This window comes from uncultured Xylophilus sp. (assembly GCA_913776965.1).
Taxonomy (GTDB): Bacteria; Pseudomonadota; Gammaproteobacteria; order Burkholderiales; family Burkholderiaceae_C; genus Xylophilus.
Map to the genome: position 1 here is coordinate 1 of CAJYQL010000022.1, position 46,784 is coordinate 46,784.

General features: G+C 69.5%; 40 protein-coding genes and 1 tRNA gene. 18 read left to right on the top strand and 23 right to left on the bottom strand.

What is annotated here, in order from left to right:
- A partial coding sequence (locus tag QZ500_RS02920) for a DNA adenine methylase (RefSeq protein ID WP_366762464.1) occupies positions 1–873 on the top strand: 873 nt, incomplete at its 5' end.
- A 37-nt stretch (positions 874–910) separates the two neighbouring features.
- Entirely contained in the window at positions 911–1,714 is an 804-nt protein-coding gene (locus QZ500_RS02925) for a hypothetical protein (protein ID WP_295850573.1), read from the top strand.
- 156 nt (positions 1,715–1,870) lie between these two features.
- On the opposite strand, the gene QZ500_RS02930 is transcribed toward QZ500_RS02925, so the two are convergent.
- From QZ500_RS02930 to QZ500_RS02945, 4 genes are all read right to left on the bottom strand, one after another.
- Positions 1,871–2,977, bottom strand: a complete 1,107-nt coding sequence (locus QZ500_RS02930) for a tyrosine-type recombinase/integrase (protein WP_295850576.1) — start codon at positions 2,975–2,977, stop codon at positions 1,871–1,873.
- Positions 2,978–3,067: 90 nt separating this feature from the next.
- Positions 3,068–3,154 (bottom strand) — tRNA-Leu (locus tag QZ500_RS02935).
- 72 nt (positions 3,155–3,226) lie between these two features.
- Positions 3,227–6,409 carry an efflux RND transporter permease subunit gene (locus QZ500_RS02940; protein WP_295850582.1) on the bottom strand — a complete coding sequence of 1,061 codons (3,183 nt, stop codon included), beginning with the start codon at positions 6,407–6,409 and terminating at the stop codon, positions 3,227–3,229.
- The gene (locus tag QZ500_RS02945) at positions 6,406–7,593 is read right to left on the bottom strand and encodes an efflux RND transporter periplasmic adaptor subunit (protein ID WP_295850584.1); all 1,188 of its coding nucleotides are present in this window, start codon (positions 7,591–7,593) and stop codon (positions 6,406–6,408) included. The genes QZ500_RS02940 and QZ500_RS02945 overlap by 4 nt, the downstream gene beginning before the upstream one ends.
- A 192-nt stretch (positions 7,594–7,785) precedes the next feature.
- On the opposite strand from QZ500_RS02945, the gene hpnC reads away from it, so the two are divergent.
- The 3 genes from hpnC to hpnE all read left to right on the top strand — a co-directional run bounded on the left by hpnC (position 7,786) and on the right by hpnE (position 10,823).
- Positions 7,786–8,631, top strand: a complete 846-nt coding sequence (gene hpnC / locus QZ500_RS02950) for a squalene synthase HpnC (protein WP_295850587.1) — start codon at positions 7,786–7,788, stop codon at positions 8,629–8,631.
- Positions 8,632–8,707: 76 nt separating this feature from the next.
- Entirely contained in the window at positions 8,708–9,547 is an 840-nt protein-coding gene (gene hpnD / locus QZ500_RS02955) for a presqualene diphosphate synthase HpnD (RefSeq protein WP_295850589.1), read from the top strand.
- A gap of 22 nt (positions 9,548–9,569) precedes the next feature.
- On the top strand, positions 9,570–10,823 hold the full coding sequence (gene hpnE, locus QZ500_RS02960) for a hydroxysqualene dehydroxylase HpnE (RefSeq protein ID WP_295850592.1): 1,254 nt from the start codon (positions 9,570–9,572) through the stop codon (positions 10,821–10,823).
- Positions 10,824–10,878: 55 nt separating this feature from the next.
- On the opposite strand, the gene QZ500_RS02965 is transcribed toward hpnE, so the two are convergent.
- The gene (locus QZ500_RS02965; RefSeq protein ID WP_295850594.1) at positions 10,879–11,589 is read right to left on the bottom strand and encodes an HAD-IA family hydrolase; all 711 of its coding nucleotides are present in this window, start codon (positions 11,587–11,589) and stop codon (positions 10,879–10,881) included.
- Between the two features lie 19 nt (positions 11,590–11,608).
- Between QZ500_RS02965 and hemH the strand changes: the two genes are divergently transcribed.
- Entirely contained in the window at positions 11,609–12,712 is a 1,104-nt protein-coding gene (hemH, locus tag QZ500_RS02970) for a ferrochelatase (protein WP_295850597.1), read from the top strand.
- Positions 12,713–12,948: 236 nt separating this feature from the next.
- On the top strand, positions 12,949–13,935 hold the full coding sequence (locus QZ500_RS02975; protein ID WP_295850600.1) for a tripartite tricarboxylate transporter substrate binding protein: 987 nt from the start codon (positions 12,949–12,951) through the stop codon (positions 13,933–13,935).
- Between the two features lie 54 nt (positions 13,936–13,989).
- On the opposite strand, the gene QZ500_RS02980 is transcribed toward QZ500_RS02975, so the two are convergent.
- The 8 genes from QZ500_RS02980 to QZ500_RS03015 all read right to left on the bottom strand — a co-directional run bounded on the left by QZ500_RS02980 (position 13,990) and on the right by QZ500_RS03015 (position 23,166).
- A complete protein-coding gene (locus QZ500_RS02980) occupies positions 13,990–14,901 on the bottom strand; it encodes an alpha/beta hydrolase (RefSeq protein WP_295850603.1) in 912 nt (303 codons plus the stop codon).
- A complete protein-coding gene (locus QZ500_RS02985; protein WP_295850605.1) occupies positions 14,898–15,962 on the bottom strand; it encodes a branched-chain amino acid ABC transporter permease in 1,065 nt (354 codons plus the stop codon). Before QZ500_RS02985 ends, QZ500_RS02980 begins: the two co-directional genes overlap by 4 nt.
- Positions 15,963–15,982: 20 nt before the next feature.
- Positions 15,983–16,969, bottom strand: a complete 987-nt coding sequence (locus QZ500_RS02990; RefSeq protein ID WP_295850607.1) for a branched-chain amino acid ABC transporter permease — start codon at positions 16,967–16,969, stop codon at positions 15,983–15,985.
- A 79-nt stretch (positions 16,970–17,048) separates the two neighbouring features.
- On the bottom strand, positions 17,049–17,828 hold the full coding sequence (locus QZ500_RS02995; RefSeq protein ID WP_295850608.1) for an ABC transporter ATP-binding protein: 780 nt from the start codon (positions 17,826–17,828) through the stop codon (positions 17,049–17,051).
- Positions 17,825–18,589, bottom strand: coding sequence for an ABC transporter ATP-binding protein (locus QZ500_RS03000; protein ID WP_295850674.1), 765 nt, complete (start codon positions 18,587–18,589; stop codon positions 17,825–17,827). The genes QZ500_RS02995 and QZ500_RS03000 overlap by 4 nt, the downstream gene beginning before the upstream one ends.
- A 45-nt stretch (positions 18,590–18,634) precedes the next feature.
- Complete coding sequence (locus tag QZ500_RS03005) at positions 18,635–20,179, bottom strand: PHB depolymerase family esterase (RefSeq protein WP_295850610.1); 1,545 nt, start codon at positions 20,177–20,179, stop codon at positions 18,635–18,637.
- Between the two features lie 125 nt (positions 20,180–20,304).
- On the bottom strand, positions 20,305–21,492 hold the full coding sequence (locus QZ500_RS03010; protein ID WP_295850611.1) for a substrate-binding domain-containing protein: 1,188 nt from the start codon (positions 21,490–21,492) through the stop codon (positions 20,305–20,307).
- 135 nt (positions 21,493–21,627) lie between these two features.
- Positions 21,628–23,166 (bottom strand): sigma 54-interacting transcriptional regulator, encoded by a 1,539-nt coding sequence (locus tag QZ500_RS03015; RefSeq protein WP_295850613.1) that lies wholly within the window; start codon positions 23,164–23,166, stop codon positions 21,628–21,630.
- A 133-nt stretch (positions 23,167–23,299) separates the two neighbouring features.
- Here QZ500_RS03015 and QZ500_RS03020 point away from each other — a divergent pair, with 133 nt between their 5' ends.
- The 4 genes from QZ500_RS03020 to QZ500_RS03035 all read left to right on the top strand — a co-directional run bounded on the left by QZ500_RS03020 (position 23,300) and on the right by QZ500_RS03035 (position 25,267).
- Positions 23,300–23,698, top strand: coding sequence for a hypothetical protein (locus QZ500_RS03020; protein ID WP_295850616.1), 399 nt, complete (start codon positions 23,300–23,302; stop codon positions 23,696–23,698).
- 123 nt (positions 23,699–23,821) lie between these two features.
- Positions 23,822–24,391 carry a DUF4142 domain-containing protein gene (locus tag QZ500_RS03025; protein WP_295850618.1) on the top strand — a complete coding sequence of 190 codons (570 nt, stop codon included), beginning with the start codon at positions 23,822–23,824 and terminating at the stop codon, positions 24,389–24,391.
- 25 nt (positions 24,392–24,416) lie between these two features.
- On the top strand, positions 24,417–24,614 hold the full coding sequence (locus QZ500_RS03030) for a hypothetical protein (RefSeq protein ID WP_295850619.1): 198 nt from the start codon (positions 24,417–24,419) through the stop codon (positions 24,612–24,614).
- Positions 24,615–24,616: 2 nt separating this feature from the next.
- The gene (locus tag QZ500_RS03035; protein WP_295850620.1) at positions 24,617–25,267 is read left to right on the top strand and encodes a DUF4142 domain-containing protein; all 651 of its coding nucleotides are present in this window, start codon (positions 24,617–24,619) and stop codon (positions 25,265–25,267) included.
- 24 nt (positions 25,268–25,291) lie between these two features.
- Here QZ500_RS03035 and QZ500_RS03040 read toward each other — a convergent pair whose 3' ends face one another.
- Together QZ500_RS03040 and QZ500_RS03045 are read right to left on the bottom strand one after the other, a co-directional pair.
- Positions 25,292–27,493, bottom strand: a complete 2,202-nt coding sequence (locus QZ500_RS03040; RefSeq protein WP_295850623.1) for a bifunctional (p)ppGpp synthetase/guanosine-3',5'-bis(diphosphate) 3'-pyrophosphohydrolase — start codon at positions 27,491–27,493, stop codon at positions 25,292–25,294.
- 14 nt (positions 27,494–27,507) lie between these two features.
- Entirely contained in the window at positions 27,508–28,470 is a 963-nt protein-coding gene (locus tag QZ500_RS03045) for an alpha/beta hydrolase (RefSeq protein ID WP_295850625.1), read from the bottom strand.
- 87 nt (positions 28,471–28,557) lie between these two features.
- Between QZ500_RS03045 and QZ500_RS03050 the strand changes: the two genes are divergently transcribed.
- The gene (locus QZ500_RS03050) at positions 28,558–29,340 is read left to right on the top strand and encodes a 3-hydroxybutyrate dehydrogenase (RefSeq protein WP_295850627.1); all 783 of its coding nucleotides are present in this window, start codon (positions 28,558–28,560) and stop codon (positions 29,338–29,340) included.
- 46 nt (positions 29,341–29,386) lie between these two features.
- Here the strand turns inward: QZ500_RS03050 and QZ500_RS03055 are convergent, their stop codons facing one another.
- On the bottom strand, positions 29,387–30,103 hold the full coding sequence (locus tag QZ500_RS03055) for an SIMPL domain-containing protein (protein ID WP_295850630.1): 717 nt from the start codon (positions 30,101–30,103) through the stop codon (positions 29,387–29,389).
- Positions 30,104–30,287: 184 nt separating this feature from the next.
- Between QZ500_RS03055 and ompR the strand changes: the two genes are divergently transcribed.
- Positions 30,288–31,019, top strand: a complete 732-nt coding sequence (ompR, locus tag QZ500_RS03060) for a two-component system response regulator OmpR (RefSeq protein ID WP_295850633.1) — start codon at positions 30,288–30,290, stop codon at positions 31,017–31,019.
- Between the two features lie 40 nt (positions 31,020–31,059).
- A complete protein-coding gene (locus tag QZ500_RS03065; RefSeq protein ID WP_295850635.1) occupies positions 31,060–32,538 on the top strand; it encodes a sensor histidine kinase in 1,479 nt (492 codons plus the stop codon).
- Here the strand turns inward: QZ500_RS03065 and ispF are convergent.
- Positions 32,524–33,003, bottom strand: coding sequence for a 2-C-methyl-D-erythritol 2,4-cyclodiphosphate synthase (gene ispF, locus QZ500_RS03070; protein WP_295850638.1), 480 nt, complete (start codon positions 33,001–33,003; stop codon positions 32,524–32,526). The genes QZ500_RS03065 and ispF overlap by 15 nt on opposite strands.
- A gap of 54 nt (positions 33,004–33,057) precedes the next feature.
- Positions 33,058–33,888: a 2-C-methyl-D-erythritol 4-phosphate cytidylyltransferase gene (ispD, locus tag QZ500_RS03075; protein ID WP_295850640.1), complete on the bottom strand. Its 831-nt coding sequence runs from the start codon at positions 33,886–33,888 to the stop codon at positions 33,058–33,060.
- 142 nt (positions 33,889–34,030) lie between these two features.
- Between ispD and mfd the strand changes: the two genes are divergently transcribed.
- The gene (gene mfd, locus QZ500_RS03080) at positions 34,031–37,501 is read left to right on the top strand and encodes a transcription-repair coupling factor (RefSeq protein ID WP_295850645.1); all 3,471 of its coding nucleotides are present in this window, start codon (positions 34,031–34,033) and stop codon (positions 37,499–37,501) included.
- Positions 37,502–37,583: 82 nt separating this feature from the next.
- Positions 37,584–38,303 carry a phosphoserine phosphatase SerB gene (gene serB, locus QZ500_RS03085; protein ID WP_295850648.1) on the top strand — a complete coding sequence of 240 codons (720 nt, stop codon included), beginning with the start codon at positions 37,584–37,586 and terminating at the stop codon, positions 38,301–38,303.
- A gap of 57 nt (positions 38,304–38,360) precedes the next feature.
- Here serB and trxC read toward each other — a convergent pair whose 3' ends face one another.
- The 4 genes from trxC to QZ500_RS03105 form a co-directional block, all read right to left on the bottom strand.
- Positions 38,361–38,807, bottom strand: a complete 447-nt coding sequence (trxC, locus tag QZ500_RS03090; RefSeq protein WP_295850652.1) for a thioredoxin TrxC — start codon at positions 38,805–38,807, stop codon at positions 38,361–38,363.
- A gap of 10 nt (positions 38,808–38,817) precedes the next feature.
- Complete coding sequence (locus QZ500_RS03095) at positions 38,818–39,138, bottom strand: hypothetical protein (protein ID WP_295850655.1); 321 nt, start codon at positions 39,136–39,138, stop codon at positions 38,818–38,820.
- 143 nt (positions 39,139–39,281) lie between these two features.
- Positions 39,282–40,163, bottom strand: coding sequence for a DMT family transporter (locus tag QZ500_RS03100; RefSeq protein ID WP_295850658.1), 882 nt, complete (start codon positions 40,161–40,163; stop codon positions 39,282–39,284).
- A gap of 45 nt (positions 40,164–40,208) precedes the next feature.
- Positions 40,209–41,480 carry a Glu/Leu/Phe/Val dehydrogenase gene (locus tag QZ500_RS03105; protein WP_295850661.1) on the bottom strand — a complete coding sequence of 424 codons (1,272 nt, stop codon included), beginning with the start codon at positions 41,478–41,480 and terminating at the stop codon, positions 40,209–40,211.
- A gap of 210 nt (positions 41,481–41,690) precedes the next feature.
- On the opposite strand from QZ500_RS03105, the gene QZ500_RS03110 reads away from it, so the two are divergent.
- Positions 41,691–41,918: a hypothetical protein gene (locus QZ500_RS03110; RefSeq protein ID WP_295850666.1), complete on the top strand. Its 228-nt coding sequence runs from the start codon at positions 41,691–41,693 to the stop codon at positions 41,916–41,918.
- A 481-nt stretch (positions 41,919–42,399) separates the two neighbouring features.
- Positions 42,400–43,722 carry a DEAD/DEAH box helicase gene (locus tag QZ500_RS03115; protein WP_295850669.1) on the top strand — a complete coding sequence of 441 codons (1,323 nt, stop codon included), beginning with the start codon at positions 42,400–42,402 and terminating at the stop codon, positions 43,720–43,722.
- Positions 43,723–44,094: 372 nt separating this feature from the next.
- Here QZ500_RS03115 and QZ500_RS03120 read toward each other — a convergent pair whose 3' ends face one another.
- Complete coding sequence (locus tag QZ500_RS03120) at positions 44,095–46,470, bottom strand: transglycosylase domain-containing protein (protein ID WP_295850677.1); 2,376 nt, start codon at positions 46,468–46,470, stop codon at positions 44,095–44,097.
- Positions 46,471–46,784 lie beyond the last annotated feature (314 nt).

Here is a 46,784-nt window from a genome sequence, read left to right on the forward strand (position 1 = left end):
GCGATGAATGGAGTTACCCGGCCCGCACTGCGATACCACGGCGGCAAGTGGAAGCTGGCACCCTGGCTGATGTTGCTGTTTCCGCCGCACCGCATCTACGTCGAACCCTTCGGCGGCGGCGCCTCGGTGCTGTTGCGCAAGACCCGCGCCTACGGGGAGGTCTACAACGACCTCGATGGCGAAATCGTCAACCTTTTCCGCGTGCTGCGCGACCAAGGCCCGGACCTGCAGCGACTGCTGGAGCTGACGCCGTTCGCCCGCACTGAGTTCGACCTCGCTTACTCGCGCAGCGACGACCCGCTGGAGCAGGCGCGGCGCACGGTCGCGCGGTCCTTCATGGGCTTCGGTTCCGCCGCCGCCACCGGCGAGCGCAGCGGCTTCCGCGCGAACTCGAATCGCTCGGGCACGACGCCGGCGCACGACTGGGCCACTCATGCCGCCGCTCTTCCCGCACTGGTCGAGCGGCTGCGCGGCGTGGTGATCGAGAACCGTGATGCGATGGCGGTTGCAGCCCACCACGACGGCGCCAACACGCTGCACTACTTCGACCCGCCCTACGTCCATAGCACCTGGTCCGGCAAGGTGCGCGGAACGCAGGAGGCAGGACGGGCCAGCGGCAAAGCCTATCGCCACGAAATGGACGACGCAGCTCATCGCACCTTCGCTGCAACGGCTGCCGGCCTACGCGGCATGGTCGTGGTGTCAGGCTACGCTTGCCCGCTTTATGACGAGCTGTTCGGGCACTGGGAGCGCTTCGACCGGCATACCTTCGCCGACGGCGCACGTCCGCGCATCGAAGCGGCATGGATAAACCCCGCATGCTCGGCCGCGCTGAAGCGTGCGCGCGGCGGCCTGTTCGCGGAGGCCGCATGAAGCGGGACGACTATATCCTCTGCCTCGAGGCGTTGGTATGAACGACCTCCGCGAACGCAGTCCAAATTTACGAAAGGTCTTTCTGGTGATGTTGTCAACACCTTCAGATGGACTAATTCTGCGATTTCCTGTTGAGCAAGGCTTTGTTCAAAGTGGCGACCGCATTGGACACTGGATCGATTACTTTGGCGACTGCACGCTGGACCTCAACTTCCGCCTCAGACGGATTGGCAGATCGATCTGGAACCTCTTTCCGCATATAGGTCGCAGCAGCGCGCAACGAGAGAAGCGCTTCGAGTTCATCTACACCCATGCCATTTGCGTCAATTCCGGCAAGAACGCTATCTCGCGCCTGGAGGTCCGCGTCCATTTGGGGAAACTTATCGCGCAAACGGTTCTGGCAGGCATAAACCAGAATTATTTGAAGCGTGGACAACAAGGCCTGTCCGGTGTTCAGCGCTGCTTCGACGCGAGCATTTGCTGCGCTTTGCTCCGCAAGACGGTGCCGCCGCGCTTCCTCACGTATTTGCCATCCAACGACCGATGCAGAAACGAAGATTGCAACTGCGCCGAAGATACCTTGAGCCCACCCCGCCAAATGTTGATTGTCGTCTGCCCACGCATTAACGCTTGGCCAAGCTATTGCGAGTACAGCCACCGTGAGAGTAAAGAGCCAAATCCATCCCAGGATTCGCAGAGTTATTTGCATGTGAATGTTGGTGGGGTTTTTGGAGACAACCGCATTATGCCAATAACCCATGCCCGAAAATCAGTCTTTGGATGGCATCCACCAACAACTTTCGCCACCACACCAGGGAAGTCATTAGGGGAAAAACTGTGACTCGACTAATCGACACAGCTGACATCGCTCAGCTATTGGGGGTATGTCGTGCGCACGTCACCAATCGCATCGTCAAACGTGCCGACTTTCCAGCTCCAGTGATCAATCTTAGCCAGCGCCTAAAAAAGTGGTCCGCTGACGACGTCGCCCGATACGTCAAAGGCGGGCAGCGATCTCCTCGGGCGTCTCGCGGTAATACGCATCCAGCAGCTGGCGCAGATCCTTGTGCCCGCTGATTTTCGCCAGTGTCATCACGTCGACCTTACGCGCCATGCGTGTCAGAGCGTCGGCTCGCGAGTCATGGAAGTGCAGGTTCTCCAGCAGCAACCTGTCGCGAATCTTCCGGAATAGCACGTCGAGGCTGGCGCTGCTGATCGTGAAGTAGCGATCGCGCCTTGCCGCCGCAGCGGCATCGTCCAGCACACGCAGGACACGGGCGGCCTTCCGAAAGAGTGGAACGTGCCGCACGCCCACCACCTCCACCGTTTTATGCACGCCGAGCGTTGCGACACGCCGCTGCAGATCCACGGTCGACCGGGCCAAGCCCATCACCTCGCCGGCACGCATCGCGGTGTGATTCGCGACCAGGTAAGCCCAGGCGACCTCCTGTTGCGGCGTTGCCGGCGGCACACCAGGGCGATAGCCCAGGTGACGCAGCACCAGCCGCAGCTCCGCCCATGCGGTGCGCCGCGTACGGGCGTGAGCCTTGCGGGGCAGCTTTAGGGCCTTCCACGGCGTCGGCTCACCGGTCCACTTCCACTCCTGGGCGGCCACGCTCCAGACGTTGCGCAGCTGGGCGGCTTCCCGCACTACCGACGAATCCGATACCTCCGCGCGTCGAGCATCCCGCCACACCCCCAGGTCGGCAGTGGTGATGGTGTGCAACACCTTGCCGGCCAAGTCGGGGAACATTCGCTCGAATGCCGCGAAACGGAGCATCTCTGCGCGGGCGCCGCGCTTATGCTTCGATATCTCTTTTTCGTAGCGGCGGAAGGCGTCGGAGAGGGTCTTTGCAGGGTACTGAGCCCGGACGCCGGCAGCCAGTGCTGCCTCTTCCGCGGTAGCCCACGCCAGTGCCGCGGCCTTCGTCTCGCGCGTCGCGGACGTGCGCACGCCCGCCCGCTCGACCTCGGCTCGCCACCCGTTTTTGACTTTCCTCAGGTACGCCATCACCCTCTCCGCCCGCCGCGCGGGATTCCGCGCGGGAATCACGCGGGATGGCAGTGTAAGACTCGATGATTTGCGGTCGTAGCCGGTCAGCATGCCGCCCAAGAAAAAAGCCCTGATCTCGCTGGAGAACAGAGCTTTTGAAGGACTAGGTAAGACTCGATGATTTCGAGCAATTTTCGTCCGTGGTGCGCGGGGGGGGACTCGAACCCCCACACCATTGCTGGCGTCAGGACCTAAACCTGGTGCGTCTACCAATTTCGCCACCCGCGCGGGCCTTGTCTGCAAACGCAGTGCTGCGACACGAGGTCGACCGGCACTGCGCGAAATCGGCAACCCGCGAGTTTAGCCTGCCGCGGGCGCCTTTTCCGCCTCCGGCCGCCGGACGCGGAACCAGGCCGCGTACATCGCCGGCAGCGCCAGCAGTGTCAGCACCGTCGCCACCACCAGGCCGCCCATGATCGCCACCGCCATCGGCCCCCAGAACACGCTGCGCGACAGCGGGATCATGGCCAGTACCGCTGCGGCTGCGGTCAGCACGATCGGCCGCAGCCGGCGCACCGCCGACTCGACGATCGCGTCCCAGGCCGGCACGCCGGCGGCGCGGTCCTGCTCGATCTGGTCGATCAGGATCACCGAATTGCGCTGGATCATGCCCATCAGCGCGATCACGCCCAGCAGCGCGACGAAGCCGAATGGTCGGCCGAGCAACAGCAACGCCGCCGCCACGCCTGCGATGCCGAGCGGCCCGGTGAGGAACACCAGCAGCGCCCGGCTGAAGCTCTGCAGCTGCAGCATCAACAGCGTGAAGACGAGGAACAACATGATCGGCACGCCCGCGGCGATCGAGGCCGAGCCCTTGCTGCTCTCCTCCACCGCGCCGGCGACCTCGATGCGGTAGGCGGTGCGGCCCTCGGCGTGCCAGCGCGCCTCCAGCTCCCGCAGCGCGGGTAGCAACTCGTCGGTGACGGTGGCGCCCTGCAGGCCTTCGGCGATGTCGGCCTGGACGGTGATCGCGTAGTCGCGGTTCTCGCGCCACATCACGCCCGGCTCCCAGGTGAAAACCGGCTTGGCGACCTGCAGCAGCGGGATCGCCTTGCCGGACGCGGTGGCGACATAGGCATTGTCCAGGTCGGAGATGGTGTCGCGCTCGGCCAGCGGCTGGCGCAGCACGATCTCGATCAGCCGGTCGCCCTCGCGGTACTGGCCGACCGTCGTGCCGCTGAACAGCAGCCGCGTCGCCTGGGCGATGGACTGGCTGCTCACGCCCAGCGCGCGGGCCTTGTCCTGGTCGACCTCCAGCCGCATCGCCTTGACCGACTCGTTCCAGTTGTCGTTCACGCCCAGTGTGTGCGGGTTCTGCCGCATCAGCGCCGCGACCTCGTCGGCCCGTGCGCGCAGCGCCGCCGGGTCGGTGCCGACGACGCGGAACTGCACCGGATACGGCACCGGCGGGCCGCTCGGCAGCAGCTTGACCCGGCCGCGCACTTCGGGAAATTCCTGTGCGAGCAGCGCCGGCAGCCGCAGCCGCAGCGCCTCGCGGGTCGGCAGGTCGTCGGGCATGACGATCAGCTGCGACACGTTGCTCTGCGGGAACACCTGGTCGAGCGGCAGGTAGAAGCGCGGCGTGCCGGTGCCGATCCACGTGCTGACGGAGACCACCCCGGCCTCCTGCCGCAGCCGGGCCTCGACCCGGCGCGCCACCTGCTCGTTGGCGGCGAACGGCGTGCCTTCGGCGGACCACAGGTCCACGATGATCTCGGGCCGGCTGGAATCGGGGAAGAACTGCTGCTGCACCCGGCCCATGCCGAGGATGCCGAGGCCGAACACCGCGACGGTCGCGCCGATGGTGATCCAGCGGTGTGCGACGCACCAGTGCACTGCCCGCCGGAAGGCGTTGTAGAAGCGGCTGTCGAACACTTCGTGCGGCTGGCCGGCAGCGCCGGCGTGCGGCGGCGGGCGCAGCAGCCAGGTGCCGAGGTAGGGCACGAAATAGACCGAGGCGACCCAGCTGGCCAGCAGCGCGATGACGGTGACCGCGAAGATCGCGAAGGTGTATTCGCCGGTCACCGACCGGGCGATGCCGATCGGCAGGAAGCCGGCCGCGGTGATCAGCGTGCCGGTCAGCATCGGCATCGCGGTGATTTCGTAGGCAAAGGTGGCGGCGCGGGCCTTGTCGTAGCCCTCCTCCATCTTCCGCACCATCATCTCGACCGCGATGATCGCGTCGTCCACCAGCAGGCCGAGCGCGATGATCAGCGAGCCGAGCGAGATCTTGTGGACCCCGATGCCCCAGTAGTCCATCGCGAGGAATGTCACCGCCAGCACCAGCGGGATCGTGATGCCGACCACCAGCCCGGGCCGCACGTCGATCGTCCAGCCTTGCCACCAGCGGCGCGCCCCCGGCCGGCGGTGCAGGCCCAGGCTCACGAAGCTGACCGCCAGCACGATGATCACCGCCTCAGCCAGCACCCGCAGGAATTCGTCGACCGACGCGGTCACCGCGGCCGGTTGGTTCTGCACCTGCACCAGCCGGGCGCCGGCCGGCAGCGTGGCGCCGAGCTGCGCGACATGCTTCTGCAGCGCCTCGCCGAGCGCGACGATGTCGCCGCCCTTGGCCATCGACACGCCGAGCGCGATCACGTCGCGGCCCTGGTGCAGGACCTTGACGCTCGGCGGGTCGAGCGTACCGCGGCGGATCGTCGCGATGTCGCCGAGCCGCAGCTGCGCGGCACCGGCCGGGCCGCGCACCGGCATCGCCTGCAGCTGAGCGACCGCCTCGAAAGCGCCCTCCACCCGCAGCTGGACCACGTCGTGGGCGGACTGGATCGCGCCGGCGCTCTCGACCGCGTTCTGCTGGCCGAGCTGGTCCACCACGCTCGACAGGCTGATGCCGAGCTGCGCGAGCCGCTGGCGCGGGATCTCGACATAAATCTTCTCGTCCTGCACGCCGAAGAGTTCGACCTTGGCCACATCCTTGACCCGCAGCAGGCCCTGGCGCACGTCGTCGGCCAGCACCCGCTGCTCGGCCGGGCCGAAGCCGTCGGTCTCCATCGCGTAGATGACGCCGAAGACATCGCCGAACTCGTCGTTGAAGAACGGCCCCTGCACGCCCTGCGGCAGCGTGGCGCGGATGTCGCCGAGCTTCTTGCGCACCGTGTACCAGACGTTGGGCACCTCCGCGGCGCGGGAGTTGTCCTTGATCTGGAAGATGATCTGCGACTCGCCCGGCTTGGAATAGCTGCGGATCTTGTCGGCGTACGGCACCTCCTGCAGCGTGCGCTCCAGCTTGCTCGTGACCTGCTCGGCCACCTGCTGGGCGGTGGCGCCGGGCCAGTAGGTGCGGACCACCATCGCGCGGAAGGTGAAGGGCGGGTCCTCGTCCTGGCCGAGCTGGAAGTACGCGGCGAAGCCGAGCACCATCAGGGCGACGAGCAGGTAGCGGGTGAGCGCCGCATGTTCCAGCGCCCAGCGGGAGAGGTTGAAGCCGGGGCCAGGCTCGCGGTCGTGGTGGACGGGGGTGGTCATGGCGCGATCACCGGCCGGTCGCGGGGGGCCGGCGCGGCGGCCGATGCGGGAGCCGTCGCTGCGGACGCCAAACCATCTGCTACGCTTTTCGTAGCACTCTGCGCAGGCAGGTCCTGCGCAAATGGGTACTTTCCTTCGTAGATCGACACTTTCTGCCCCGGCGCCAGCACATGCACGCCGGCCGCGACCACCCGCTGGCCGGGCTGCACGCCGTGGGTCACGACCACGTCGCTGCCGTCGATGCCGCCGACGGCGACCGGCTGGGCGCGGACGGTCATCGTCGGCTCGTCGAGCAGCCAGACGGTGGTCGTGTCGCCGTCGCGCCGGAGGGCGCTGGTCGGCAGGCGCACCCCGGCGGCCGGCGCCGTGCCGACCGCCTGTGGCTGCACCGACACGGTGGCGCCGAGCGGCGGCGCCGCGCCCTCGAGCGCGACTTTCACGGTGAAGGTGCGGGTCGCGGGATCGGCCGCTGCGCCGACCTCGCGTACCCGGCCCTGCAGCGCGGCCTCAGTGCTCCACGTACGCACCGCGACCGGCTGGCCGGCCGTGAAGCGGCGGACCTGGTCCTCGGGCACCGCGAAGACGGCATCGCGCACGCCGTCGACAGCCACCCGCACCACTGGCGTGCCGGCCGCAACGACCTGGCCGGCCTCGGCCTCGATGGCGGTGACGATGCCGGGGGCGTCGGCCACCAGGCTCGCATAGGCCGCCTGGTTGCCCTGCGCGGCCAGCTGGGCCTGCGCCTGGTCCAGCGCCGCCTGAGCGGAGCGGACCTGCGCCTCGCGCCGCTCCAGTTCGGCGGCGCTGATGAAGTTCTGGGCCTTGAGGGCGGCGTAGCGCTGGAAATCCGCCGCCGCCAGGTCGCGCGAGGTGCGGGCCGACGCGACCTGCGCCCGCGCCGCATCGGTGGCCAGCCACAGGTCCTGCGGATCGAGCTGCGCCAGTACCTGGCCGGCCGCGACCCGCTGGCCGACCTCAGCATGCCGCTTCAGGATCTTGCCGCCGACCCGGAAGCCGAGCCGCGACTCCACCCGCGCCCGCACGTCGCCGGCGAATACGGGCGCCTCGCCGGCACCGGCAGGCACTGCCGTCACCAGCTTGACCGCGCGGACCGGCTCGGGCGGCGGGGCCGGCCGCGAACAGCCGACGAGCGACAAGGCCAGCAGCAAAGACGCGGACGGCACCGACCAGCGGGCGGTAAAAGACCGGAGCGACCGGCATGACCAGAACAGAGGGGCCATGGCGGCGTTTCCCGTTTAATGACTGACGGGTTAGTAATTTAGGCGACGGCCTGGCGGACTGTCAATGCGGCCGCACCCGGTCGCGGCTCGCCAGCGCCCCGCATTGCCCGACGCGACGCCAGCCCCTCGCCGACAATGCCGGGCGTGACCGCCGCCCCCGACCATTACGAGAATTTCCCCGTCGCCTCCTGGCTCTGCCCGCCACGGCTGCGGCCGCCCATCGCAGCGCTGTACCACTTCGCCCGCACCGCCGACGACATCGCCGACGAAGGCGACGCGCCGACCGCCGTCCGGCTCGACGACCTCGCCGCCTACCGCGCCGATCTGGACGCCGCCGCGACCGGCGCCCCGATCTCGCCGCGCTGGGCGCCGGTCTTCGGCCCGCTGGCGCGGACGATCGCCGACTGGCGGCTGCCGCTGCCGCTGTTGCGTGCGCTGCTCGACGCCTTCGTGCAGGACGTGATCTTCACCCGCGACCGCCGCACCTATGCGGACCGCGCCGAACTGGTCGACTACTGCCGCCGGTCCGCCGACCCGGTCGGGCGGCTGCTGCTGCATCTCTACGGCATCGCAGACCCGGCGGCGCAGGCGCGCAGCGATGCGGTCTGCACCGCGCTGCAGCTCGCCAACTTCTGGCAGGACCTGTCGGTGGACATTCCCCGCGGCCGTCACTACCTGACCGACGCCGACTGCGCCGCGCACGGGGTCGGCCGGGCGGAACTCGCCGCCCTGCTTTCCACGCCCGCCACTATCGAATTGATAGCTGATTGCACAGCCTGGACGCGCGCCACTATGCAAACAGGTTCCGATATCGTGCACGACGTGCCGGGCCGGGCCGGCTGGGAACTGCGGCTGGTCGTGCAGGGCGGGCTGCGCATCCTCGACCGCATCGCCGCGGGCGGCCACCGCAGCCTGGAGCACCGGCCCACCGTCGGCGCGGCCGACCTGCCGACGATGCTGTGGCGTGCATTGCGCATGTGAGGCGCCGGCGAGGCATCCGGACCCGACGAGCCCGGATGGGTCGGGGTGGGACAATCGCCCGACTTCCGAACGCGCCATGAATCCCGAAGACTACGTCCAGCAGAAAGCCGCCGCCTCGGGCAGCAGTTTCTATTACGCCTTCCTGTTCTTGCCGCGCGAACGCCGTGCGGCGATCACCGCCTTCTACGCCTTCTGCCGGGAAGTCGACGACGTGGTGGACGACATGGTCGATCCGAGCGTGGCCGCCACCAAGCTGGCCTGGTGGCAGGGCGAGGTGGCGCAGGCCTTCGCCGGCAAGCCCAGCCATCCGGTGATGAAGGCGCTGATGCCGCACACCGCCGCCTACGGCATCGAGGCGCGCCAGCTGCAGGCGGTGGTCCAGGGCTGCCAGATGGATCTGGAGCAGACCCGCTATCTCGATTTTCCCGCGCTGGAGCGCTACTGCTACCTGGTGGCCGGCGTGGTCGGCGAGGTGGCGGCGCGCATCTTCGGCCAGACCGACCCGCGCACCACCGACTACGCCCACAAGCTGGGCCTCGCCTTCCAGCTGACCAACATCGTGCGCGACGTCGGCGAGGACGCGCTGCGCGGCCGCATCTACCTGCCGGTCAACGAGCTGCAGCAGTTCGATGTGAAGGCGCACGAAATCCTGAAGCGGGTGCATTCCGACCGGTTCGTCGCGCTGATGCGCTTCCAGACCGAGCGGGCCGAGCGGCTGTATGCCGAGGCGCTGGCCCTGCTGCCGCCCGCCGACCGGCACAGCCAGAAGCCGGGGCTGATGATGGCGAGCATCTACCGCACCCTGCTGCGCGAGATCGCCCGCGACGACTTCCAGGTGCTGCACCAGCGGGTCAGCCTGACGCCGCTGCGCAAATTCTGGCTGGCGTGGAAGGTCCAGGCGCTCGGGTGGGTCTGATGCGCCGCCGCGTCCGAGCCGCATGAAGGTCGCCGTCGTCGGCGCCGGCTGGGCCGGACTCGCCTGCGCGGTCGCGGCGGTCTCGGCCGGCCATGCGGTCACGGTGTTCGAGGCCGGCCGGACCGCGGGCGGCCGGGCCCGCACGGTGAACGGCACCCCGCCGCTCGACAACGGCCAGCACATCCTGATCGGGGCCTACACCGACACGCTCGCGCTGATGCGCACCGTCGGCGCCGACCCGGACGCGCTGCTGCTGCGCCTGCCGCTCACGCTGCGGTTTCCCGATGGCGGCGGCATCGCCTTGCCCCGCTGGCCGGCGCCGCTCGACCTGCTGGCCGGCATCGCGACGGCGCGCGGCTGGTCGTGGGCCGACCGCTGGTCGCTGCTGCGTGCGGCCCTGCGCTGGCGGTGGGCGGGCTTCCGCTGCGCGCCGGAGGCCACCGTCGCCGACCTGTGCGCCGGCATCGCCCGCCGGCCGATGGAAGATCTGATCGATCCGCTGTGCGTCTCGGCGCTCAACACGCCGGCGGACGAGGCGAGCGGCGCGGTGTTCCTGCGGGTGCTGCACGACGCCCTTTTCGCCGCGCCGCGCGGCGGCGACCTGCTGCTGCCGCGCGCCGACCTGGGCGCCCTGCTGCCGGAACCTGCGCAGCGCTGGCTGGCCGCGCGGAGGGCGGCGGTGCTTACAGGCCACCGCGTGCAGACGGTCGTCGCCGACGGCGCCGGCTGGCAGGTGGACGGCGTGGCCTTCGCCCGCGTGGTGCTGGCGTGCCCGCCGGGCGAGGCCGCACGGCTCGCGCGCGCCACCGGCGATCCGGCCGCGGCCGCCTGGGCCGACCGGGCCGACGCGCTGCGCTTCGAAGCCATCGCGACGGTCTACGCCACCGCCCTCCGCGGGCTGGCGGAGCCGATGCTCGCGCTGCGCAGCACCGACGCCACCCAGGCGCCGGCGCAGTTCGTCTTCGACCGGGGCCGCCTCGGCGGGCCGGCCGGGCTGCTCGCCTTCGTGGTCAGCGCCAGTCGCCTGCCCCGCGCCGACATCGAAGCCGGCGTGGTCCGGCAGGCGGCCGACGCCCTCGGGACAGAGATCCGCGTGGTGCAGACCATCGTGGAAAAACGCGCCACCTTCGCCTGCACGCCCGGGCTGGCGCGGCCCGGACTGCACATCGCGCCGGGCCTGCTCGCCTGCGGCGACTACCTAGACGGCCCCTACCCTGCAACGCTGGAAGGCGCGGTCCGCAGCGGCCGGCAGGCAGCGGCTGCCATTTGCTCCTGATTCGATAGCTACCTGCGCAGGTAGGACGGGCGCAAACACCCGATTTCCGTCGAAACTACAGGCCGAGCAGCCCGCAGAGCGCGCCCAGTTCCGTCACCTCGGCCTGCGGCCGGCAGGGATGCTCCCAGACCAGCCCCGCCCGATTGACCCAGGCCGCCTGCATGCCGGCATCGAGCGCGCCGACCACGTCGGCGGCCACATCGTCGCCGACGTGCAGCACCGCCTCCATCGGCACGCCGACCGCGTCCGCTGCGGCGGCGAAGATGCGCCGGTCGGGCTTGGCGACGCCGCAGCCGCGGGCGCTCACCTTGGCGCGGAACAGGTGGCCGATGCCGACCACGTGCACGTCGGCATTGCCGTTCGACAGCGCCACCAGCGGCCAGCGCGCCGCCAGCCGCTCCAGGGCCTCCAGCGCGTCGGCATAGAAATCGACCCGCTGGCGCTCGGCGAAGAACAGGTCGAAGGCCGGATCGGCGAGCGCCGGGTCGTCGCCCGCCTGCACCAGCGCCCGCCGGATCGACTCGCGGCGCAGCGCGCTCATGTCCTGCGCCAGGTGCGGCAGGTCGGCGCCGACCTGCATGCGGATGGCCCGCAGCGCCGGCGCGTCGGCGAACAGGCGCGCGGTGGCCGGCGCGTTGTCGGTCAGCCAGCGGTGCAGCACCTGCTCGGCCCGCTCGATGGCCGGCCAGACCGGCCACAGCGTGTCGTCGAGGTCGAGGCTGATCGCGCGGATGCGCGAAACATCCAGAGGTGGGGGCGTGGACATGGGTCGGGGAGAATAGCGCATGCCCCTGTCTCCCTCCCGATTCGCCCCCGAGCCGGCCTACGTGCACGGCACGCCGCAGCGCACGGCCATCCTGTTCTGCAACCTCGGCACGCCCGACGAACCCACGCCCGCGGCAGTGCGCCGCTACCTCGCCGAATTCCTGTCCGACCCGCGGGTGGTCGAGATCCCCGCCATCGCCTGGAAGCCGATCCTGCACGGAATCATCCTGCGCACCCGGCCCGCCAAGTCGGCCGCGAAATACCGTACCGTCTGGACCGACGAGGGCTCGCCGCTGCAGGTCTGGACGCAGAAGCAGGCGGCGATGCTGCGCGGCTGGCTCGGCGAGGCGGGCCACGACGTGCTGGTGCGCGGCGCGATGCGCTACGGCAACCCGTCCATCGCGTCGCAGCTCGACGCGCTGAAGGCCGAAGGCGCGACCCGCATCCTGGTGCTGCCGGCCTATCCGCAGTATTCGGGCACCACCACCGCGAGCGTGGTCGATGCGGTCAATGCCTGGAGCGCCCGGCAACGCCATATGCCGGAATTCCGCTTCGTCGTCCGCTACCACGACCATCCCGGCTACATCGCGGCGCTCGCCGCACGGGTCGAGGCGCACTGGCGCACCGAGGGCCGCGGCGAGCAGCTGGTGCTAAGCTTCCACGGCGTGCCGGCCCGCACGCTCGCGCTGGGCGACCCGTACCACTGCGAATGCCACAAGACTGCACGGCTGCTGGCGGCGGAGCTCGGCCTGCATCCGCACGAGGTGACCGTGACCTTCCAGTCGCGCTTCGGCCGCGCGAAATGGCTGGAGCCCTACACCGAGCCGACGGTGGTCGGGCTGGCGAAGGCCGGCACCAGGCGCATCGACGTGCTCTGCCCCGGCTTCACCAGCGACTGCCTGGAGACGCTCGAGGAGATCAACATGGAAGTGCGCCACGCCTTCACCGAGGCCGGCGGCGAGACCTTCCACTACATCCCGGCGCTCAACGACAGCAGCCCGTGGATCGCTGCCCTCTCGGCAATCGCACAGCACCACCTCGCCGGCTGGCCGACACGCCGGCCGGACCCACGCGAGGGCGAGGCATCGAAGGAGCGCGCACGGGCGATGGGCGCGCCGGCCTGACGACGCTCCAGGACCGCCCGGGGGCGCCGGGGACGCAGTACACGGGCAGGCACAGGACGGAGCCAGGTACCGGTGGCGTGCACGGACAGGGTCCGTCCTGCCAGGGCATGCGTCGCCATCGCCAACCGCGATGGTGCAGTCGCCGAACGGTGCTTGGCAGCCACCGCCGACGCGTGGATGATGCGCGCCGGCCTGTCGCACCCGCCGGCACGGCCCGACCCAGGAGACAACCCGCCATGCACATCCACCTTCCCTGCCGCCGCTCGCTGCTGGCCGCCGTTGCCGCCAGCGCCTGCTCCTTCGCCGGCCTCGCCACCGCCGACACGGCCTATCCCAGCCGCCCGGTCACCGTCGTCGTGCCGCAGGGCGCGGGCGGCGCCAACGACGCGATCGCGCGCATCGTGCTGCAGCGGGTGTCGGAATTGCTCGGCCAGAGCTTCGTCGTGGACAACCGCGTCGGGGCCGGCGGTAACATCGGCACCGCCTACGCGGCCAAGGCCAAGCCCGACGGCTACACGCTGATGCTGACCAGCGACAGCGCCCAGGTCGTCGCACCGGCCCTGTACAAGTCGCCGGGCTTCGACCCGATCAAGGACTTCGAGCCGGTGGCCGCCGTGGCGACCGCGGGCTACGTGCTGGTGGCCAACCCGTCGTTCCCGGCGAATTCGGTGCGCGAGCTGATCGCACTGGCGAAGGCCAAGCCGGGCAGCATCTCCTATGCGTCCGCCGGCAACGGCACCCTCAACCACCTGATCGCCGAGGTGCTGCGCAAGCAGGCAGGCATCGATATCCAGCACGTGCCCTACAAGTCGTCGGCTGCGGCCGCGACCGACGTGGTGAGCGGCCAGGTACCGATCTCGGTGCAGAGCCTGCCGTCGTCGATCGGCTTCATCCAGGGCGGCAAGCTGAAGGTGCTCGGCGTGGTGAACCCGAAGCGGGTGCCCGCGCTGCCGGACGCGCCCACCATCGGCGAGACGCTGCCCGGCTTCGGCTTCACGCCCTGGTACGGCATGTTCGCGCCGGCCGGCACGCCGCCCGAGGTGGTCGCCAAGCTGCATGGCGCGGTCGAGAAGGCGCTGGCCGCCAAGGACGTGCAGGACCGGCTCGCCCAGCAGGGCGCGGAACCGTGGCGGCTGGGTTCGGCCCAGTTCGGCGCATCGGTGAAGACCGAACTCGGCCGCTGGGCGACGATCGTCCGGGATTCGGGCGCGCGGGTCGACTGAACGCGCTGCCCAGAGCGGCCCCCCCGGGCCGTTCGAGACTCAATCCTGCCCGGCTTAGCCGTTTGCGTTTGCAGGCCGAGCAGCACCTTGCTCGACCCGCGCCAGAAAAGCGTCCACCAGCGCGTACTGATCCGGCACATTGAGCGCCGGCGCATGTCCGCAACCGGGCACCTCGACCACCTTCAGCAGCCCGGCCGTGCCCGGTCCGCGCCCGCGCATCGCCTGGATCGTCTCCGGCAGCACCAGGTCCGAGGCGGCACCGCGCAGGCACAGCACCGGAATGCGCAGGCGGTCGTAGTGGTCCCACAGCCGGTAGTCGTCGGCATGGTCGGTGAACTGCCGCACCATCTCCGGATCGTAGTGCGGCGTCACCCGGCCATCGGGCAGGCGGCGGGTGCTGGTCTCGGTCAGGTGGCGCCACTGGGCGTCGCCGAGCCAGCCGTAGGGCCGGTACACCTCGCGGAAGAACGCCTCCAGTTCGCTCACCGTATCGAAGGCCGGCGGCCGGCCGGCGTATGTCTTGATCCGCTCCAGCGCCGGCGTGGCCAGTTCGGGCGCGTTGTCGTTGAGCAGCAGGCTGCGGATGCGGCCGGCCAGCGCCGGCTCGACCAGGCCCGCCGCGGCGACGGTGCCGATCGCGCCGCCCATCGATGTGCCGATCCAGTGCGCCTGGGCGATGTCCAGCGCGTCGAACAGATCGGCCGCGATCCGCGCATAGAAGCGCAGGCAGTACTCCTCCGACGGTGCCGGGCTCCACTGGCTCAGGCCGCGGCCCAGCATGTCGGGACAGACGACGCGCCAGCGGTCGGCCAGGTACCGCGCGAGCGGGTCCATGTCGCGGCCGGTGCGGGCCAGCCCGTGCCAGGCGACGACGACCGGCGCATCCGGCTCGCCCCATTCGGTGACATGGATCTCGCGGCCGGCGCAGCGGACGTAGCGCGAGCGCGGAATGGCGGCGGCACTCATCGCGCGGCCCTCTCGCGCAGCCGGCCGACGACGCCGGTCGGGAAGTAGTACACCGACAGCACGAACAGCAGCCCCAGCCACAGCAGCCAGCGGTCGGGCGACAGCAGCGCCGCGAGCGCCGGCACGCCGGCCGTCGCCTCGCTGCCGAGCCGCAGCAGGTCCTGCAGGTAGCTCTGCGCCACCACGAACAGCACCGAGCCGATGGCCGCGCCGTACACCGTGCCCATGCCGCCGATCACGACGATCAGCAGCACGTCCAGCATGATCTCAAACGACAGCGAGGTGTCCGGTCCGTTGTAGCGCAGCCAGAGCGCCAGCATCGCACCGGCGACGCAGGCGAACAGCGCCGACAGCACGCTCGCGGTGGTGCGGTAGACCACCACCCGGTAGCCGATCGCCTCGGCGCGGAACTCGTTTTCGCGGATCGCCTGCAGCACCCGGCCGAAGGGCGAATTGACGATGCGCAGCAGCGCCAGCACCAGCGCCACTGCCAGCACGAACAGCAGGTAGTAGCAGAGCAGCCGGCCGTCGAGCGACACGCCGAGGAAGGGCTCCTCCGCGAACTCGAAGGCCGGCGACAGGATGGCCGGCACCTTGAAGGTCAGCCCGTCCTCGCCGCCGGTGAAGTCCGACAGCTGCGAAGCCAGCGTCTGGAAGGCCGCGGCCACCGCGAGCGTGATCATCGCGAAGAAGATGGCCCGCACCCGCAGCGAAAAGAGCCCGATCGCCAGCGCGAGCAGCAGCGACACCACCAGCGCCGCCGCCAGCCCGACGGCCAGCGCCCCCCAGGTGGCCCCCAGCCGGGTGCTGGCGATCGCGATGCCATAGGCGCCGATGCCGAAGAACATCGTGTGCGCGAAGCTCACGATGCCGGTGTAGCCGAGCAGCAGGTCGAAACCCACCACCAGCACCACGAACACCAGGATCTTGGCCGCCACGTTGAGCGCCTTGACGCCCGCGAACACGAACGGCGCCAGCGCCAGCCCGAGGAAGATCGCGACCAGCAGCACCGCCAGCACGCGGCTGCGCGGCAGGTCGCCCGAAAGGAGTCGGTTCAGCATGATATGGGTGCCTCCGGGGATCAGCGCGACGCGGCCACGGGATACACGCCCTGCGGCCGCCAGAGCAGCACCGCCGCCATCAGCGCGATATTGGAGAACAGCGCCACCTTCGGCGCCAGGAAGCCGGTGTAGTTGGCCATCAGGCCGACCAGCAGTGCGCCGATCAGCGCCCCGCCGGTGGAGCCCAAGCCGCCGATGATGATGACGATGAAGATCAGCACGTTGACCTGCGCGCCCATCTGCGGCACCACGTTCTGCTGGTACAGGCCCCACATCACGCCGCCCAGGCCGGCCAGCGCGCTGCCCGCGACGAACACGCCGACGAACAGCCGCCGGATGCGGTAGCCGAGCGACTCGACCATCTCGCGGTCCTGCACGCCGGCGCGGATCAGCAGGCCGACCTTGGTACGGCCGAGCGTCCAGGCCAGCAGCGCGAATACCGCCAGGCCGACGACCACCGCGATCAGCCGGTACTTCTCGACCGCCGCGTCGCCGATCAGCACCGCGCCGCGCATCGCCTGCGGCAGCGGCAGCGGGATCTGCTGCGGGCCCCAGATGACCTTGATCAGCTCCTCGCCGATGATCATCCCGCCCATGGTGATCAGGATCTGCTTCAGGTGCTGGCCGTACACCGGCCGGACGATGAATCGCTCGAACGCCAGCCCGACCGCGCCGGCCACCAGCATCGCGACCACCATCGCCGGCAGCACCGCCAGCAGGTTGCGCCACAGCTGGTCGGAGCCGGTCCAGTCGGCCATGCCGCCGAGCACGCTGGTCGCGACGAAGGCGCCGAGCGCGATGAACACGCCGTGGCCGAAATTCAGCACGTCCATCAGCCCGAAGACCAGCGTCAGGCCCGAGGCGATGATGAAGACGATCATGCCCATCGCGAGGCCGGCGACGGTCAGTGTGAGCCAGGTGGCGGGCGAGCCGACCAGCGGCAGCGCGACCAGCGCGAGCACCGGCACCAGCGCCAGCGGCTTCCAGTCGATGTCGGGGGATTTCATGGACGGATCGCTCCTTTGTCGATAGCTGGTGGCGCAGGCGGGACGGGCGCAATAGGCACTTTTCGGCACGAAACGCGGTTCATAGCGCCAGCCCCAGCAGCGTGCGCTGCAGTGCCTCGTCCTCGGCCAGCGCCTGCATCGCGCCGGCATGCACCACCCGGCCGTCGTCCATCACCGCCACGCTGTCGCCGAGCCGCTGGGCGAAGCTGAGGTTCTGCTCGACCAGCAGGATCGTCACGCCCTGCGCCTTCAGCTGGGCGAAGGCGTCGATCATGTTGTTGATGATCGAGGGCGCCAGGCCCTTGCTCGGCTCGTCGACGATCAGCAGTTCGCGCGGCTCGACGATCGCGCGGGAGACGGCGAGCATCTGCTTCTGCCCGCCCGACAACTTGCCGGCCGGGTGGTTCCAGAACTTCTCCACCGCTGGGAAGAGCGAGAAGATCCACTGCAGCCGCGCGCCGTCGATCTGCTGCGCATTGCGGGCGCCGCGGGCGGCGAGGACCATGTTTTCCTTGACCGTCAGGTCGGCGAAGATGCCCATGTTCTCCGGCACGTAGGCGATGCCCCGGCCGGCGATCTGCGGCGTGGCGAGGCGGGTGATGTCGTCGCCTGCGAAATGGACCGTGCCCTGCGAGGCATGCCACAGGCCCATGATGGTCCGTAGCGTGGTGGTCTTGCCGGCGCCGTTGCGGCCGAGCAGCATGGTGACCTGGGCGCGGGGCACGACGAGGTCCACGCCGTGCAGGATGTGGTACGCGCCGATGTGGGTGTGGACGCCGTCGAGGGTCAGCAGCGGCGCGCCGCCGGCGGCGCCGGCGGCGCCGGCGGGGCCGGCGGGCCTGGTGGGGATGGTGTTCATGCGGCCTCCTTGCTCACGCCCAGATAGGCTTCCTGCACCACCGGCGACGCGATCACCTCCGCGGGCGCGCCGTCGGCTACCAGGGTCCCGTTGTGCAGCACGATGATCCGGTCCGCCAGTTCCCGCACCACGTCCATCTTGTGCTCCACCAGCAGGATCGTCTTGGTCTTGTCCTGCTTCAGCCGCCGGATCAGGTCGAGGATCACCGGCGCCTCGGCGGCGTTCATGCCGGCCGTCGGTTCGTCGAACAGGAAGACCTTGGCCTCCAGCGCCATCAGCAGCGCGACTTCCAGCTTGCGCTGGTCGCCGTGCGGCAGGCTGGCCACCGCGGCGCCGGCCTTCGGCAGCATCGCCACGTCGGCGAGGATCGCCTCGGCCCGCGCGGTCAGACCGCGGTGGTCGCTCCAGATGCTCCACAGGTTCAGCCCGCGCCGGTGCGGCCCGGGCTGCGCCGCCTGCACCGCGAGGCGCACGTTCTCCAGCACCGTCAGGTGCGGGAACAGGTTGGTCAGCTGGAAGGCCCGGCCCAGCCCGGCCCGGGTGCGGGCCGAGACCGGCAGCCGCGACAGGTCCTGCCCGTCGAGCCAGACCTCGCCCTCGGTCGCGGGCAGCTGGCCCGACACGAGGTTGAAGTAGGTGGTCTTGCCGGCGCCGTTGGGGCCGACGATCGCGGTCAGCGTGCCGGGCGCGAAGCGGCAGCTCACGCGGTTGACGGCCACGTGCCCGCCAAAGCGGATGGTCAGGTTACGGGTTTCCAGCAAGGCCATGTTCTTGTGTTCCCTGGGGTCCGGTGACGCGCGCTGCGGTCAGCAGGTGCCGATCACGTAGGTGCCGGGCGCGGTGCGCTTCAGCGTCGTGGTCGTGTAGATGTTCCACAGCCCCATGTACTGGTTGGAGCCATAGGCGTAGGTCGCGCCGTAGAGCGCATAGGCGCGCGCCGCCATCGTGTGGTCGTAGTTGCTGGCGGTGAAGCAGGCGACCGCGGTGTCGGCCGTGGTGGTGCCGCTGGCCGGCGACGAGGCGGCGCCCTCCCCGCCCGAACTGTTGGTGGCGCGGACGGTCCAGCTGTAGTTCGTCGAGGGCGCGAGGCCGGTGTCGGTGAACGCAGTGCCGCCGACCGGCGTCGCGTTCGCCTTGGTGCCGCCGCGGTAGACGTTGTAGCCGGCCGCGCCGCTCACCGCGCTCCACTGGATCTGCATGCTGTTGGCGGTCGCGCCGCTCGTGGTCACACCGGCGGGTGCCGGCAGGCTGGCCGGCGGCGGGGTGGTGCCGCCGCCGCTGCCGACCACGCGGTCCACCATCGCCTTGACCGCGACCATCTGCGGGCCGGACTTCTTCGCGTAGTTGGCGCTGTCGTAGCCCCACCAGTCCCAGCAGCTGTTGGTGGCGGCGGTGCTGGTCTGCGGATACAGCAGCACGATGCGGTTGGTGTCGGCCCAGCGGTTGTAGCCGGTGTTGCGCACGTACTGCTGGCCGACGTCCGAGGTGTTCTGCTTGCAGCCGTGCATCACCACATGCAGCCGGCAACTCGCTGCTGTGCCGCTGCCGGCAGCGCAGGCCTGGGGCACATAGGCCCAGCCGGTCGACGCCATGCCGTGGCCGCTGATGAAGGCGCCTTGGTCGTATTCGACGAAGCTGCCGCCGAGCGTGCCGTTGTTGCGGGCGTTCAGCGTGCCGTAGAGCTGCTGCAGGATCGCGCCGGCCAGGTCGAAATTGCAGTCGTTGATGTAGGGCGCGCCCTTGGTCGAGCAGGCGCTGCCGTAGTCGTCGGTCACCATCGCGTGCTCGGCCGCCAGGTCCTTCTTGTAGACCACGTTGGCGTTCGGCACGTAGCTCTGGTAGTAGGTCTTCAGCGCATCCATCACGCCGGGCTTGACCACGCTGTCGAGCGAGCCGGAGAACAGGTAGACCTTCGATGCGGTGAGGTTCGACGTCGGGTCGATCAGCCCCTGGTTCGCCCAGCTGTTGGTGGTGCTGACCAGGCTCGCGGTCGGGATGCCCGACGGGCTCGCCATGCAGCGGCCGGTCGCGTTCACGATCGAGCCTTCCGCGCAGTAGAAAGGCCCGCCCGCCACGACGCCGGCGCCGGTCTTGAAGGTCGCCGAATACGCGACGTGCAGCTGCACCGCCATGAAGCCGCCGGCCGACAGGCCCGAGACGGTGGTCTGCGTCGCATCGAGCCCGAGCTGCGGCAACGGAACGGCCGCCCGGGTGCAGGCCGCCGCCAGCGTCAGCAGGCCGAGCGTCGCGGCACGGGCGACCGGCCCGCGCACGGCGCAGAGCGCCGCACCGGGCGGAAACGAGCGCAGGGACCCGACCGGCGGGCGCGAAGGACGTGAACGGAAATGCATGGCGTATGTCTCCTGGTGGATGGCGTGACGAGGCGAAAGCCCTCCCCGCCCCCCGTGTGCCCGGGGGTTCGGAACCTGCAGTGGCGTGGCCGGATAGTCGAACGACGGTGCCGGCCGGGAACCGATCAGCGCTGGTTGCGGATCGGGATGTTCATCTCCGACGGCTTGATCTCGCGCACCAGCTCCGGCACGCCCCAGGCGAAGGCCGGGTCGTTCTTGATCTTGAAGTGGTACATGCTCTGCATCGCCTGGTGGTCTTCCTTGCGGAAGGTCATGGTGCCCTTCGGCGTCTCGAAGCTCATGCCTTCCATCGCGGCGATCAGCTTGTTGGTGCCGGTGTCGCCGCCGGTCTTCTTCAGCGCGGTGACGATCGCCATCGCCGACGAGAAGCCGCCGGCGGTGAAGAAGTCTGGCGGTGCCTTGAACTGCTTGTAGTGCGCCGACACCAGCGCCTCGTTGACCGGGTTCTTCGGGATGCCGAAGTAGTAGTAGGTTGCGCCTTCCATGCCCGGCAGGTTCTTGTAGGCGGCCATCGCGGGCAGGATGTTGCCGCCGGTGGCGATCTCGATGCCGTAGCGCTTCAGGTCCATGTCGGCGATCTTGAACGGGTTGCCGGCGCCGGCCCAGACGATCCAGATGATCTTGCGGCCAGGCTGGTCCTTCAGCTTGTCGATCAGCCGCTGAGCTCCCGCGGTGAAGTCGGTCGTCGCGGCGGGCAGGTATTCCTCGTGCGCCAGCTTGGCGGACTTGAGCGCCTCCTTGAACGCCTTCACGCCGTCGCGGCCGAAGGCGTTGTCCTGGCCGAGCGTGGCGACGGTGACACCCGGCTTGTCGATCGCGACCGCGTTGGAGATCGCGTCCTGGCTGGAATTGCGGCCGGTGCGGAAGATGTATTTGTTCCACTTGTCGCCGGTGATCGAGTCGGCCACGGCCGGCTCGACCAGCAGGATCTTCTTGTATTCCTCGGCCACCGGCAGCATCGCCAGCGCCACGCCCGACGAGGTAGGTCCGACCGCGAGGTCCGCCTTGTCGTCCGAATAGGCGGCCGCCAGCAGCGACTTGCCCAGGTCGGGCTTGCCCTGGTCGTCCTTCTCGATCACGACGATCTTGCGGCCGTTGACCGTCATCGTGCCGCCGGTGGCGTAGTCCAGGCCCATCATCAGGCCGGTCTGCGTCTGCTTGCCGTAGGCCTCCAGCGGCCCGGTCTTGCTGTAGATGTGGGCGATCTTGATGTCCTTGCCTTGCGCGAAGGCGGGCGCTGCGGCAGCGGCGGCGAGCGTGGCGGCGAGGGCGATCAGATGGCGGCGGTGCATGCGGGTCTCCTTGGTGTGATGCCTGGAGATTGCACAGACCGTGCCAGCGTGGCGCCAAGGTACCTTCCCCGCGGCGCGGCCGTATGCAGTGCCAGACTGTTCAAATTTCAGACATTGGTACTGTCTGAAATGCGATCAACTGCCTGAAGTGCCGTCAGGGTTTTCCAGACGTTCGTACAGCGTGGCGCGCGAGATCTTCAGCATCCGGGCCGCCGCCAGCTTGTTGCCGCCGGTCGCCCGCATCGCGGCCGCGATCGCACGGCGCTCCAGGGCGGCGATCTGCTCCGGCAGCGCACGGCACAGGTCTTCGTCGCCGGGCGCCGGGCCAGTCGAGGCCGGCGCTGCCGCGAGCGGCTCCACGCCTGCTTCGGCCAGCAGCGGCCGCAGCGCCGCGGCGTCGATGCGCTGGCCTTCGCTGCGCATCGCGGCCTGCTCCAGCACATTGCGCAGTTCGCGGATGTTGCCGCGCCAGTGCTGCGCGGCCAGCAGCGCGAGCGCGTCGGGCATCAGGTCGGGCGGGCCGTCGCCGCTGCGCAGCGCCATGTCCTCGCCCAGGGCTTCGACCAGTGCCGGGATGTCGCCGGTGCGTTCGCGCAGCGGCGGCACCCGCAGCGGCAGCACTGCCAGGCGGTAATAGAGGTCTTCCCGAAAGCGGCCGTCGCGCATCAGCGCCTGCAGGTCGCGCGAGGTCGCGGCGATCACCCGTGCATCGAACGGTTGCAGTTGGTTGGAGCCGAGCGGCTCGATCTCGCCTTCCTGCAGCGCCCGCAGCAGCTTGGCTTGCAACGCCAGCGGCATGTCGCCGATCTCGTCGAGGAACAGCGTGCCGCCGTCGGCCAGCCGGAACTTGCCGTCGCGCGCCTTGCGGTCGGCGCCGGTGTAGGCGCCGGGCGCTACGCCGAAGAACTCGGCTTCCAGCAGCGTGTCCGGAACCGCCGCGATATTGACCGTGACGAACGGCCCCGCCGCTCGGGCCGAGGTGGCATGGATCGCATGCGCCAGCAGTTCCTTGCCAGTGCCGGTCTCGCCGAGCAGCAGCACCGGGCTGGACGACTGCGCCGCGCGCCGGGCCTGCCGCTTGATCTCCACCGCCGCCGCGCTGGTGCCGATGAAGCTCGCGAAGGTGTGCTTGGCGCGACGCGGGCCGTGCGACGACTGCACCGCCGCTGCCTGGCGCCGCTGCATCGCGAGCTCGCGCCGGGCATCGTCGAGGTCGCGCTGCAGCAGGGCGAACTTGCTGATCAGCGGCTGCAGCGTGGTTTCGGGGTGGTCGAACAGCACGATGCCGATCGCGCCGATCACCGCGCCGCCGTCGCCGTCCCGCAGCGGCAGCCGGCTCACGACGAAGGTGCCGGCGCGGTTGGTGAGCAGATCGACCAGGATCGCCTCGCCGGTCTCCAGCACCCGGCGCATCTGGGTGTTGGGGATGACCTCGTCGACCATGTGCCCCAGGAACTGGTCGATCGACGAGAAGCCGAGCGCTGGCAGGAAGCGCCGGTAGCCTTCGTTGACCCAGACGATGCGGCCGCTCCGGTCCACCAGGAACATGCCCTGGCTGATGCTGGAGAACAGGTGGAACATCGACCGGGCCGCCAGCGCGAGGATGCCCTCGGCATCCAGCGGGAGAGCGGGCGGCGCGGAGGGAGCAGTGGGCGATGCGGACGCGGCAGGCATTGGGCGATGGTAGCGGCGGCCCTGCGGCGACCCCCGCAGCCGATCCGCAGGGACAGGCAGGGCTAACGTCTGGTTGCGGCGGGCCGGTCCACGCGGCGTACCGTGGCGTCATAGCTGACGACCGGAGCCCGCCATGCGTCGATTTGCCCCTTACCTTCTGCCCTGCCGCATCGCAGCCGCGTGCTGCGTTGTCGTCTCGGCACTGTCAGCCGCCGCGCAGACCCCGGCGCAGGCCCAGTGGCAGTACGAACGCCAGATCGCCGCCTGCGACCCGAGCCAGCCCCGGCCGCAGTACAACGCCTGCATTCGCGCAGCCGGCTATGCCCTCGACCGGATGGGTGCTGCCGCATCTTCGGGCACGTACACCAGCGAGTCGGCGGACGGCCGCGCGACGATCCTCCAGCCGGCGGGAGCCGCTCCGAATGCATTGCCCCCTTCCACTGCCTTGCCGGAAACCGCCACCTCCAGCGACGGCCGCGCGACGATCCTGGTGCCGTCGGACAGCACGCTGCGCGGCGGGTTCACGCGGTAAACATTGCGCTTGCAGCGCGAGCGCTTCATCGGACAGGTCCCACAGTCGTATGGGCCGATTCGCACAGCCTGCGTCGTAGGCGGCACGCAGTCTGAAGGTTTCCACACAACATCCGGAGAACCTATGAAATTCGCTTTGTCAAGCCTCGCCCTTGCCGCCGCTTTCGCAACTCCCGCGTTCGCAGCACCGGACGCCGTCCAGAAGTCCGACACGCCGGCGGTGGCCCCCGCCGCGACCGGTACGGTGAGCGGCAACGAACTGAGCCCGGTGGACCGGACGTTCGTCACCAAGGCTTCGGGCGCCGGCCTGTACGAGGTCGAGATTTCCAAGATCGCGGTCGAACGCGCACAGGACCCGGCGCTGAAATCGTTTGCGCAGCAGATGGTCAAGGACCACACCGCCGCGAACGAGGAACTGAAGAAGTTCGCCGCATCCAAGGGCGTGCCGGTCGCGACCGAAATTCCAGCGGAGAAGCAGGCGGTCGTCAAGAAGCTGTCGGGCCTGAGCGGCGCAGATTTCGACAAGGCCTATCGCGAGCAGGTCGGCCTGCGCGAACACAAGGAAGACATCGCTCTGTTCGAGCGGCAGACCAGGAACGGCCATTCGCCGGACCTCAAGGCCTGGGCCGCCAAGACGCTGCCGACGCTGAAGTCGCACTACGAGCACGCCCAGCAGATGAAGCCGAAGGCCTGACACGGCCGCCACGACAGGAGCCCCCATGGACCGACAACAACCGAAGAAGGACGATCGCGACAATCGCCGCGCGTTCCGCTGGGGCATCGGCGGCGTGATCGCCGTCGTGGCCGCCGTGCTCGTCTACAACGTCGCGACGTTCAGCCGCGGCGACCCGCGAGTGCCGGACAACGCCGCAGGCATGTCCACGCCGGCCGCCGGTACGGCGACGGGCAGCCGCTGACGATGGCCCGCACCGTCGTGCCCCCGGTGCCGCGCTGGTGGGTGGCCAGCCTGCTGTTTGCGCTGGCTGCGGGGGCTGTTCACGCCGCTCCGCCGCCGGACAACGCGAGCCGCACCCCGTCGGGGCCGGAGCGCGCCCAGCGCAACATGGACGCACCGCGCAACAGCGATCCCGAGGGCGAAAAGTTCGAGAAATCGGCGCCCGCGCGGCTCAGCAAGCCGGACCGGGCCTTCATCACCAAGGCTGCCGGCGGCCTGCTGTTCCAGCAGGAGGCGGCGAAGCTGGGCGTCGAACGGGCGCAGGACCCGCAGCTCGCGGCGTTGGCCCGAACCCTGCAGACCGATGCGGCGTCGGGCCTGTCCGGCCTGCAGCGCGTGGCGCGCGACCACAACTATCCGCTGCCGGATGCGGTGCCCGAAGGCCGACGGCCGCTGCTCGGGCGGCTAGGCGCACTGTCGGGCGAGGCGTTCGATTCGGCCTTCCGCCTGCAGGTCGGCATTCAGGACCGGCGAGATGACGTGCGGTTGTACGAGCGGGCGCTGCGGACCACCGTCGTGCCGGACTTCCGGGCCTGGCTGGAATCGCGCCTGCCGGCCGAGCGGGCCCGGCTCGATGCGGCACGGCGGCTGGAGCAGCAATCGATGCAGCGCTGAGTCGGCGTCGGAGCAAGACGCGCCTCAGCGCCGCCGCGCCCAGCGCACCCCCGGCACCTCCGCCACGACGCCCAGCACCTTGCGCAGCCGTCCGGAATCGGCCACCTGCACTGTGAAGGTCATCCAGGCGGTACCCTTGACCGACTGCGTCTGCACGCCGATCACATTGGTCTTCTCGCGGGTGAACACGTCCGAGATGTCGCGCAGCAGCCCCTGGCGGTCGGCCGCCTCCACCGTCACGTCGACCGGGTAGACGTCGGACACGCCGCTCTTCGGCACGCCCCACTCCACCTCGATCACCCGTTCCGGGCTGCGGGCGGCCATCTCCCGGAAATTGCTGCAGTCGCCCCGGTGGATGCTGACGCCCTTGCCGCGGGTGACGAATCCGCGGATCGCGTCCGGCGGCGCCGGCTTGCAGCATTTGGCCAGCTGGGTCATCAGCGAGTCGAGGCCGACTACCAGCACCCCACCCTTCGGCGTGCGGTCGGGATGCCGGGCGCTGCGCAGCAGCACCAGGTCGTCGGGCTCGGGCACCGGCTCCGGCGGGCGCAGCAGCGTCTCGATGTTGCGCAGCGAATATTCGTCCTTGCCGACCACCTCGAACAGGTCGTCCGCCGTCTTGAAGCCGAGCTGCGACGCCAGGTCGTCGAGCTTCATCGCGGTGCGGCCTTCGCGCTGCAGCAGCTTCTCGACCGCCTCCCGTCCGCGGGCGATGTTCTCGTGGTTGGCCTGGGCGTTGAACCAGGCCCGCACCTTCGCCTTGGCGCGGTTGCTGGTCAGGTAGCCCAGGTCGGCGTTGAGCCAGTCGCGCGACGGGCCGCCTTCCTTGGCAACCGTGATCTCCACCGTCTGCCCGTTCTGCAGCGGCGTGTTGAGGGCGACCATTGCGCCGTCGACCCGCGCGCCCCGGCAGCGGTGGCCGACGCTGGTGTGCACGGTGTAGGCGAAATCGACCGGCGTCGCGCCCTGCGGCAGCTCGACCACCGCGGCATCGGGCGTCAGCACGTAGATGCGGTCCTCGAACAGGCCCTTGTGCTCCTGGGTGCCCGACAGGTCGCGCTCCCAGGCGAGCAGCTGGCGCAGCACCGCGATCTTGGCGTCGTACTCGCTCGCCGCACTGACGCCGGCATAGCCCTTCTGCCCGGCCTCCTTGTAGGCCCAGTGGGCGGCCACGCCATGCTCGGCATGGTCGTGCATCGATTCGGTCCGGATCTGGATCTCGATCGGCTTGCCGGCCGCATCGCGGACCACCGCATGCAGCGACTGGTAGCCGTTGGGCTTCGGCCGGGCGATGTAGTCGTCGAATTCCTCGACGAGCGGCTCGAAGCGCTCGTTGACCCAGCTGAGCGCCTCGTAGCAGGCCTTGACGCTCGGCACGATGACCCGCAGAGCGCGGATGTCGAACACCTGGTCGAAGTCCAGCGACTTGCCGCGCATCTTCTTCACGATGCTGTAGATGTGCTTGGGCCGGCCCTGCACCGTCGCCGGGATGCCACGGGCGCGCAGCTGCGCCTCCAGTCCGGCGCGCAGTTGTTCCATCGCCTGCTCGCGGCCGGCGCGCTTCTCGTCCAGCAGCCGGGCGATCTCGCGGTAGGTGTCGGGCTCCAGGAAGCGGAAGGCCAGGTCCTCCATTTCCCACTTGATCTGCCAGATGCCGAGCCGGTTGGCCAGCGGCGCGAACACGTGCAGCGATTCGTGCGCCAGGCTCGGCGGCACCGCGCGCCTGGACGCCGCGGCATGGCGCAGCGTCTCGAGCCGCGAGGCGAGCCGCAGCATCACTACCCGGATATCGCGCGAGAACGCGAGCAGCATCTTGCGCACGTTCTCGGTCTGCACCGCGGGATCGTCGACCAGCTGGGCGGCGGAATCCGCGCCGCGCGCCTGCCGCTGGACGTGCACCAGCCGGTTGGTCTCGACGGCCAGGGCTGCGTATTCGCTGCCGAAGGCCTTGCCGATGGTGTCGGCCGGCCGCGCCAAGTATTCGCAGGCATGGACCAGGTAGTTGGCCGCGCGCATCGCGTCGGAGCCGCCGATGGTCGCGAGGATGCCGGATACAGCGTCCGCGTGGGCCAGGGTGTTCTGGCCGGAATCGAGCGTCTCGTGCGCGATGAACGGCTCGGCGAAGGCGCGGGCACGGGCCAGCGCGTTCTCCTGCTCCGGCAGGGCGTGGGCGGTGGCCAGCGCCAGTTCGGAGACGGCCTCGGCCGGCGGCGCGGTCGCGCCCATGACGCCCGCCCCGTTCATCCGGCCACCGGTTCGCGGGCGTCGGTCTCGGCGAACAGGAAGTCGCGCACCACCGCGACCTGGTCGGCCGCCACCAGCGTGGGTGCGTGGCCGACACCTGCGAATTCGACGACGCGGGCGCGCGGGCCGCGTTCGGCCATCGCCTGGGCGGTCGCGGGCGACAGCAGGTCGGAGTCCGCACCGCGCAGCAGCAGCGTCTGCGCGTTCAGGTGGTCATAGAGCGACCACAGCACCTGTTCGGACTGCGCGGCCGCCTGTTCGGTGAACGCCCGGAACGGCACGGCGATGGCAGGGTCGTAGTGCAGGACCCAGCGGTCGCCGCGGGGCCGCAGCATCGGCGCGGTGAGCGCCATCCACTCGGCGGCAGTGTGCGGACCGAAGCCCTGCGACACCAGCCGCAGACCCTGCGCCGCTTCCTCGACCGACAGGAACTCCACCGGACGGCCCAGATAGGTGCCGATGCGCTGCAGCGCCTCCCACTGCAGCGATGGGCCGACGTCGTTGAGCACCATGCGGCGGATCGGCTGCGCCAGCGGCAGACCGGGCTGGCCGCCGACGGCCAGGCCGATCAGTCCGCCCATGCTGGTGCCGACCCAGTCCAGCGTGCCGATCGGTCCTTCGGCCTGCAATTGGGCGAGCAGCGCCAGCATGTCGGCCGCGTATTGCGGCACGCCGTAGCCGTTCGGGTCCTGCAGCCAGTCGCTGCGGCCACGGCCGACCACGTCGGGGCACACCACCCGCGCGTGGCGCGACAGCGTGCGGGCCAGCACGTCGAAATCCCGCCCCTGCCGCGACAGCCCGTGCACGCAGACGACGACGTGCGGATGATGCGCATCGCCGGTCGCGTTCCATTCCCACCAGGCCATGCGGTGGGTGCCGTCGGTCGGCTCGGCACCGGGCGGCGCGCCGGCGGCACCGGGGCAGACGACGGTCTTCAGGAGGGGTTGTTGGGGCTGCATGCAGGAAGCGGACAAGGCGTCACGGAGGCCGCAGAGGGCCATTCGATAATCACCGGCTCATCCTAATTCATCGCGGAGAAACACCCCATGCTCAAAGGAAAAACGGCCCTGGTCACCGGCTCGACGAGCGGCATCGGCCTCGGCGTCGCCGAGGCGCTGGCCCGCCAGGGCGCGAACATCGTGCTCAACGGTTTCGGCGACACGGACGAGCCGAAGCGGCTGGTCGCCGAGGCCGGCCGCGCGCACGGCGTCACGGTGATCCACCACGGCGCCGACATGTCGCGCCCGGCCGATATCGCCGACATGATGGACACGGCTGCGAAGGTGAGCGGGCGGGTGGACGTGCTGGTCAACAACGCCGGCATCCAGCATGTCGCGCTGGTAGAGGATTTCCCGGTCGAGAAGTGGGACGCGATCATCGCGATCAACCTGACCAGCGCTTTCCACACCACCCGGCTGGCACTGCCCGCGATGAAGGCCGCCAACTGGGGCCGGGTGATCAACATCGCCAGCACGCACGGCCTGGTGGCGTCGGCGCAGAAGTCGGCCTACGTGGCCGCCAAGCACGGCATCGTCGGCTTCACCAAGGCCGCGGCGCTGGAAGCCGCGACCACCGGCGTCACGGTCAACGCGATCTGCCCGGGCTGGGTGCTGACCCCGCTGGTCCAGAAGCAGATCGACGCGCGGGCCGAGAAGGACGGCAAGTCGCAGGACGAGGCGAAGCGCGACCTTCTGGGCGAGAAGCAGCCGTCGCTGCAATTCACCACGCCGGAAGAACTCGGCGGGCTGGCGGTGTTCCTGTGCAGCCCGGCCGCGAACAACGTGCGGGGCGTGGCCTGGCAGGTCGACGGCGGCTGGACCGCGCAGTAACCGCAGCGCGCAAAGAGGCGGGGCTTGTGCAGCCCCGCCCGCCCGCTCAGGGCGCCATCTGCACCGAGCCGGAGACGTTGACGTTCACCGTGCTCTTGCCGGCTTCGACCGGCACCGGCGCATCGGCGCCCTCCATCTTCGCGGCCATCGCCATCATCCGCGGCGCCTGCGGCATCGGCGCGCCCACATCGGAATTCACCGACACCTCGCGCAGCGTGTAGCGCTGGAAGCCGAAGCTGCGGGTGAGTTCGGCCGCCTTGGTCTTGAACTGTTCGATCGCCTGGGCCTGGGCCTGTGTTTCCACCTTGGCGCGCTGCTCCGGGCTCAGGCCGAAGCCGACACGCCGCATCGCGAGCGTGGAGATCTTGCCGGCGGTGGTGGTGATGCGCGGGAAGTCGCGGCCTTCCAGCACCAGTTCGGCGGTGCCCTGCCAGCTGGCGATGCGACCTTCCTTCGAGTAGCGCGGATACAGGCTGAAGTTGCCGGTGCGCACATCGAGCTGGCCCGGCACCGCCGCGCGGCGGGCCTCGGTCAGGGCTCCGTCGAGCGCGGACTTGAGCTGCGCCTGGACCACCGCCGGGTCGATGCCCTCCTTGGTGGTGGCGAGCGTCAGGCTGAGCATGTCCTGCGTCACCTCGACCTGTCCGTTGGCCGACAGCTGCACCACGTTCTGCGGCGGCGCCACGACAACATTCTGAGAAAAAGCGGCGCCAGCGCCCAGTAGTGCTGCGGATGCAGCTATGGTTTTAATAGCAAACTTCATGCGTCTTCCGAGGTTTCGTGAGTCAGAGAGCCGGTCCAACGCCAGCTGCGGCCGCCATGTTGACGGCCGCTGCGCAACAGGCTGGGAGCGCGGGCAAGACTTGTAACAGTTGGTCAGGTTCGGGCGGGGTGGGCGTCGCCAGGGCTACAAAATCCCCCGCTGTTACAAATAACCGGAAGCCTCAATGACCCAACCCGCAGCCCGCACCGACAAGATCCTGGTAGTGGACGACGACGCACGGATCCGCGATCTGCTCCGCCGCTACCTGACGCAGGAAGGCTTCGAGGTGATGGTGGCCGAGGACGGCAAGGCGCTCAACCGTATCCTGCTGCGCGACACGGTGGACCTGATCGTGCTGGACCTGATGATGCCCGGCGAAGACGGCCTCTCGATCTGCCGCCGCCTGCGCGCGGCCAACGACCGCACCCCGATCATCATGCTGACCGCCAAGGGAGAGGACGTGGACCGCATCGTCGGTCTGGAGGTGGGCGCCGACGACTACCTGGGCAAGCCCTTCAACCCGCGCGAACTACTGGCCCGCATCCATGCGGTGCTGCGCCGCCGTCCGCCGCAGGAGGCGCCCGGCGCGCCGTCCGGCGAGAACGAGGTGGTGCACTTCGGCCCCTTCGCCTTCGACCTGGGCACCCGTGCCTTGCAGAAGAACGGCGAGGAGTTGCCGCTCACCACCGGCGAATTCGCGATGCTGAAGGCCCTGGTGCGCCACCCGCGCCAGCCGCTGTCGCGCGAAAAGCTGGCGCTGCTGGCCCGCGGCCGCGAATTCGAGCCCTTCGACCGCAGCCTGGACGTGCAGGTCTCGCGCCTGCGCAAGCTGGTCGAGGTTGATGCGGCCGCACCGCGCTACATCCAGACGGTCTGGGGCGTGGGCTACGTGTTCGTGCCGGACGGAGCGGGCTGACCGGAGCCGTGCCGATGCACTGCGCCCGGCAGGAGGCCGCATGTCGGCGGTGACGGTGCCGCCCGGCAGCGAACGCCCGGCCGCGGACGGCGAGGAGCACCGTCCGCGCGTCGGGCTGAACCTGTTCTGGCGCACCTTTTTCCTGCTGGCGATACTGCTGATCGGCAGCATCATGGCGTGGCTGCACACGCTGCTGTCGCTGGAATACGAACCCCGCGCGCTCCACACCGCGCAGCAGATCGCCTCCCTCGTCAACCTGAGCCGGGCCGCGCTGATCCACGCCGATGCGATCGCGCGGGTGTCGCTGATCAAGACCATGGCCGACCAGGAAGGCGTGCGCATCCTGCCGCGCGAGCCCGGAGACAGCTACACCCCGCTGGACGACGACCGCTTCGGCCGGCGCATGACCGACGAACTGGTGCGCCGGCTCGGCCAGGGCACGGTGGTCGCACAGGTGGTCAACGGCGAGCGCGGGCTGTGGATCGGCTTCGCGATCAACGGCGACTCCAACTGGCTGCTGCTCGACCAGTCCCGCTTCTCGCCTGCCAGCGGCATGACCTGGCTGATCTGGCTGGCGACCGCCGGTGCGCTGTCGTTTGCGGGCGCCGCAGCGATTGCGCGGCTGATCAACCGACCGCTCAAGCAGCTGTCGCGCGCGGCCAACCGGGTGCGCGAAGGCGACTTCGCCGGCAGCACGCTGGACGAGCACGCCCTCACCACCGAGATCCGCGAGGTGAACCTCGGCTTCAACCGCATGGCGCGGCGGCTGGCGCAGCTGGAGCAGGACCGGGTGGTGATGCTCGCCGGCATCTCGCACGACCTGCGCACCCCGCTCGCCCGGCTGCGGCTGGAGACCGAGATGAGCGTCGCCGATGCCGACGCGCGCGACCACATGATTTCCGACATGGCGCAGCTCGACGCGATCATCGACAAGTTCCTCGACTACGCCCGGCCGGACCATGTGGACGTGGGCCCGGTGGCGCTGGGCGACGTGGTCGCCTCCTGCGTCTATGCGGTGGAAGAGCACGACGAGCTGCAGATCCGGGTGGACATTCCCGAAGGCCTGGGCGTGATCGCCGAGAGCACCGAGCTGGCGCGGGTGGTGTCGAACTTGATCGAGAACGCCCGGCGCTACGGCAAGTCGCCGGGCACCGACGTGGCCGAGGTCGAGATCGCCGCGACGCCGACCCGCGACGGCCAGCAGGTGGTGCTGACGGTGCGCGACCACGGCGTCGGCGTGTCGCCGGATGTGCTGCCCGACCTGACCAAGCCCTTCTTCCGCGGCGATACGGCGCGCACGTCGGCGACCGGTGCCGGCCTCGGCCTGTCGATCGTGGACAAGACGGTGCGGCGCATGGGCGGCACCTTCGCCCTGTCCAACGCGTCGAACGGCGGCCTGAGCGCCCGCATCCAGCTGCGCCGTGCCGAAGGCAAGCCGCCGGCGCCGTCGGCACAGAATGGGTCGGAAAAACGCCTCTGGCGCCCGTCCGTCAAGCGCCGACAGCTATCGAAACAGTAGCACGACCGCGCGGGCTTCCATGCTGCGGCCCTCGCCCACCGGGCCAAGCTTCTCGGCCGTCTTGGCCTTCACGTTGATCTGGTCCACCGCGATGCCGAGCACCTCGGCGATCCGGGCGCGGATCGCCGGCATGTGCGGCATCAACTTGGGCGCCTGGGCGATCACCGTGCTGTCGACGTTGCCGATCTCCAGCCCGGTGGCCCGCACCCGGCGCGCGGCCTCGGCCAGCAGCACCGCGGAATCGGCCCCACGGAACTGCGGATCAGTGTCGGGGAAGTGGGTGCCGATGTCGCCGAGCGCCGCGCCGCCCAGCAGCGCATCGGTGATCGCGTGCAGCAGCACGTCGGCATCGGAATGGCCGAGCAGGCCCTTCTCGTAGGGGATCTCCACGCCGCCGAGCACCAGCCGGCGGCCCTCGGCCAGCGCGTGCACGTCCCAGCCTTCGCCGATACGGATGTGGGTCATGGGTCGGGTCCTTCGATCGTGAAAGGTGAATCGGAATCTGCGGCGCGCCGCCGCTCAGTACAGGACGCGCGGCGGCAGCGGCGAGGCCTCGCACCGGCCGTCGCCGTAGCGGGCGACGGTCGCCGGCTGCGACCGGGCCGCGAGGACGGCTTCGGCGAGCGCGAAGTCCTCCGGCCAGGTGACCTTGAAATTCTGGGCGCTGCCGACCACCAGCCGCGGCTGCAGGCCGAGCGCCTCGACCGCCGAGGCTTCGTCGGTCACCGCGCCGCCGGCGGCACCGAGCGCTTCGGTCAGCAGGCCGAGCCGGAACATCTGCGGCGTCTGCGCCAGCCACTTGCCGGCGCGGTCCACCGTGGCCGCGACCCGGCCGTCGGCCGATGCGGTCTTGAGCGTGTCGGCCAGCGGCAGCGCGAGCAGGCCGCCGACCGGATCGGCGAGGCAGGCGTCGATCAGCGCATCGACCTGTGCCGGCGAGACCAGGCAGCGCGCCGCGTCGTGCACCAGCACCCAGTCCTGCGGAGCGGCGCCGCGCGCGGCCAGTGCCCGCAGGCCCGCCTGCACCGTGTCGGCCCGGGTCGTACCGCCCTCGGGCTGCAGCATGCAGCCGGGCGGAAGGATGGCCGTGGCCAGCACCGCGTCGCCCGGCGCCACCACCAGCTGCATGCCGGCAATCCGTGGCACGGCGCCCAGTGCGGCCAGCGTGTGCATCACCAGCGGCTGGCCGCCGAGCGGACGGTACTGCTTCGGCCCGCCGGCGCCGGCACGCGACCCGGTCCCGCCGCAGGGCACGACGGCCCAGCACCTGACGGCCGGCGCGACGGCCGCAGGCGCGGACGGGGCCAGTGCCGGCGGTACGAGGGAGGATGGGAGGGAGGCAGGCGGCATGGCAGCGTCGGCGCAGCGCACCTTGCAGGACGGGAAAAAGGCGCCATTCTAGAATCGCGCAGCACCGTTTCCCGCACCCCCCGGCCGCCCGCCGGGGGGTGCTTTCCATTTGTCGCGGCACCTCGCTGCGCCGCCCCGCACCATGGATCTTCCGCGCCTCGTCCCCGGTAAACGCTTTTCCCTGCCGCGCCCGCCCGGCTCGGCCGACGCCCTGCTGCTCGGCCGGCTCGGCCTGCGCGAGCAAGCCGCCGGCCGGCGCACCGCGATCGTCACCGCCGACGCGACCGACGCCCAGCGCCTGATCGACGAGATCGGCTTCTTCGCGCCCGGCCTGCGCTGCGCCCTGTTCCCGGACTGGGAAACCCTGCCCTACGACACCTTCTCCCCGCACCAGGACCTGATCAGCGAGCGGCTGGCCACGCTCTGGCGCATCTCGCAGAACGACCGGGAGCACGGCGCGGACCTGGTGCTGGTCCCGGCCACCACCGCGCTCTACCGGCTCGCGCCGCCCTCGTTCCTGGCGGGCTACACCTTCCAGTTCAAGACCGGCCAGAAGCTCGACGAGGCGAAGCTGAAGGCGCAGCTCACCCTCGCCGGCTACAGCCACGTGACACAGGTGGTGAGCCCGGGCGAATACGCGGTGCGCGGCGGGCTGATCGACCTGTTCCCGATGGGCTCGCCGCAGCCCTACCGGGTCGACCTGTTCGACGACGAGATCGACTCGATCCGCACCTTCGACCCCGACACCCAGCGCAGCCTGTATCCGGTGCCGGAAGTGCGGCTGTTGCCCGGCCGCGAATTCCCGATGGACGACGACGCCCGGGCCAAGTTCCGCAGCCGCTGGCGCGAACTGCTCGACGGCGACCCGACCAAGAGCCGCATCTACAAGGACATGGGCGCCGGCGTCGCGACCGCCGGCATCGAGTACTACCTGCCGCTTTTCTTCGACGACACCGCCACCGTCTTCGACTATCTGGGCGCCGACGCCACCGTGGTGCTGCACGGCGACCTGGAGCCGGCCTTCCAGCATTTCTGGCAGGACACCCGCGAGCGCTACCGGCTGGTGCAGGGCGACCCGGAGCGGCCGGTGCTGACGCCCGATGCGCTGTTCCTGAGCATGGAGCAGTTCTACGCCCGGGCCAACGCGCATGCGCAGCTGGCGATCCGCGCGGGCGTGGAAGATATTGCCGACAGTGCCCACTTCCAGAAGCTCGGCGAGATGTCGGTAGTGCGCGGCGCCGAAGACCCGCTCGCGCGGCTGAAGACCCACATCCGCAACACCCAGCACCGGGTGCTGCTGCTGGCCGAGAGCGACGGCCGGCGCGAGAGCCTGCTCGACTTCCTGCGGGCCAGCGGCGTGCAGCCGCCCGCTTTCGATTCGCTCGCCGAATTCGAGGCCGCCGGCGACGACGAGAAGATCGGCATCGCCACCGCGCCGCTCGCCACCGGCTTCGCCTGGCTGGACGAGGGCATCGACTTCGTCACCGAGACCGAGCTCTTCGCCGCCGGCCCGACCACCCGCCGGCGCCGCCGGCAGGAGCAGGTGAGCGATGTCGAGGCGCTGATCAAGGACCTGTCGGAGCTGAACGTCGGCGACCCGGTGGTGCACGTGCAGCACGGCATCGGCCGCTACCTCGGCCTGATCAACATGGACCTCGGCCAGGGCGACAGCGAGTTCCTGCACCTGGAATACGCCGACAAGGCCGCGCTCTACGTGCCGGTGAGCCAGTTGCACCAGATCAGCCGCTACACCGGCGTCAGCGCCGACGAGGCGCCGCTGCACAGGCTCGGCTCCGGTCAGTGGGACAAGGCCAAGCGCAAGGCCGCCGAGCAGGTGCGCGACTCCGCAGCCGAGCTGCTCAACATCTACGCCCGCCGCGCCGCGCGCGAGGGCTATGCCTTCCGCTACGCCGCGTCCGACTACGAGATCTTCGCCAACGACTTCGGCTTCGACGAGACGGCCGACCAGCGCGCCGCGATCCATGCGGTGATCCAGGACATGATCTCCCCGCAGCCGATGGACCGCCTGGTCTGCGGCGACGTCGGCTTCGGCAAGACCGAGGTCGCGCTGCGCGCCGCCTTCATCGCGGTCACCGGCGGCAAGCAGGTCGCTTTCCTCGCGCCGACCACCCTGCTCGCCGAGCAGCACTACCAGACGCTGGTGGACCGTTTTTCCAAATGGCCAGTGAAGGTCGCCGAGATGAGCCGCTTCCGCTCCGCCAAGGAAATTTCCGCCGCCGCCAAGGGCCTCGCCGACGGCAGCGTGGACATCGTCGTCGGCACCCACAAGCTGCTCAGCGAGAGCGTCAAGTTCAAGAATCTCGGCCTCTTGATCATCGACGAGGAGCACCGCTTCGGCGTGCGCCACAAGGAGGCGATGAAGGCGATGCGCGCCGAGGTCGACGTGCTGACCCTCACCGCCACGCCGATCCCGCGCACGCTCGGCATGGCGCTGGAGGGCCTGCGCGACCTGAGCGTGATCGCCACCGCGCCGCAGCGGCGGCTGGCGATCAAGACCTTCGTGCGCAACGAGGGCAACGGCGTGATCCGCGAGGCGGTGCTGCGCGAACTGAAGCGCGGCGGGCAGGTCTACTTCCTGCACAACGAGGTCGAGACGATCGAGAACCGCCGCCAGAAGCTGGAGGAAATCCTGCCCGAGGCGCGCATCGCCGTCGCCCACGGCCAGATGCCTGAGCGCGAGCTGGAGCGGGTGATGCGCGACTTCGTGGCCCAGCGCTTCAACCTGCTGCTCTGCTCCACCATCATCGAGACCGGCATCGACGTGCCGAGCGCCAACACCATCGTGATCAGCCGCGCCGACAAGTTCGGCCTGGCGCAGCTCCACCAGCTGCGCGGCCGCGTCGGCCGCAGCCACCACCAAGCCTATGCCTACCTGATGGTGCCCGACACCGAGGGCCTGACCAAGCAGGCCGGCCAGCGGCTGGAGGCGATCCAGCAGATGGAGGAGCTCGGCTCCGGCTTCTACCTGGCGATGCACGACCTGGAGATCCGGGGCACCGGCGAGGTATTGGGCGAGAGCCAGTCGGGCAACATGATGGAGATCGGCTTCCAGCTCTACAACGAGATGCTGTCGGAGGCCGTGAAAGCGCTGAAGGCCGGCCAGGAGCCCGACCTGCTGGCGCCGCTGTCGGCGACCACCGAGATCAACCTGCACGCCCCCGCCCTGCTGCCGGACGACTACTGCGGCGACGTGCACCTGCGGCTGTCGTTCTACAAGAAGCTCGCGACCGCGAAGACCGCCGACCAAATCGACCAGCTGCTGGAGGAAATCGTCGACCGCTTCGGCAAGCTGCCGCCCCAGGCGCAGACGCTGATCGACGTGCACCGGCTGCGGGTGCTGGCCAAGCCCTACGGCGTGGTGAAGGTCGATGCGGCGCCGGGCGTAACGAACATCACCTTCCGCGCGAATCCGCCGGTCGAGTCGATGCGCATCATCGAGCTGATCCAGAAGAACAAGCACATCAAGCTCGCCGGCAACGAGAAGCTGCGGATCGAGCGCGAACTGCAGGAACCGAAAGACCGGGCGCAGATGGTGCGCGACGTGCTGCGCTCACTGGGCCAGCCGAAGGCGGCGGCGGCGGAATCGGCCTGACGGGGCTGGCTCACTCCTGATTTCATAGCGTGCTGCGCAGGTCCCATCTGCGCCAGGCACGGTTTTTCATCCGATTATTTCCATGAACGACATCTCTGCGCCCTTCCCCGCCCCCGGCCTGGTGCTGCGTGGCATCGCCGCACCGCTGCGGCTCGCCGACTTCCGCCTGATCGCGTTCGACATGGACTCGACACTGATCAACATCGAATGCATCGACGAGATCGCCGATGCGGTCGGCAAGAAGGCCGAGGTCGCGGCGATCACCGAGGCGACGATGCGCGGCGAGATCAAGGACTTCAAGGAAAGCCTGCGCCGCCGGGTCGCGCTGCTGGAAGGCGTGCTGGTCGGGTCGCTGCAGCAGGTCTACGACCAACGCCTGCGGCTGAACCCGGGCGCCGACACGCTGGTCGCGGCCTGCCGGGCGGCGGGGCTGAAGGTGCTGCTGGTGTCGGGCGGCTTCACCTTCTTCGCCGACCGGGTGAAGGCGCGGCTGGGCATCGACTTCGCGCGCTCCAACCTGCTGGAGGAAGCGGACGGGCACCTGACCGGCCGCGTCGTGCCGCAGGCCTGGGGCGACATCTGCGATGGCGCGGAGAAGCGCCGCACGTTGCTGGAAGTCGCCTCGCTGCTGGGTGCTGCGCCCGCGCAGTGCATCGCGGTCGGCGACGGCGCGAACGACCTGCCGATGATGGGCGAGGCCGGCGTGTCGGTCGCCTATCACGCGAAGCCGAAGGTCCGCGAGCAGGCGATGGTGTCGATCGAGGACGGCGGGTTGGACCGCTTACTGGAAGTGCTGCGCTAGCCGCAGCGGGAGCGGGGCCGCGACGGCATAACGCCACTGCTCCCGCCGCCGCGGGACTCAGCCAGCGTGCTGCCGCGCCCAGCGCACGATGTCGGAGGCGCCCATCGCGCCGGCCTGCCGCGCGACCTCGCGGCCGCCCTTGAACAGCGCCAGGGTCGGGATGCTGCGGATGCCGTACCGCGCACCCAGCGTCGGCACCGCCTGGGTATCGACCTTCGCCAGCCGCATCGCCGGCTCCAGCACCTCCGCTGCCTGCGCATAGGCGGGCGCCATCTGCCGGCAGGGTCCGCACCACGGCGCCCAGAAATCGAACAGCAGCGGGATCTGGCTGCGCGTCAGGTGCCGGTCGAAATTGGCCTCGTCCAACGCCACCGGCTGGCCGGTGAAGAGCGGCTGGTGGCACTTGCCGCAGTCGGGGGCGCGGGCCGTGTCGGCCAACTGCACCCGGTTGGTGGTGTGGCAGTGCGGGCAGACGATGTGCAGCGCGGCGGCAGGTGCGGGCATCGTCGGGCCTTTACTGCGGCGACGCGGTGGTGCGCATCGCGCGGGCGATCGCCTCGCGGGCCTGCTGCTCGGCGGCGAGCGAAGTGTCCAGCAGCGAACGGCACAGGCCGGCATGCTGGTAGTTCAGGTTCTCGTAGACCTCGGCTGCCGCGGTCGAGGCCGACAGCAGCGCCTCCAGGCCGTCGTCGTGGTCGACCACGGCGAGTTCCTGGGCGAGCCGGTGCGCGACCTGGCGGAATTGCGACGGGTCGGGATGGCCGCCCTGCTCCAGCCGTTCCAGCAAACCGGCGAGCAGTGCAGCGTTCTGGGGAAGCGTAGGGGTGGTTTTCATACCAAGAAGCTGGGACCGCCGGGGCCGCTTGCAAGAGGTGCCTGCCGGCCACACACCACGCGCTGGGCGAATGCTATCGAAAATGTAGCTTCCTACGCAGTCCCGACGGGCGCTGAAGGCCCGTTTGCCTACAAAACCCGCGATCACAGCGGCGTAGGCTCCGCCGGCACCGGCGGACGCGCGGTGGCTGCCGTCCCAGCCGAGGCGACGATCACGCAGCCGATCGCGATCCACTGCACCACGCTCAGCCGTTCGTGCAGGAACACCAGCCCCGCCAGCGCCCCGAGCACCGGCTCCAAGCTGAGCAGGATGCCGAAGCTCTGCGCCGGCAGCCGGCGCAGGGCGAACATCTCCAGCGAATACGGCACCGCGCTCGACAGCACCGCCAGCGCCAACCCGGCCAGCAGCAGCGGCGGCGCCAGCAACGCGGCGCCCGCGGCCGCGACGCCGAACGGCAAGGCCAGAACCGCCGACGTCGCCATCGCCCACGCGAGCGCCGGCCCCGGATGCACCCGCGCTGCCCGCTGGCCCAGCACGATGTAGGCGGCCCAGAGCACGCCCGCGGCGACCGCGTAGCCGATGCCGGCGGGATCGAGCGGCGTCGAGAACTGCCACAGCGGCAGCAGCAGCCCGACGCCGATCACCGCAAAGCCGATCCAGACGAAGTCCAACACGCGGCGCGAAGCCGCCACCGCGACCGCCAGCGGCCCGACAAACTCCAGCGCGATCGCCACACCCAGCGGAATGGTCCGCAGCGCCAGGTAGAAGCACAGGTTCATGCCGCCGAGCGACAGGCCGAACAGCAGCACGCCGCGCAGCTGCCGGCGCTCCCAGCGAAAACGCCAGGGCCGCCAGAACGCGAGCAGCATCAGCGCCGAGAAACCCACCCGCAGCAGCGTCGTGCCCTCGGCCCCGAGCGCTGGGAACAGCTGCTTGGCGAACGACGCGCCCGAGGTGAGTGAGGCCATCGATCCCACCAGCGCCAGAACGGTCGGCAGGGTCGCGAAACGGGGCGATCGGTGCATAGGCGGCCGATCATGCACCGGCCCGAGGGCCGGTGCTGTCCTGGTTCAGGGGTACAGCCCACGCTCCTGCCGCGCCGCCAGGATGCGTTCGCAGGCCACCGCGAAGGTCGCGGTGCGCAGGGTGATCTTGTGGTGATCGGCGGTGTCCCAGATGTGGTTCAGCGCGTTCACCATGATCTTGTCGAGCCGCTGGTTGATCTGGTCCTCGTCCCAGAAGAAGGACGAGAAGTCCTGCACCCATTCGAAATAGCTGACGGTCACGCCGCCTGCGTTGCAGATCACGTCGGGCACGACCAACACGCCGCGCTCGGCCAGGATGTCGTCGGCATCGGTCGTAGTCGGGCCGTTGGCGCCTTCAAGCACCAGCCGCGCCATCGTCTTCTGCGCACGCTCGGCGGTGATCTGGCCTTCGAGCGCCGCGGGGATCAGGATGTCGGTCTTCACCTCCCAGAACGCATCGTTGCCGATGCGCTCGCCGCCGGGGAAGCTGGCGACGCCCTCGCGCTGGGCGTGCAGCACCAGCGCCGCCATGTCGAGGCCGGCCTCGTTGTAGATCGTGCCGGTGTGGTCCTGCACCGCAACGACGGAGGCACCGGCTTCCGCGAACAGCTCGGCCGCGACCGAACCCACGTTGCCGAAGCCCTGCACCGCCACCCGCGCGCTGCGCAGGTCCAGCCCGATGCGGCGCGCCGCCTCGCGGCCGGTCACGAACACGCCGCGGCCGGTAGCCTTCACCCGGCCGAGCGAGCCGCCCAGGTGCAGCGGCTTGCCGGTCACCACGCCGGTCGAGGTGGCACCGACGTTCATCGAGTAGGTGTCCATCATCCAGGCCATGATCTGGCCGTTGGTGTTCACGTCCGGCGCCGGAATGTCCTGCTGCGGGCCGATGATCAGCCCGATCTCGCTGGTGTAGCGGCGGGTGATCTTCTCCAGCTCGTTCTGCGACAGCTTTTTCGGATCGACGCGGATGCCGCCCTTGGCGCCGCCGAACGGCAGGTTCACCGCCGCGGTCTTCACGGTCATCCAGGCCGAGAGCGCCATCACCTCTTCCAGTGTGACGTCCGGGTGGAACCGCACGCCGCCCTTGCCCGGGCCGCGCGACATGTTGTGCTGCACCCGGTAGCCCTCGTAGTGGGCGATGGTGCCGTCGTCCAGTTCGACCGGCACGTCGACGATCAGCGCACGCTTGGGGCGCTTGAGCGTCTCCGACCAGCGCGCCAGCGGCCCGAGGTACGGAACTACCCGGTCCACCTGCGACAGGTAGGTGCCCCACGGGCTGTCGGACGTCGGGTGGACATAGGAGAGAGGTGCGCTCATGCTGCCGGTCTTCGCTGGTAGTGGAGGAATGGGTGGACGATAGTGCGGCCCCCATCCTCCGGCCAGCGGCCATGCCGACGGTGACGGAGCGTTATGCGCGGCAGGCCATGCAGGGCGCCGGTGCGCGCCATGCGCCGCCGGCATGGCACCATCGGCGCCCCGCCGCGTTCCCGCGTTTTTCCGTTTCCGCCACCGCAAGGACTGCCCGCCATGGCCAAGACCTCCGACTGGGCCCGCAAGGTGCTCGCCCTCCTCCAGGCCGGCAACAGAGCCGCCGCCATCGCGCAGATCAAGGTCGCGCCGACCGTCAAGGATTTGCGCGCCCTGCAGGCCGACATCGCCGCGCGCACGCTGGCCGGCCGCTGGCGCGACGTGGACGCGGCGATCGAGGACAACCTGGCGCTGCTGGCCGCGCCGCGGCTGCACCGGTCGCCCTGATCGGGCAGGTCGAGCCGGATGGCCGGGATCACGTCCAGTTCGGCGTCGATGCTTGAATCGCGCGTGCTGACCGGATGGGCGGGGCCAGCGGCGGGCCGGTCGGCCCCGGCGCTTGGCCGCAAGGCAGACCCTGCCCGTTCCCGGTTCTAGCAGGCGATGTCCGCCGTTGAGGGATTTCGCATACAAATCGGCACTTTGCGCGGGTTCTGCCTACGCAGTGCGCTATCGAATCAGTAGTGATCCATCAGTATCCGGACGGAACGGCCTGCGCGGGCCGGACAGCCGCGGAACTGGTCGGCCGCGCAGACACCTCCGGCTTTATACAGGCCGCATCGCCGAGCCATCTCGGGGCATCCTCGGCGTGCGGCGTGTCGGCTCACGCACAGTGCAATGGCGGCAGGCTTGCACGGCATCGTCACCGCATCCGCTGTGCCCGCCGCGCGCCCGTCAAAATCCCTGCCTGTCTTCTCGTGACCATTCCATGACCTTCGCCGACCTCGGCCTCGTACCCGACATCGAACGTGCCGCCCAGCGGCGCGGCTTCTCCACGCCCATGCCGATCCAGTCGGCCGCCATCCCGGCCATCCTCGACGGTGCCGACGTGCTGGCCACCGCCCATACTGGCTCGGGCAAGACGGTCGCCTATGCGCTGCCGCTGCTGCAGCGCCTGCGCAACCTGCCGCTGGTGGAACGCGGACCGGCGGCGGTCGTGCTGGTGCCAACCCGCGAGCTCGCCGCCCAGGTCGGCGCGGTACTGCGCGGCCTCGCGCAGGCGCTGCCCTGGAGAACCCGGATCGTCGCGGCCTTCGGCGGCGTGTCGATCCAGCCGCAGATGATGGCCCTGCGCGGCGGCGCCGACATCGTCGTCGCGACACCGGGCCGGCTGCTCGATCTTGTCGAGCACCGCGCGCTGGGCCTGAGTGCCGTGCGCCTGCTGGTGCTCGACGAGGCCGACCGCCTGCTCGACGCCGGCTTCGCCGACGAATGGAACCGGCTGCAGGCTCTGGTGCCGGCGGCGCGGCAGAACCTGCTGTTCTCCGCCACCTTTCCGCCTGCTGCCGAGGCGCTTGCCGACAGCGTGCTGCAGACCCCCCGCCGCATCGCGGTCGATACAGGCGACGCCCCGCAGCCGGCCATCGTGCAGCGGGCGATCCGCGTCGATACCGGCCGCCGCACCGCGCTGCTGCGCCACCTGATCGCCACCGAAGGCTGGCAGCGCGTGCTGGTGTTCGTCGCGACCAAGCACAGCGCAGAGCACGTCGCCGAAAAGCTCTACCGCGCCGGCATCTTCGCCACCGCCTTCCACGGCGACCTGAGCCAGGGCACCCGTACCCAGGTGCTGGAGGAACTGCGCGCCGAACGCTGGGAAGTCGTCGTGACGACCGACCTGGCCGCCCGCGGCATCGACGTGGCGCAGCTGCCGGTGGTGGTGAACTACGATCTGCCGCGGTCGCCGGTGGACCATGTACACCGCATCGGCCGCACCGGCCGGGCGGGTGCCGCCGGCGTGGCGGTCAGCTTCGTGACGCCGGAAATGGAGGCGCATTTCCGGCTGATCGAAAAGCGGCAGGGGCTGCAGCTGGAGCGGGAAGTCGTCGAAGGGTTCGCGCCGCGGCAGGTTGCGGTGGATGCGGGCGGTGGCGCTCTCCATACGGCGCCGGGAGCGGTCGGGTCGAGAGGGACCGGAGGGGTCAAGGGTCAGCGGCCGAGCAAGAAGGACAAGCTGCGGGCTGCTGCTGCTTTGGCGGCAACAGCCGGCATAGCGCCTGCGACGCCTTCTACAGGCGACGAAGGAAACTCCTGATTCGATAGCAAGTAGCGCAGGCGGGATGGACGCTGCAGCACGATTTCGCGATGAAATCTCGGTGGCCGTGATCATGCGCGTAATTCAACGGATAGCCTCGAAACCCATAGCTCGGCGATGGCAGCTCGGGGCGTGCTGCATCCAAAGTTTCGGGCTCGCGACGCGGAGGTTACGACCAGCGTCGCGTCGTGCGGACCTCATCGCGATCGCAAGTCTGCTGCCCGGAGACTCGACTTAAAGGACCGGACTTCTCGCGATCCGCAGCATCGCTGCGGTCGAATGCGGTGTTCTCAGGCTCATACGGTCGGAGCGTCCGTCCCCGTCCAGCCATCGAGGTTATGGCGCTGCGACAACCACGTTCGTATCGGACGCCTACCGAGTCGACAACAAGCGCGCCACGTCAGCAGCCGGCATCCGCCTCAACTCCACCGCATCGCTCCCTGCTGCGGCGGCCGACACGCCCGCCGGGCTGGCCGGCGGCGATAGGGCCTGCACCAGCTCGGCCGGTGGCACTGGCGCTTGGGGCGGCATCGTCTCGACCACATACGGCGCGAAAGGTGCGGTCCCGCCACCGTCGGCGCGCACCTCGGGAAACGCGGCCGAGGGCGGCGTGCCCGCGGGCGCCGCACCGCCAGCCTCGGAGCCGCCGAACCCGCCGTAACCGCCCGGATCGCTCCCATACGCGCCCGGATACGCGTCCAACGGCTGCTGGGCCGGAGCTACCGGCACCTGCTTCGGCGCGGCGAAGACCGCGTCGGCATCGATCGTCTTGGCACGCAGTGCCGCCTGCATGAAATCGCCCACCATCGGCAGCGCACTGCGCGCGCCCTGCCCCCAACTGTCACCCATCGTCAGTCGGCTGTCGTTGAAGCCCACCCAGGCGCCTGCCACGAGCTGCGGGTGCATCAGGATGAACCAGCCGTCGGTGTTGTTCTGCGTCGTCCCTGTCTTGCCTGCCACGTCGCCGTTGATGCCATAGCGGTTCCGGATCGCCGTGCCGGTGCCCCGGTCCACAGCTCCGCGCAGGCTGTCGAGCAGTGTGAACGCCGCGGCCTCGGCCAGGGCCGGCTCCGGCGACGCCGGCCGGAAGTTGGCCAGCACCCGGCCGTCGCGGTCCTCGATCCGCGTCACCAACGTCGGTTCGATGAACGAGCCGCCGTTGGCGATCGTTCCATACGCACTCACCATTTCTTTCAGCGTCACCGGACTCGTGCCGAGCGCCAGCGCGAGAACTTCTTCGAGCTTGCTCTGCCGCACCCCCATCCGGCGCGCCAGATGGGCGACATTGGCCGGCCCCACCCGCTCCATCAGTTGCGCCGTGATCGTGTTTTTGGAGTAAGCGAGGCCATTGCGCAGGCTCATCGGCTGGTAGCTCGGACCACCGCCGTCCGACGGACGCCAGACCTGGCCGCCCCCGAGTGCGATTTCCACCGGCTGGTCCATCAGCAGGTCGTCCGCCGACATGCCCTGCGCGAAGGCCGCGCCGTACACGAACGGCTTGAAGGTCGAACCCGGCTGACGCCGCGCCTGCGCGACATGGTCGAACTGGTCTTCCGCATAGCCGCGGCTACCCACCCAGGCGCGCAGCTCGCCAGTGCGCGGATCCATCGCCAGAAAGCCCGCCTGAAGACGGGACTTGTCCTCCCGCAGCTTCGCCATCGCTGCGGCGTCGCCGAGAACCTCCTTCAAGGCACCTGCGTCGTCCTGCCCTGCCGCGCGGGCCGCCTTGTAGCCACCGGTGTCGCGCACCATCGCCTGCACTTCGGGCCGGTTCGCAGACCAGCTGCGCGGCCCGCCCCACATCGCCGTAGCCGCACGTTGTAGTTGGTCAGCCTGGCGCTGCACCGCACCATTCGCCAAGTCCTGCAGGCGCGAATCGATCGTCGTCACCACCCGCAGGCCATCCGTGTAGATGTCGTAGTCGTAGCGGTCTGCCCACTCCAGCATCCAGTTGCGCAGATGCCGTGCCAGGTGCGGCGCGGGACCGACCGCTTCGCCCTGACGCTCGAAATCGATCTTCAAAGGCGTTTTTTTCAGCGCTGCGAACTGCACGTCCGTCAACGCGCCCTGGCGCGCCATCTGCGACAGCACGATGTTGCGGCGCTCCACCGCACGCTCGGGATTGCCGACCGGGTTGTAGTAGCTGGTGCCCTTGAGCATCCCGATCAGCGTTGCGCTCTGCAGCGCATCCAGCTTGGCCGCCGACGTATCGAAGTACGTCCGCGCCGCCATTTCGATGCCGTATGCGTTGTAGAGGAAGGGAACGGTGTTGAGGTACGTCTCGAGGATCTCGTCCTTCGAATAGACGCGCTCGATCTTCATCGCTGTGATTGCTTCCTTGAGCTTGCGGTGAATACTCACCGAGCGGCCGATCTCCTCGGGATAGAGATTGCGAGCGAGCTGTTGCGTGATCGTCGAGCCGCCCTGACGTTCGCCTTTCAGCGTGTTCACGAACGCGGCGCCGGTGCGGCGCAAGTCGATACCTTGATGGTCGTAGAAGCGCCGGTCTTCCGTCGAAATCAGCGCAGCCTTGACCCACGGCGAAATCTTGTCGAGCCCCACCCATTCCCGGTTCGCCCGTCGGAATTCGGCCAGCACCTTGCCATCGCTCGACATCAGCACCGTTGGACGCTCGTTGCCCGCCTTCCGGATGTCGCCCACGCTCGGCGTGGCCGGGATCAATAGCAAAACATATCCGATCAAAACAGTGATCGGAAAAAGAAGCCAGATCAATGGATGTGCCCGCATGCTGCGGCCGACCGACCACAGCCCATCGGTCAAACCGTAGCGCAGACGAAGAAGGTGCGATGAGATTGCCACCGCGCGATGCTAAACAAAAGCGGTCGCTAGACCTGTAAGTGAGAGAGTCTAGGCGCTGTTTTAGAGCCTTATCACTCTTCGATCAGCGCATCCTTGCCCAATCGGAATACCTGTTCCCCAAAGCCGAAGCCCCCAGTTAGATTTCTCTAACTGGGGGCTTCGGTGGCTGGATGTAAGAGCCTGACGATGACCTACTTTCACACGGGAACCCGCACTATCATCGGCGCGGAGGCGTTTCACTG

Coding starts and splice junctions, on each gene's coding strand:
- hpnD (WP_295850589.1), top strand. CDS start 8,708: ATGAATCCCGAAGACTACGTCCAGCAGAAAGCCGCCGCCTCGGGCAGC.
- QZ500_RS03050 (WP_295850627.1), top strand. CDS start 28,558: ATGCTCAAAGGAAAAACGGCCCTGGTCACCGGCTCGACGAGCGGCATC.
- QZ500_RS03025 (WP_295850618.1), top strand. CDS start 23,822: ATGAAATTCGCTTTGTCAAGCCTCGCCCTTGCCGCCGCTTTCGCAACT.
- hpnE (WP_295850592.1), top strand. CDS start 9,570: ATGAAGGTCGCCGTCGTCGGCGCCGGCTGGGCCGGACTCGCCTGCGCG.
- QZ500_RS02975 (WP_295850600.1), top strand. CDS start 12,949: ATGCACATCCACCTTCCCTGCCGCCGCTCGCTGCTGGCCGCCGTTGCC.
- QZ500_RS03040 (WP_295850623.1), bottom strand. CDS start 27,493: ATGGGCGCGACCGCGCCGCCGGCCGAGGCCGTCTCCGAACTGGCGCTG.
- QZ500_RS03110 (WP_295850666.1), top strand. CDS start 41,691: ATGGCCAAGACCTCCGACTGGGCCCGCAAGGTGCTCGCCCTCCTCCAG.
- QZ500_RS03095 (WP_295850655.1), bottom strand. CDS start 39,138: ATGAAAACCACCCCTACGCTTCCCCAGAACGCTGCACTGCTCGCCGGT.
- QZ500_RS02940 (WP_295850582.1), bottom strand. CDS start 6,409: ATGACCACCCCCGTCCACCACGACCGCGAGCCTGGCCCCGGCTTCAAC.
- ispF (WP_295850638.1), bottom strand. CDS start 33,003: ATGACCCACATCCGTATCGGCGAAGGCTGGGACGTGCACGCGCTGGCC.
- mfd (WP_295850645.1), top strand. CDS start 34,031: ATGGATCTTCCGCGCCTCGTCCCCGGTAAACGCTTTTCCCTGCCGCGC.
- QZ500_RS03065 (WP_295850635.1), top strand. CDS start 31,060: ATGTCGGCGGTGACGGTGCCGCCCGGCAGCGAACGCCCGGCCGCGGAC.
- QZ500_RS02985 (WP_295850605.1), bottom strand. CDS start 15,962: ATGCTGAACCGACTCCTTTCGGGCGACCTGCCGCGCAGCCGCGTGCTG.
- QZ500_RS02980 (WP_295850603.1), bottom strand. CDS start 14,901: ATGAGTGCCGCCGCCATTCCGCGCTCGCGCTACGTCCGCTGCGCCGGC.
- QZ500_RS02990 (WP_295850607.1), bottom strand. CDS start 16,969: ATGAAATCCCCCGACATCGACTGGAAGCCGCTGGCGCTGGTGCCGGTG.
- QZ500_RS02930 (WP_295850576.1), bottom strand. CDS start 2,977: ATGCTGACCGGCTACGACCGCAAATCATCGAGTCTTACACTGCCATCC.
- hemH (WP_295850597.1), top strand. CDS start 11,609: ATGCCCCTGTCTCCCTCCCGATTCGCCCCCGAGCCGGCCTACGTGCAC.
- QZ500_RS03010 (WP_295850611.1), bottom strand. CDS start 21,492: ATGCACCGCCGCCATCTGATCGCCCTCGCCGCCACGCTCGCCGCCGCT.
- hpnC (WP_295850587.1), top strand. CDS start 7,786: ATGCCGGGCGTGACCGCCGCCCCCGACCATTACGAGAATTTCCCCGTC.
- QZ500_RS02965 (WP_295850594.1), bottom strand. CDS start 11,589: ATGTCCACGCCCCCACCTCTGGATGTTTCGCGCATCCGCGCGATCAGC.
- QZ500_RS03005 (WP_295850610.1), bottom strand. CDS start 20,179: ATGCATTTCCGTTCACGTCCTTCGCGCCCGCCGGTCGGGTCCCTGCGC.
- ompR (WP_295850633.1), top strand. CDS start 30,288: ATGACCCAACCCGCAGCCCGCACCGACAAGATCCTGGTAGTGGACGAC.
- QZ500_RS03035 (WP_295850620.1), top strand. CDS start 24,617: ATGGCCCGCACCGTCGTGCCCCCGGTGCCGCGCTGGTGGGTGGCCAGC.
- ispD (WP_295850640.1), bottom strand. CDS start 33,888: ATGCCGCCTGCCTCCCTCCCATCCTCCCTCGTACCGCCGGCACTGGCC.
- QZ500_RS02925 (WP_295850573.1), top strand. CDS start 911: ATGAACGACCTCCGCGAACGCAGTCCAAATTTACGAAAGGTCTTTCTG.
- QZ500_RS03100 (WP_295850658.1), bottom strand. CDS start 40,163: ATGCACCGATCGCCCCGTTTCGCGACCCTGCCGACCGTTCTGGCGCTG.
- QZ500_RS03055 (WP_295850630.1), bottom strand. CDS start 30,103: ATGAAGTTTGCTATTAAAACCATAGCTGCATCCGCAGCACTACTGGGC.
- serB (WP_295850648.1), top strand. CDS start 37,584: ATGAACGACATCTCTGCGCCCTTCCCCGCCCCCGGCCTGGTGCTGCGT.
- QZ500_RS03030 (WP_295850619.1), top strand. CDS start 24,417: ATGGACCGACAACAACCGAAGAAGGACGATCGCGACAATCGCCGCGCG.
- QZ500_RS03120 (WP_295850677.1), bottom strand. CDS start 46,470: ATGCGGGCACATCCATTGATCTGGCTTCTTTTTCCGATCACTGTTTTG.
- QZ500_RS03015 (WP_295850613.1), bottom strand. CDS start 23,166: ATGCCTGCCGCGTCCGCATCGCCCACTGCTCCCTCCGCGCCGCCCGCT.
- QZ500_RS03020 (WP_295850616.1), top strand. CDS start 23,300: ATGCGTCGATTTGCCCCTTACCTTCTGCCCTGCCGCATCGCAGCCGCG.
- QZ500_RS03115 (WP_295850669.1), top strand. CDS start 42,400: ATGACCTTCGCCGACCTCGGCCTCGTACCCGACATCGAACGTGCCGCC.
- QZ500_RS03105 (WP_295850661.1), bottom strand. CDS start 41,480: ATGAGCGCACCTCTCTCCTATGTCCACCCGACGTCCGACAGCCCGTGG.
- QZ500_RS03045 (WP_295850625.1), bottom strand. CDS start 28,470: ATGCAGCCCCAACAACCCCTCCTGAAGACCGTCGTCTGCCCCGGTGCC.
- QZ500_RS02995 (WP_295850608.1), bottom strand. CDS start 17,828: ATGAACACCATCCCCACCAGGCCCGCCGGCCCCGCCGGCGCCGCCGGC.
- trxC (WP_295850652.1), bottom strand. CDS start 38,807: ATGCCCGCACCTGCCGCCGCGCTGCACATCGTCTGCCCGCACTGCCAC.